The organism is Cupriavidus sp. CP313 (assembly GCF_054072015.1).
In genome coordinates, this window is the sequence record NZ_JBSVZB010000003.1 from 1 (window position 1) to 56,928 (window position 56,928).

The following is a 56,928-nucleotide window of genomic DNA, read 5'->3' on the forward strand; positions in this document are numbered from 1 at the left end:
TCGAGCGGTCGCTCACTCTCAGAAAACTGACTGACCAGATCCGAAGATCCAGTCACGTTTTGCTGTGCGAGCACTGTATAACTTGTGAAGCTAGAAGACCGAAGTCTTCCGCATCCGTTATCAAGCGCCCACACTTATCGGTTGTTTGGTTGTTAAAGAACCCGCCCTTTCGGGCCGCATCCGGCTTTGCCGTTTGCGTTGCTGCGTTTTGTTTGCAGCGGAGAAACGAGACTATAAAGAAGTTTCTGCGATTAATCAATCATTTTCGAGAAATTCTTTATTCTGGAAGGCACACTCTTTCGAATCGAGTTAATCCTTGCAAGTCTTTTCCCACCCCCGTTGCGCGGTGCCTTGCGAACGAGGGAGCGAATATTAATGGCTGGATGCCTACCTTGCAAGCGTTTTTGAAAAGAACTTGAAAGAGCCTCTTTTGTCACTTGGCCACGCCGACCCACGACCTGCGGGGGGCCCTGTCGACGAGGGCGAACACCTCATTACGCTTGCCAGCGCTGCAACTCGGACAGGATCTGTTCAGCGAGGAAGTCACAAGGCGGCCGCTTCGACTTTGCGCTGCGCGCCAGCACCAGCTCCAGCCCGGCTAGCTCGGGCAGCCCCTGGGCCTGGCCAAGGATGGTGAAACGGGCCGGAACGGCACATCGCGCGAGCGGCGCCACCGCCAGTCCCGCTTCGACCATGCTGAGCAGGCCGAGCAGGCTGGGACTTTCATAGGACATGCGATAGGCGATCCTGGCCTGCTCCAGGCTGCGGATCGCAATGTCGCGGGCGACGCTGCCCGACTGGAACACGGCAATGGGCAGCGGCCGCTCGTTCCAGATTTCGTGCGCCGCCGGCGAGGCGGCCCACACCATCGGTTCCAGCCGGATGAACTCCCCGGACAACCCCTTCACTCGCGTTGCACAGACCAGGTCGACTGATCCGTCCTTGACCATGGGCGCCAGGGCCACGCTCGGCAAGCCAATGACCTGGATCTCGACCTTGGGGTAGGTCGCCGAGAACTTCTTCAGGATCGCGGGCAGCAGGGATGAGGCATAGTCGTCCGGCATGCCGAGCACCACGCGCCCGGTCACGTCGGGGCGGACCACGGCCGCCCAGGCCTCGTCGCGCAGGGCCAGCATGCGGCGCGCGAAGCCCAGCAGTACTTCGCCTTCCAGGGTCAGCACCACGTTTCTCGGCTTGCGCACAAACAGTGGCTTGCCCAAAGCCTGTTCGAGCGCCTTGATCTGCATGCTGACCGCCGACTGCGACCGGTGCACGAGTTCCGCGGCACGGGAAATATTGCCGGTATCGGCAACCGCCACCATCATGGCCAGCACATCGAGGTCAAGCGCTTTCATTGGTATCAGAAAAACTGAAGCAACAGATCAATATTACGCGTTTTTCTTAATCATTGGCCCTCGGGCATACTGGCCAAAACGTTGACGACCTATGCCACAGCCGATCATGGACCACCCCTTGCGCGACAGCCTTGCGCGCGAACTGCATGCCCGCCCCTTCCTGCGTATCGGCGGCTCCGCCTCGCTGACGCACTTCGCCATCTATGCCGACGGCGATACCGCCGTCCACCATGCCTTGCTGGCCTCCTTGTGCCGGCTGACCGGGCTGGAAGACCCGGCCGACGGCGTGACCCACTATTCAGGACGATGGGGCGATGACAAGCAGCTGAAGTGGGAGCGGCACACCGAGTTCTCCACCTTCACGTTCGTGGCGCGGCGTGGTGACGCGGACTACTTCTCCGACCTGGCCACCTCCCATATCCCAGCCGACTGGTTCGACAGCTTCGCCGGCAAACGCCTGGTGGCGCTGCGCATGGAACTGGTCTCGGGCGAGGCCGCGGCCCATGCCCGCGACAACGTGAGGCAATGGATCGACGGCCCCATCCTGGCGGGCAGCCACGTTCTGGGCGGCGGTGAGGTGTTCTGCGACTGGACCATCCCGCCCGACGGCTTTTCGCGCTTCCTGGTCATCGACAACGGCTTCCGCGAAGTGCAAGGCGGACGGCTGCTGCAGCGGTTGTATGAAATCGAGACCTACCGGATGGTGGCGCTGCTGGCCTTGCCGGTGGCGCGTGACCTGGGCCGCAGCGTGGACAACCTGCAGCGCTCGCTCGCGCCGCTGATGCGCAGCATGGACACGAGCCAGGGCGGCCGCCACGATGCCGAGTTGCTGGAGCGGCTGACGCACCTGGCGGTCCGCATCGAGGCACTGGCGGAATCCGGCAACCGCTTCAGCGCGTCGCGCGCCTACGAGAAGCTGGTGCTGGCGCGCATCCAGGAATTGCGTGAAGAGCGCATCGAAGGCATACCGACCATCGCCGAATTCATGGAGCGCCGCTTCGCGCCTGCCATGGAGACGTGCAGGTCGGTCTGGGCGCGGCACGAGCAGTTTGCCGGCCGCGTGGCGCGCGCGCTCGACCTGCTGCGCACGCGCGTCAACCTCGCGCAGGAGCAGGACACCACGCGCCTGCTCGAAGGCATGGACCAGACCGCGCGCAGCCAGCTGCGGCTGCAGCACGCGGTCGAAGGCCTGTCGGTCGCGGCCATTTCCTACTACGTACTGTCGCTGGCGGGTACGGGGCTCAAGGCGCTGCATGCGGTGCATCTCCCACTGGACCCGGAACTGATCAAGGGCGTGTTGATCCTGCCAGTGGTGCTGCTGGTGCTGCGTGCAACCCGGCGCAGCAAGCATGCCGGGCAAAAAGCGGCAGCGCGGCAGCCGGCTGCGAATCAGGCTGCGTAGGGTCACGTCAGCGGCCGCTAGCCGGCTGCCCCGCCCTGCCCCGCGGCTGCCGCCGCTCGCCGCAGGAGACGCATCGGGCCAAGGCCCTCAATGGTCCGCATCTGCGCCGCATCCCGGACAAAAAGCGAACCGGCGAACGCCAGGGCATTGACCGATATGCCTTCCACGCACTCCCCGGATCTCGGCACCAGCAACAGCCCTGCGGACATGACCAGCAGGTTGTACGGCGCCGACTGGTGCAGCCCGCCCTCGACATCGACCGCCCGCACCCCAACCGCATCAAGCAGCGCGCGGTAGCGCTCGCACGCCGTGCGCGCCACCTCTTCGACGGGCGCCGCAAACAGATCCAGCGGCGCGAACGCATGCGCGAATGCCAGGCCGGGAACGGCGCCGATGGCGCCGGCGATCCGCGCCGACGGCAGCAAGGGGCCGATCGGCAGCGCCGGGCCACCCTCGGCGAGCGGCAACGGCACGATCTGCAGATGTTTGTGGCCCTGGCTCGCTCCCGCGACTGCCCCGCCGTTATAGAAGCCCAGGCTCGGGAATTCCGCCATGCAAGCCAGCAGCGCTTCAAAGTCAGCCACGGTCAGCAGGCATTCCTGCGGTTCGAAGCGCCGGGTGACGATGAGCAGATGATGCTCGATGACATTGAACTTGTTGAGCAAGGCCACATGGGTGTCGGAGATATCCGCAACAAACAGTTCCGGGTCATAGGGCAGGAATGGATTGCCCCCGGCACTGCTCGTCCCGCGTGCCTTGTCCTTGCGCGCCAGGCTGGACACCTGGCGGACCAGGAACCGCACGCCGCCGTCCTCAATTGCCGCCTGGGCGGTTTCGATCGGGCACAACGCCCCGCTCTGCAGGGCGTGCGCCGTCCGCTGCGTGATTGCCGGCCACAGCGTGCCGGGCTGAAGGTGTCGAGGGTGCATGATCCGCTTTCACTCCCCTTTCAGCATAGCCGTCTCACGCGCCGAAGCGGATCGGATCATACGGGCGGGCATCGACACACGGTTGCTCACCGTCCATCAGTTCGGCAAGCAGCCGGGCCGTGACGGGGCCGAGCGTGAAGCCCTGGTGGCCATGTCCAAAGTTGAACCAGAGGCCACGATGGCGCGGTGCCCTGCCGACGATCGGCCGCATGTCAGCGACACATGGCCGGGCGCCGAGCCAGGGCGTGTCTTCGACTGGCGCACCGAGGCGCACCAGCTCGCGGGCGTGGCGCTCGGCATTCTGCAGCTGGATGGGGGTCGGCGTGGCATCGTGGTGCGCGAACTCGGCCCCCGTTGTCAGGCGCAGGCCGCGCTGCATCGGCGCCAGCATATAGCCGTTCTCGACATCAAGCAGCGGCATGGACGGCATCGGCTCAGCGGCGTAGTGGCGATGGTATCCCCGCTTGACGAATAGCGGGAAACGATAGCCAAGCGGTCTGGTAAGGGTGGTTGCCCACGGCCCAAGTGCAATCACGGCCTCGGCAGCTTTGACCGGGCCATCTTCCGTCTCCACGGTCCAGCCGCCTTCCGTCTGTTTCAGCGTTGCGGCATCACCGCGGCTAAAGATTCCGCCCTCCTTGCTGAACAGCGCCGCGTAGCGGCTTACCAGCTCGCCGGGATCGACGATGGTCCAGGGATCTCGCCAGTGAATAGCGCCGGCCACCGGCCCGCAATACGCAGGCTCGGTAGCGATCAGCCCGGCCTGGTCGAGAATCCGGCAATCGAGTCCGTGCCGCTGCGCGACTTCCGTCGCAGCGCGCGCCGCCTGGTCGAACGGCGCAGCGCTGCGATACGCCTGCAGCCATCCCGATCTGCGCACAAGGTCCTGTGCGCCGGCCAGCGCGATCAGCCGCTCGTGCTCGGTCAGGCAGTGCCGGATCAGGGCACTGTATGCCGTGACGGTGGCCGCGTACCGGTCAGGCGCCGATTCACGCCAGTAGCGCGCCAGCGCGGGCAGCAGGCTGGCGAGTGCCGCGGGGTGATAGTGGACATCGTTGCCCTGGCGGGTGATGACGCGAAGGACCGCCATCCACTCGCGCGGGAAGGCGTAGGGCTGCACCGCTTCGCGCTGGATGATGCCGGCGTTGCCATAGGATGTTTCCCTGCCGGGCGCCTGCCGGTCGACCAGCACGACCGCATGGCCGCGCTGGCGCAAGGCCAGCGCCGTGCAGACGCCGACCATGCCGGCACCAAGTACCAGGATGTCTTTAGAAGCCATGGCAGATGCGGATCCTGGAGGACGGCAGGTTTGCGGTCCGGGTCATGGGGAGTCAGGCAATGGATGCTGATGCCCTGATTCTGCAATGCCGGCGCGTCCGGGCGGAATATCCATCGCAATCAATTATTGGAATCCATGGTTGCCAATCCGGCAATCATGGGTCGCCTATACGCGTGATGGCATCGGCCAGGTGCTGCACGAACGCGCGCCCCGCGGGCGGGAGGTTGCGCCGGGCCAGCGTCTGGATCTCGATATAGCGCTCGTTCATTTCCCGGTCGCGCAGCGGCACCGCGACAATGGACCCTTCCTTCAACCGCCGCCGGACCGAAAGCTCCCCATAGAAAGTGATGATACCGGCCCCCGCCGCAGCGAATCCGACCAGCGAGTCCAGGTGATTGCTCGAAAAAACGGTCTGGTAGCTGAGCCCCTGGCGGCTGCAACTGGTGTCCAGCAACTGCCGCAGTGAGCTGTCCTTGGGCGGCAGCGCGAGCGGATAGCCGATGACCTGCGACAGCGAGATCTGGCGCTGGCCCGCCAGCGGATGGTCCGGCGCCATGACCGCGAGCACCGGCGCCGGGTGGCGCAGTTCCACCTCGATATCGAGTTCGGGGAGGCCGCTCAGCGTGACGCCGATATCCGCCTCGCCGTCGCGAATGCGCCTGGCAATGTCACCTTGCGGGCACACGTCCAGGTCGAAGCGGATGCCACCGTAAATCTCCCGGAAACTGGCGGCCAGAGCCGGAAGGAAATCGTGCGCGATGCCCTCGACGCTTGCCAGGTGAACCTGCCCCACGCGCAAGCCACGCAGCGCCTGGATGTCGCCCGTGACGCGATCGATCTCTTGCTGGGCGCGCTTGGCGTGCGCCGCCAGCATCTCCCCCGCCGCATTGGGTACCAGGCCGCGCGCGCGCCGGTCGAACAGCAGTGTGTCCAGCTCGCTCTCCAGCTTGGCGATCTGCCGGCTGACCGCCGATGGCGCCACGTTCAGCTTGAGGGCGGCGTCCTTGACCGAGCCGGTGCGTACGACCTCAAGGAAGTAGCGGACGGCGGTTTCCTGCAGGATGCGATACGACATGGTCGGGGCGAAAGCGAAGCAAAGGTCAGATTCATTTTATGGATTGCCTTTTCGGCAATCAAGCTTTCGAAACATTGCGACGATGTCACGCCGGATTGATCGTACGATGAGATCACGCGGTGCCCCCACCCTACTGCGCTGCGCGATACCTACCCTGCCGGAGCATCAACATGCGATCCCCCGCCCACCGCACCTTGTTCCTCCTCACGGCCTGCAGCGTGGCTGCCGGAACCGCGCTGGCGCCCGCCCCTGCCACTGCGCAGGGTGGCTATCCATCCAAGCCGATCCAGCTGGTCCTGCCGTTTCCGCCAGGCGGTGCCACAGACATCGTCGGCCGCACCATCGCCCGCAAACTCGGCGAGCGTCTTGGCCAGACCGTGGTGGTTGAGAACCGGCCCGGGGCCGGCACCATTGTCGCGGCGAGCTACGTGGCCAAAGCGGCACCGGACGGCTACACGCTGATGGCCACGTCCGGCACCACGTTCACGGTCAATCCGGCGGTCTACGCAAAGCTGCCCTACGACCCTCAGAAGAACTTCGAGCCCATCGGCATGATCGGGTCGACCGGCTTGATCCTTTTGGCAAACCGCGACGTGCCGGTGAACAACCTCAAGGAGTTCGTCGCCGCGGTCAAGGCAGACCCGGGCAAGTATTCCTACGGCTCGTTCGGCGCCGGCACCACTGCCCACTTTGCCGGCGAAGAGCTGCTGAACCTCACCGGCACCAAACTGCTGCATGTGCCCTATAAGGGCAGCGCGCCGGCGATGACCGACCTGATGGGTGGCCAGATCCCCTTCAGCGTGGATACGGTGGCTGCGGCCATTCCACAGCTCAAGTCTGGCAAGATCAAGGCCATTGCGGTCACTACGGCGAAGCGCTCGTCGCTGCTGCCGAATGTGCCGACCGTCGCCGAAAGCGGCTATCCGGGCATGGACACCAGTACCTGGATCGCGCTGGTCGCGCCTCGCGGCCTGCCAGCGGAGGTCCGGGCCAGGCTGGAAAAGGCACTGGCAGACACCATTGCCGATCCGGCAACGCGCAGCCAGCTGGCGGAGAACGGCATCGAGCCCTTCTACGCGCCCGGCAAGCAGGTCGCGGCCATGATCGACAAGGAAATCCCGCAGATGCGTGCCATCGCGCAACGCGCCCAAATCAAGCTTGACTGACAGCAAGGCCCCGGAGACACCTGTTCCATGACCACGCAAGACAGACTGACCTCGGCCTCGGCGGTCGAACTCCGACGACTGATCGGCACCAGGGAAATCTCGCCGGTAGAACTGCTGGAGGCGTGCATCGCGCGCATCGAGACCTATAACCCGCTGATCAATGCCATCACGGCAACCTGCTTCGAGCGCGCCCGCAAGGAAGCGCGCGCCGCCGAACAGGCCATGCTGCGGGGCGAACCACTCGGCCTGCTGCACGGGCTGCCGCTAGGGGTCAAGGACCTGGAGGCCACCGAGGGCCTGCTGACCACCTATGGCTCGCCGCTGTTCCGCAACCACGTGCCGACCGACGACAACGTGCTGGTGAAACGGCTGCGGGCGGCCGGTGCCATCGTGGTGGGCAAGACCAATATTCCCGAAATGGGCGCCGGCGCGAACTCGCGCAACGCGGTCTGGGGCGCGACCGGCAATCCTTTCAACCCGAACCTCAATGCGGGCGGGTCCTCCGGCGGCTCGGCCGCGGCGCTGGCCGCGGACTTCCTGCCGGTCTGCACCGGGTCGGACACCGGTGGCTCGCTGCGCATTCCCGCGGCCAAGTGCGGCGTGGTCGGATTCCGGCCCTCGCCGGGCATCGTCCCCAACTCGCGCAAACTGCTGGGCTGGACGCCGATCTCGGTGGTCGGGCCGATGGGACGCACCGTTGCCGATACCTGCCTGCAGCTGGCGGCTTCGGCCGGGGTGTCGGTGACCGATCCCTTGAGCTACGCGGTGGACGCCGCAGCGTATCTGTCGCCGGCACCGGTGGACCTGTCGAGCTTGCGGGTCGGCTGGACCGAAGACTTCGGCAGCTGCGCGGTCGACGACGGTGTCCGCCGCGTGTTCCGCGCCAGGATCGCAGAAATGCGCCACCTGTTCCGGCAATGCGATGAGGTCCGCTTCGAGCTTGGCGACGTGCACCGCTGCTTCGATATCCTGCGCGCCGAAAGCTTTGTCGCCGGCTTGCATGACGCCTACCAGCGCGACCCCGCCAGTCTCGGCCCCAATACCCGCGCCAACTACGAGCTCGGCGCGAAGATGTCACTGGCCGACAGCGCGTGGGCGCAGGCCGAGCAGAACCGTATCCTGCAGCGCTTCCAGCGGGCCTACCAGGAATACGACTTGATCCTGTCGCCAACCACGCCGGTGTCGCCCTTCGCATGGACCAGGCTGTTCGCGGACACCATCAATGGCGAAAAACAGGAAAATTATTACCGCTGGCTGGCCTTGACCTATGTCGTGACACTGACCACGCACCCTGCCATTTCCCTGCCGTGCGGCACGGACGAGGCCGGCATGCCGTTCGGGCTGCAGGTGACCGGCCGCTTCCGGGGCGACCTGGAGACGCTGGGTGCGGCCCAGGCGATGGAAGCTGCGTTTGCCATGCTGCCAGCGTTGCGCCGCCCCGTGCCCGACCTCGCCGCCCTCAGGCCCGCCAACCCGTCGCTGCGCTCGATTGTCACCGCGCCGCCGGCCTCTGGCACGGCGCAGCAATCGGGCGGCGTTTCTGCGGTATAGGCAAAGGGGCTGAAGACACAGGAATGCGAGCGTCGCGGCCCCCGCGTCAATCTTGCTCGCGCAAGAGCATCGCCACGTTACGCTCCGCGAGCGCCGCGATGGTGCGCGAAGGGTTCAGGCCGAGCGGCCGCGGGACGATCGCACCGTCCATGACATAGAGTCCCTTGTAGCCAAATACCCGGCCCCATGCATCGACGACACCGTCCGCGGCGGAGGTTCCCATGTTGCAGCCTCCCAGCGGGTGCGGTGTGATCAGGTTGTGCCACCGCCGCCAGGTGAGCGGTACCCACGGATCCCCGCCGGTCGCTTCCGAGAGCTGCGTATGCGCTGCAATCATGGCCTCGATGACGGCCACCGATGCCTGATACGACCAGTCGAGCCGCAGCACCCGACGCCACGGTGCGTACCACCTGCGGCCCAGCCTCAGCTGGCCATCGCCAGGGTCCACGCCTTGCCCGAACCAGGGCATCATCCGCTCGACCGGATCGCCGTCGTCAAACAGTCCTCCGACGTCCTTCCACACCGCGCGCAGCTTGCGGGAACGCGTTCTCTTCATATGACGTCGAATAAAGTTGCCTGCGAGGTTCGGGATGCCGCCGTCCTCGACGAAGAGCGCCTGTCCGTTCGGACCGCCGTGGTCCAGCAGGTCGATCGCGGCGGAGATGGTCACGCCATGAGAAGGAGAGATCGTCCTGTTGCCATAGAAGGCTGGCGTCACGAAGTCGCCATTGTGGGCCCAGCCAAATCCCAACCTGGGTGAAAGACCGGGCAGCGTGCGATGCTCATCCCGACAGCGCAGCAGTAGCTCGGTGCTGCCGATGGAGCCGGCGGCCAGTATCACCCTGGCGGCCGTGACTGTGCCAGGGCTCGTCGTTTCGTTTTCCGGGTCGATCTTCCTGAAGCAGACCCGCCAGCCCTGCTGCAGCGGCTCGATCCTGTCTACCAGGTGCAACGGAAGAATCTCGGCGCCATTGTCTTCAGCCACCGCCAGGTAATTCAGGTCCAGCGTATTCCTGGCCGATACCTGGCACCCCACGTCGCAGTTGCCGCAATGGACACAAGTGCCCTGCCATCTGCCGTGCTGGTTCAGGAATCTCTCCGAATGACGGTCATCGCGGGCGTCTTGCCGTGTGGGGTCCCAATGCTCGGAAAATGTCACCGCCAGCGGCAATTTACGGAAACGCCCGCCCCATCCGCAGGCTTCCGCCCCCTCGCGCAACAGCCGGGTCCGCTCGCTCAACTGGTTATCCGGCACTTCGCTCACTGCGAGCATGCGCCCGACCTCCTCGTAGTGGGCCTGCAGGTCGGCATAGGTAACCTCTTTCGGCCAGCCCTGCTCAAAGGCTTCCGGCCTGGCTTCCACGGAAACGTTGGCGTAGATCAGCGAGCCGCCGCCGACTCCGGCCCCGGCGATGACCCATACGTCAGAGAATGTCCGGATATCGGCCCAGCCATTGAAGCGATTGGCGCGCTCCTGGTTCCACAGCCAGGGATCACTCTCGTCGCGCGGGTAAGTCGCGGGGCTCCAGCGCCGGCCGCGCTCCAGCACCAGCACTTTGCGGCCGGCCTGCGCGAGCCGGCACGCCGAGACCGCACCACCGAAGCCGCTGCCGATGACGACGACATCGTAGGCCAGCGCATGGCTCATCATGACGCTCCCTGTCGTTGGATGATGATTGGCTTCTCCTCAATCATCCGCACCGCCTCCGGCGGCGATACCTGGCCGTCTGCCGGCACGAAGCGGGGGCCGGCCGCGCCGGGCTGGGCGCGCACGCGCCAGGTGCTGTTGACCTTCGCCAGGCGCGCGACGCCCTCGCCCAGCTGCCAATGGCGGCAAACCTTCTCCAGCTTGAGCGGGTAGATTGTCAATTGCCCACCCTCGAACCGCATTCGCAGGAAGCACTTGTAATCGGCGATGCGCTGGGAGGAGAACACCTCCTCGGGGTGCAGACGCCACAGGGCATTGCCCAACACCATCCAGACGCCAAACAGCAGGCCGCCGAGGGCGCCGCCCAGCAGCATGGCCTCGACCACGAACAGCAAGATGGGGGGCGCATTGTCCGCGCCAAAGACCTGGAAGTTGAGGCGCACGATGAGCCATAGCAGCGCGACTGCCAGTCCCAGGTGCAGCAGCCCGTGCAACGCGCCGACAACGCACGCCAGCCGGACGCCGCGCCTGATATCCCTGGTCGACAGCGCAGCACAGCTAAAGACAATGGCCGCTGCGAACACCACCGACGCGGGACTGTGCGCCATGACCCGGAACAGTTGGTGAAACACCTCGCCGATATTCCCGAATGTCACTTCGAGGTCGGCCAGTCTGTCCACGAAGCTGCGTTGATCGCGCCCGGGAATAGAACCCAGGCTCGCGCTTTGAATGATCCAATCGAACAACAAGTACAGGATCGCCACCAGCGCACAGAACGAAAGGTTGCGCGCAGGCAGTTGCCACGCACGATTGCGCAATTGCCGGGCGGTCGCCTTTTCCGGATACGCTGACTTCAGCTCGTAGCACTGTTTGGCCGGGCCCACGACGATAGGCCTCGGTGGATCTGGCAGCAGATGCGTGCCGTGAAGAAATGCGCCGCCGCCTCCGCAGGTGATGCGATGCGGCCCCGCCGTGCCCTCTCGCGGCACGTAATGCGCGTAGTGGTGCGAGTTGCCGGCCAGCACCAGCGCGAGCCGATCGCCCAGCATCCCCTCGATCTCGCTCAGGCTTCGAAAGCGCGGCGTCTTGGCCTCGATCGAAGGCACGGCCCGCCGCTCGCCGCGGCGCACGCGCTCCATCTCGTCAATCCAGCTCGCCTCGGGCGCGCACAATACGACGCGGTCACCGGGCTGCAGCGACGTGCACAGCTTCTGGAAGTACTCGCGCTGCGGTCGGTCGATTTCCGACTCAAGTTGCAGGTCCAGGCCCCAGATCCACCAGCCGCCGGGCAACTGCAAGGCATAGTAGCCGGTGCGCTGGCGTGTCTCCCAGCCGCCCACGGGCTTGCCGCTGCAGAACAAGCGGGCGAAGCCACGCAAGCCATCGTACCAGTCGTGATTGCCAGGCGTGGCGACCATCCACGGCGCATCCGGCAACTTGATCGGCTGGTCGCTGTATACGGGGTGCACGGCCTCGATTGGCGCAGGGAACGCCGCCCGGAAAGGATCGACGAAGCGCGTCCGATAGCCATCATGAGCAGGCGTCGGATACACCTGGTCGCCGCCCAGCAACAGCACCTTTGCCCGCGGCAGCGTCACGCCTTGCTCGCGCAGCGTCACCTCGTGACTGACGCACAACGCCATGGAGTATGTCGAGTCCCAACCGTCGCCCGTGTCGGCCAGATAGTCGACCCAGACACCGCCGTGCTCGTCAGCGGGCACCGGGAGCGGTGGATTCGGATTCAGTGTGGTGAGTGCCGCCTGCACCATGCGCTGGTCGGCAAAGGCGCCGATTGCCATCGCCACGGCAACGCGCATGGCGGTGAACGGCAGCTGTAGCGGGCTCAGCCAGTTCACCATGGTTCTTTGGGTGTAGAGTTCCACGCGCCCGGTCGCAGCAGACGCGGAAGCGATCGTCGCGGAGCCGGCAGCATCGGTCGCAGCTTGCGAACCACCCGGATACAGCGACTCTGGTGCTGACCCAGAATGTTTCATCGCCTTCCCCCTAAGACTTCCAGCTCGTCTGCAAGGATCGGGGCACTCGCGCATGTTGGCGCGATGCCAGCCGTTTCCAATGCCCCCCCTACGCCCTCACCCTCTCAACATCCCCACCGCTTCCGCAATCGCCCGCCTGATCCGCGTGTACGTGCCGCACCGGCAGATCACGCAGCTCATCTGGTCGGCGATCTCCGTCTCCTTCGGATTCCGTGTGCGCTTGAGCAGCGCGCTCGCCGCCATCAGTTGCGCGCTCTGGCAGTAGCCACACTGCACCACCTCGTGCTTCAGCCAGGCCGCCCGCAGGGCGCTCACCTCGGGGCCGTCGAGTCCTTCGATGGTGACGATCTTCTTCCCTTCCATCTCGCTCGCCTGGTGCTGGCACGACAGCAGCATCTTGCCGTTGACATGCACCGCGCAGGCGCCGCACACCCCCACGCCGCAGCCGAACTTGGTGCCCGTCAGCTTGAGCTCGCAGCGCAGCACCCACAACAGCGGCGTGCAGCTGTCAGAGCGGATTTCGACGCTCTTACCGTTGACACTGATCTGATTGTCTGACATCGCAGGCTCCGACAGGCGGCAGGGTCTTCAGCAACGGCAGGTCGCGCAAGCGCTCGCCGGTCGCATGGAACAAGGCGTTCGCCACCGCCGGCGCGATCGGCGGCGTGGTGGACTCGCCCACGCCCTGTGGCGGGCGCATGGAAGGCATCACGTGTACCTGGATGTCCGGGCAGTCTCGCAGGCGCATGGCCGGAAAGGCGGTGTAGTAGTCCTCCTTCACCTTGCCTCGCTCCACCGTGATCTTCTGCCACAGCGCCGCCGACAGCCCGAACACGATGCCGCCCTCGACCTGCTGCTCGATCAGGGTCGGGTTGACCGGCATGCCGCAATCGATGGCGCAGAAAACGCGATCCACGCGGACCTGCCCCGCGTTGTCCACCGACACCTCGGCGACCTGCGCCACCACGCTGCCGAACGACTCGTGCAGGGCCACGCCGCGCCCCACCTTCACCACGCCAGGCTTCTTGCGCAAGGGCTGGCCCCAGCCCGACATCTTTCTTGCCTGCTCCAGCACCGCGCGCTGGCGATCATCCCTGAGCAGGCTCATGCGGTAGTCGAGCGGGTCCAGCCCGACCGCCACCGCCAGCTCATCGACGAAGCTCTCCATGAAGAAGGCGTGGTGCGAGTGCCCCACCGAGCGCCAGTAGCCCACGGGGATGGCGAGGTCCACGGTCTGGTGGCCGACCCACACGTCCGGCCAGTCATAAGCCTGGTCGAAGGCGCCTTCCACCGTGGACTTGTCCAGCCGCGACACGAAGATGTCGGGCAGGCCGAAGTTGCGCTTGGCGACGCCCTCGAGCACTGACTGGCTGGCCGAGATATTGCGCACGGCGATGACCTTGCGGCTACTGTCGAGCCAGGCCTCGAAGCGCGACATGCTGGCCGGACGGTAGAAGTCATGCCGCATGTCCTCGGGGCGCGACCAGATCGTCTGCACCGGCACGCCCTTGCGCTTCGCGGCAATGGCGGCCGCCTGGCAGATGAAATCGACTTCGAGCCGGCGCCCGAAGGCACCGCCGATGGATTGCTGGCGCAGTTCGACCTGGTCCGTGTCCAGCCTGAGCGTCTTCGCCACGCAGCGACGAGCCAGCCCGGGCATCTGCGTGGCAGCCCACACTATGGCGCGGTCCTCCTGGACCAGTACCGTGCAGTTGACCGGCTCCAGCGCGGCGTGAGCGAGATAAGGCGCCGAGTACAAGACCTGGATGGCGGGCTTGCCCTGCTTCATGACGCGCCCGTTGCCATGCTCGTACCAGACGCGCGGGTCGGAGGCGTCAAGCGCCTTCACCAGCGTGTCGCGGATACCGTCGCTCGACAGGGTCCGCGCCTCCCCCTCGTCCCACTTGCACTGGACCTTTTCCGCGGCCTGCATGGCGATCCACGCATCGCTGGCGATCACCGCCACGCCGCCGCTGCCGCCCTGGAGCGGAGGCAGCGCGACCAGGTCGAGCACGCCGGGCAACTTCTTTACGTCGTCGGGCGGGGATCCCTGCAGCGTGCCGCCCAGCGTCGGACACATCTGCACGCTGGCGTAGACCATCGCGTCCGCCACCACGTCGATACCGAAACTGGCTGTGCCGTGGAGCTTGGCAGGGGCATCAAGGCGCGCCGCGCGGGTGCCGATGAGCCTGTAGCTGGCCGGGTCCTTCAGTTCGACCCTGCGTGGCAAAGGCTCACGCGCGGCTGCCGCGGCCAGTTCGCCGAAGGTGGCACTGCGCCCCGACGGATGCACCACCTTGCCTGCCTGCGCGCGGCACGCTTCGGCCTTGACGTCCCACTGCTTCGCCGCTGCCGCGCACAGCATCATGCGCGCGGCGGCGCCGGCCTCGCGCATCGGATTCCACAGGTCCCTGATGCTGGTGGAGCCGCCGGTGAACATCAGGCCCACCTCGCGCACGCCCTTGCGCGTGAACCATTCGGCGGCGCGCCTGGGCCACCCCTTATCGTCCGGCCGGAACGGCAGGTTGGCGACCACGCCCTCGATGTTGTTGTACAGGTTGTCGACGGGCGACGGCTCGACGCGGATCTGCGACCAGTCAGCCTCCATCTCCTCGGCCAGCAGCATCGCCGCGCCGGTATGCACGCCCTGCCCCATCTCGGCCTTGTTCATGACAACCGTGACGGTGTTGTCGGACGCCACCTTGACCCAGCCGTTCAGCGCGAATTGCCCGTCGCGCGCTGCCAGCGGCTCGCCGCCCGCCAGGCGCTGGCGCGGCGGCAGCCAGGCCCAGCCGATCACCAGCGCACCGGCAGCGCCCGCGCCGCCGAGCAGGAAGGCTCTGCGCGTCAACATGGCAAGACTGGCGGATCGATCATCATAGGAAGGCCCCGTGCCGCCGATGGCATGGCCTATATTAGGTCGGGAAGTGCGGCAGCGCGAATGCGAACACGTGGTTGGCGCTATCGCGCAACACCTGGCATGGCCATGCGCCCTGATGCCCCCCTGCAGGCGCAGGGCGAGTTGGTCCGTGACGGGTGCCCGAGTTCGGGCAGATCCTTGCGTTGACACGCCACTCCATCCATCGATCGACTTTCCCAGTCAAATCAGCCGCTTAGCGGAGATGCACCGGATTCTTTCGCGAATCCTGGCCAACCCCATCTGGCCATCGCAGGCAATCTGCCTCGGGATGCCGCCCGGTTCTTCCGTTACAGATGGAACGCGTTCGGACGTAGAATCGCTGCCGCCGGCTTGCGGCAAGGGGCATGAGTCGCTTGCAAAGGCATGCCGATTCGACAGCAGCACACCCAAGTGCAACACAGGCACCCGCATGAATGCCGATTTAACGTTCTCCCTGGATATCAGAACCAGCTATTTCTTTGCCTTCGCTTCCCATGGGCTGCTGGCCTGCATCCTGGCAAGCTTCTGGCGGGCTGGCCGGACCGACAAGGGGCTTGGCTGGTGGATCTTCGATGGTTTGCAGCTTTCCATCGCATCGCTGCTGCTGCTCTCATGGGGCACACTGCCGCCGTGGCTCATCCTGGCGGGATCCAATTTGCTGATTTTCTGCAATGTCCCCACGATAGAAACCGGCTTGCGGGTGTTTCGGCGCGAATCGATCTGGCCCGGGCTGGCCTTGCGTTGGGTCATCTCCGGGCTGATCTTCCTGGCCTGGATCGTCACCTGGACTGACGGATGGACCTACGCCCAGCGCGTCATCGGGTTCTCTGCCGCATTCCTGATACAGCTGACACTCTTCCTGGCCTATGTGCTGGGCTTGCGCGGCCCCGGACTTCGCATGGTTCAGGGACTGCTGCTGTTCGCCATCCTCCTGGTCGGTGCCGCGCTGTTCGGCCGCATGGTCTATGTGCTGCGCCATATGGATACGGTGATCTCCTGGCAACAGGATACGTGGCTCCCCCTGCAAACGTTCACCGCGGTGTTCTCCGCCTTCCTGCGTACCTGCGGCGTGCTCTCTCTGATCCAGAGTCGCAACGAACAGCGCCTGCGTGCGGCCAATCAGGACATTGAACGGCGCGCGAATTTCGACCTGCAAACGGGCGTCATGTCGCGATCGTTCTTCGAGATCCAGGCCCCCAAGGCCGTCGCGGAGGCAGCCAGCGCGAACAGAGCGATGACTTTCCTGCTATTGGACGTGGACAACTTCAAGGCGATCAATGACACGTTCGGTCACCTCCAGGGCGACAACGTGCTGGCAAGCATCGGCCAGGTCCTGCGGCACAACACACGCGGGAGCGATCTGGTCGGGCGCCTTGGCGGGGATGAGTTTGCGATCGTGCTGCGCAATGTGGAGGGCAGCGACGCCATTGAACTGGCCGAGCGAATCCGCATCCAGGCTGAATCGATAAGGATGCCTGACGGCAGTGCTGTCTCGCTGAGTATCGGCCTTTGCGGAGTGCCGCCGGCACGGGATTTCGAAACGGCGTATCGCTTTGCGGATGGGGCACTCTATGCGGCCAAGCAGACGGGGCGTGGCCGCGTGGTATTGCACGATGTATCGCATGAGGCAGCAATGCCTCTTGTCGTCGCGTAGCGAAACCTTCCCGCGCAGGGCGTTCCACGGCGAGCCCTTGTTCATGCCGGGTCGTGCCAGCCGCCGCCCAGGGCCTTGTACAGGTTGACTTCGCTGGTCAGCTGCTCGAGCCGTGCCTGGATCAGCAGTTGCTGCGCGTTGTAGAGCGAGCGCTGCGCGTCCAGCACGGCAAGGTAGCTGTCGACACCCGTGCGATAGCGCCGGTCGGCCAGGCCATAGGCGTCCTGGGCGGCTTCCACGAAGCGGACCTGGGCCTGGAGCTGGCTGGTGTAGGTGCCGCGCGCCGCCAGCCCATCGGCGACCTCGCGGAAGGCGGTCTGCACTGTACGCTCGTACTGGGCGACGTTGACGTCCTTCTGGATGGTGGCGAAGTCCAGGCTGGCCCGCAGGCTGCCGGCGGTAAACAGCGGCAGGTTGATCTGCGGCTGGAACAGCCACGTGCCGGAGCCTGCCGCGAACAGGCCGGAAAGCTGCCTGCTGGCGGTGCCCGCCGATGCAGTCAGGCTGATACTGGGGAAGAACGCCGCACGCGCGGCGCCGATATCGGCATTGGCGGAGCGCAGCCGGTGCTCGGCCGCGAGCACGTCGGGACGGTTCTGCAGCAGGTCTGAGGGCAGTCCGGCCGGCACATCGGCAAACAGCTTCTGCTCCAGCGGCAGGCCTTCCGGCAGGTCCGCGGGCAGGGAGGTGCCGAGCAGCAGCACCAGTGCATTCTGGTCCTGTGCTACCAGCCGGGTATAACGCGCAAGACTCGCGCGGGCGGTTTCCACGACAGTCTGCGCCTGGCGCAGGTCCAGCCGGGAAGCGATCCCTTCCTCGTAGCTGCGCCGGGTCAGGCCATAGCTGCGCTCGTAATTGGCCAGCGTTTCACGGGTGACCTGCAGCAGGGCTTCATCGGCGCGCTGGGTCAGGTAGGCGCTGGCAACGCTCGCCACCAAAGAGATCTGGGCGCTGCGGCGCGCCTCGTCGCTGGCGAAATACTGTTCGAGCGCGGATTCGCTGAGACTGCGCAGGCGGCCGAACAGGTCGATCTCCCACGCCGTGGTGCCCACCGACACGCCATACTGGCTGCCGATCGTCCGCTGTCCGGTGGGGGACAGGTCGGCGGGAATGCGCTGGCGCGTGCCCTGTGCGGCCACGCCGACGGCGGGAAACAGGTCGGCCCGCTGGATGCGGTACTGTGCGCCGAACGCCTCCACGTTGAGGGCGGCCACGCGCAGGTCACGGTTGTTCTGCAGCGCCAGTTCGATGAGACGGCGCAGGCGCGCATCGGCGAAGAATTCGCGCCAGCCCAGCTCAACCGCGGGCACCTGGCCGGCTTCGGCGGCGGCATCGGCTGGCAGGTAGGCCGGGCCCTGCGGGTAGGCCGCCTCCACCGGCGAGGCCGGCCGCTCATACCTGGGGATCAGGCTGCAGCCGGCCAGCATGGCCATCGCGACAGCGCAGAGCAAGGTCTGCTTCATCAGACTTACTCCAAGAAACCTCGCCCTTAAGGGCGGGGAGTGAAAGAGTGCCGCCGGCAGCAAGCAACCCCAATAGAATGACCGGCATGCTTCTCGTCTATCGCTACCGGGTGAAGTCGCTGAACGGCCTGCTCAATCAGCAGAGCCGCGCGGTGAACTACGTCTGGAACTTCTGCAATGACACGCAGAAGCACGCGCTCAAATGGGGCAAGAAATGGCCCACGGGTTTCGATCTGAACGTGCTGACGACCGGCAGCAGCAAGGAACTGCGCATCCATTCCGGCACCATCAACGCGGTTTGCGAACAGTACGCCAAGTCGCGTAGCCAGCACCGCCGGCCGTACCTGCGCTATCGCGGCCGCAAGTCCCTCGGCTGGGTGCCGCTCAAGGGCCGGGATCTCAAGCGCTCGGGCGACGCCTTCCGCTTTGCCGGCAACACCTTTCGCGTGTTCAACTCCAGGCCCCTTCCCGAAGGCAAGATCAAGGACGGCACCAATTTCTCGCGCGACGCCCGGGGCAACTGGTTCCTGAACATCGTGATTGAAGTCGCCGAAACCCAAGCCCGGTCCCCGGCACGCGGCGTCGGCCTCGATCTTGGTCTGAAGGACCTTGCCACGCTTTCCACTGGCGAGAAAATCGTGAATCCGCGTCACCTTTGCCAACTCGAGCAAGCCCTTGCCAAAGCGCAGCGTGCGCGCAAGCGGCGACAGGTGACGAACCTTCACGCCCGCATCACCAACGGGCGGCGTGACTTCCTGCACAAGCTCTCGCATCGCATCGTGCGCGATTTTGACTACATCGCGGTGGGAAATGTGAACGCCGCCGGCCTCGCCAGGACCAGCATGGCGAAGTCCGTCCTCGATGCGGGCTGGTCGTCCTTCCGCACAATGCTCGCGTACAAGGCGATTGCGCATGGCGCGTGGTATGAGGAAGTCGACGAACGTTTCACTACCCAGGTCTGCTCTTCGTGCGACGCGATGCCGCCGGAGAGGCCGAAAGGTATCGCAGACCTTGGAATAAGGCAGTGGGTATGCAGTGAATGCGGTGCTGTACATGATCGCGATGTGAACGCTGCGCTAAATATCCTTGCCCGATCGGGACATCGATCGCCTGCAGAGGGAATCCCTTCTCTTTAGGGGGAGGATGTCAATCCAGCGCCTCTTTTTCCAGAGAGGCCACATGCGGCCCCGGCGGCTCCGGCCTGCGCTTGCGCCCGAACATGGAGGTGACGACGACAAAGAACAGCGGCACCCAGAAGATCGCCAGTACCGTGGCAGTGATCATGCCGCCGATCACGCCGGTGCCGATGGCGTGCTGGCTGCCGGCACCGGCGCCGGTCGACACGGCCAGCGGAAATACGCCGAGCATGAAGGCCAGCGAGGTCATCACGATGGGGCGCAGACGCAAGCGGCACGCCTCCACGGCGGCCTCGACCAGGCTCTTGCCCTGTTCGTACTCGCTCTTGGCGAACTCCACGATCAGGATGGCGTTCTTGGCGGACAGGCCGATGGTGGTCAGCAGGCCCACCTGGAAGAACACGTCATTGGACAAGCCACGCCCCAGCGTGGCGAGCAGTGCGCCAATCACGCCGAGTGGCACCACCAGCATCACCGAGAACGGGATCGACCAGCTCTCGTACAGCGCGGCCAGGCACAGGAACACCACCAGCAGCGAGAGCGCATAGAGCGCCGGCGCCTGCGAGCCCGACAGCCGTTCCTCATAGGACAGGCCGGTCCAGGCATAGCCTACGCCCGGCGGCATCTGCTTCATGATCTCCTCGATCGCCGTCATGGCCTCGCCGGAGCTGCGCCCGGGCGCGGGCTCCCCCAGCAGTTGCACCGCCGCCACGCCGTTGTAACGCTGCAGCTTGGGCGAGCCATAGGCCCACTTGCCGTCGGCGAAGGCTGAGAACGGCACCATCTCGCCCTTGTCGTTGCGCACGAACCACTTGTCGATATCGTCAGGTTTCATCCGGGAATCCGGGCGGCCCTGCACGTAGACGCGCTTGACCCGGCCGCGGTCGATGAAGTCGTTGACGTAGCTGGACCCCCAGGCGATCGACACCGTGCTGTTGATGTCTGCCAGCGAAACGCCGAGCGCGCGCGCCTTTTCATCGTCGATCACCAGCTGGTACTGCGGCTGGTCATTCAGGCCATTGGGGCGCACCCGCTGCAGCACCGGGCTTTGCGAGGCCAGCGCCAGGAACTTGTCACGCGCGTTCATCAGCGCCACGTGACCAATGCCGGCCTGGTCCTGCAGGTAGAGGTCAAAGCCGATGGCATTGCCCAGTTCCTGCACCGCGGGCGGGGCGAACGCGAACGACATCGAATCGCGGAAGCTCATGAACTTGCGCTGCGCGCGCGCGGCCAGGTCGAACACGCTGGTGCTGTCCCCGCTGCGCTGCTCCCATGGCTTGAGCAGGATGAAGGCCAGGCCCGAGTTCTGGCCGCGGCCGGCAAAGTTGAAGCCGTTGACGGTGAACAGCGACTCCACCACGCCGCCCTCTTCCTTCAGCAGGTATTCGCGCATCTGGTCGAGCACCTTCTGCGTGCGCTCGGCCGTGGCGCCTGCCGGCGTCTGCACCTGGGCATACAGCACGCCCTGGTCTTCTTCCGGCAGGAATGATGTGGGGATGCGCGTGAACAGGAAGCCCATCCCCACCAGGATGGCCACGTAGAGCAGCAGAAAAGGCAGCCGGCGCTTCAGGATGCCCGACACGCTGCGCTCGTAGCCCCGGGTGGTCGAGATGAACATGCGGTTGAACCAGCCGAAGAAGCCGCCCTTGTTCTCGCCATGATCGCCCTTTTCGATGGGCTGGAGCATGGTGGCGCACAGGGCCGGCGTCAGTATCAGCGCGACCAGCACGGACAGCACCATGGACGAGACGATGGTGATGGAAAACTGCCGGTAGATCACGCCGGTCGAGCCGCCGAAGAACGCCATCGGCAGGAACACCGCCGAGAGCACCATGGCAATGCCCACCAGCGCGCCCTGGATCTGGCCCATGGAGCGCCGCGCGGCCTCCTTGGGCGGCAGGCCTTCCTCGGCCATCACGCGTTCGACGTTCTCCACCACGACGATGGCGTCATCCACCAGCAGCCCGATGGCCAGCACCATGCCGAACATGGTCAGCGTGTTGATGGTGTACCCAAACGCCGCCAGCACGCCGAAGGTGCCCAGCAGCACCACCGGCACGGCGATGGTGGGGATCAGTGTGGCGCGGACGTTCTGCAGGAACAGGTACATCACCAGGAACACCAGCACGATGGCTTCCATCAGCGTCTTCACCACTTCGTGGATGGAGCCCGAGATCACCGGCGAGGTGTCATACGGGAAAACCACCTTCATCCCGGGCGGGAAGAAGGGCTCCAGCCCGTCCAGCGTCTTGCGCATGGCGCGCACGGTTTCCAGCGCGTTGGCCCCCGCGGCCAGCCGCACGGCAATGCCCGAGGCCGCCTGGCCGTTGTATTGCGCATTGATGTTGTAATCCTGCCCGCCCAGGCCCACCTGGGCCACGTCCTTCAGGCGCACCTGGGAGCCGTCGGGGTTGACCTTGAGCAGGATGTTGCCGAACTGCTCGCTGGTCTGCAGGCGGGTCTTGCCGATCACGCTGGCATTGAGTTGCTGGCCCCGCACCGCCGGCAGGCCGCCAAGCTGGCCGGAGGCCACCTGGACGTTCTGCGCCCTGATGGCGTTGCTCACGTCCAGCGGCGTGAGCTGGTAGCCGTTGAGCCGGGCCGGGTCGATCCATACCCGCATCGCATACTGCGCGCCGAACACCTGGAAGTCGCCCACGCCGTAGGTGCGCGAAAGCGGGTCCTGGAGACTCGATACGATGTAGTTCGACAGGTCTTCCCGCGTGACCTTGGGGTCAGTGGAAATCAGGCCCACGATGACCAGGAAGTTGCGCACCGACTTGGTCACGCGGATGCCTTGCTGCTGCACTTCCTGCGGCAGCAGGGGCTGCGCAAGTGCCAGCTTGTTCTGCACCTGCACCTGGGCAATATCCGGATTGGTGCCCTGCTCGAAGGTCACCGTGATCGTCATGCTGCCGTCGGCGTTGCTTTCCGAGGAGATGTAGCGCAGGCGGTCCAGGCCGTTGAGCTGCTGCTCGATCACCTGCACCACGGTGTCCTGCACCGTCTCGGCGGAGGCGCCGGGGTAGTTGACCGAAATGGCGATGGTGGGCGGCGCGATGGCCGGATACTGGCTGATGGGCAGCGCGCGGATCGACAGCACGCCGGCCAGCATGATGACCAGGGCGATCACCCACGCGAAGATGGGCCGATCGATAAAGAAATTGGACATCGATACTCTCCCTCGCCCTGGCAGGGCGCTCAGGGCTTGGCCGCGGACGGGGCGGACGCGGCGGCCACCGGGGCGCCTGCGCCGTTCCCGGCCTGGGCTACGCGCACTTTCCCCCCGGGCCGCACGAACTGCAGGCCCTCCACGATGACGCGGTCGCCGGCGCTGAGGCCGTCGGAAACCAGCCACTTGTCGCCAACGGCGCGGTCGGTGCGGATTTGCCGCAGTTCCACCTCGTCCCTGGCATTGACCACCAGCGCCGTGGCCTGGCCCTTGAGGTCGCGCGTCACGCCCTGCTGGGGCACGAGCAGGGCATTGGTCTTCACGCCTTCACGCAGGCGGGCATGGACGAACATGCCCGGCAGCAGTTCATGGCGCGGGTTGGGAAACACCGCGCGCAGCGTCACCGAGCCGGTGCCCTGGTCCACGGCCACTTCGGAGAACTCCAGGCGGCCGGTTTCGGGATAGCGGGTACCGTCTTCGAGCACCAGGCTGACCTGGGCCGCGTTGACGCCGGCACTTTGCAGCGCACCATTGGCCAGTTCGCGCCGCAGCCGCAGCAGGGAGGCAGAGGGCTGCGTGACGTCGACGTAGATCGGGTCAAGCTGCTGCACCACCGACAGCGCGGTAGCCTGGCCGTTGGTGACCAGCGCACCTTCCGTCACATTCGAGCGCCCGATGCGCCCGGAAATCGGCGACAGCACCTTGGTATAGCGCAGGTTGATCTCGGCGCGGTCCACCGCGGCCTGCGACTGCAGCCAGGCTGCCCTGGCCTCGTCATACTGCTGCTTGCTGACCGCCTCGTCACCGACCAGACGCCCGTACCGCTCTGCCAGCAGGCGGGTGGAGTCCAGCGTCGCCCTGGCGCTCTTGTAGGTGGCCTCGTAGGTGGACGGGTCGATCTGGTAGAGCTGCTGGCCCTGCGTGACGTCGCTGCCCTCCTTGAACAGGCGGCGCAGGATGATGCCGTCCACCTGCGGCCTGACTTCGGCAATGCGGAACGCCGTGGTGCGCCCGGGCAGCTCGGTATCCAGCGTCAGCTGCTCGGTCTTGAGCGTGACCACGCTCACTTGCGGTGGCGGTGGGGCGGCGGCCTCTTTCTTGCCACCGCATCCGGCAAGCACTGACATGGCGATGGCCAGCGTGACCGGAACCCAGGCGCTGCAGCCGCGAGATCGTTGCATTGCGATTTCCTGCGTAAGAATCAAGGCCGAGTCAAAATGTCACCGGCAAGCCGGTTGACCTGTGCCAGAGCGGAACAGCGGGACCAAGCAAGGGCCATGCCCGCCGTTGCGCCAGCGCCAGTTGCAGAAGACGTAGCCGAGAAAGTCTATCCCGACTCGAAGAAATGGTTCGGCCGATTATCGGCTACCCATATTTCAAGAACTTACATCGCGATCCGACGTGAGCCGCGCAACCCGGGAAGGCGCAGGCACGAGGCGCTCCGCGATCACGGCACACTCGGTGCCCGAGCTATTGCGGGAACAGCGACATCTGGCCAGCCAACAGCGTCTCGAAATCGTCGTCCAGGAACGGCAAGATCGCATCGGCGATCGGCTGCAACTGCTTGTTGACGTAGTGGCCATAGTCGATCGGCGCCGACCGGGTCTCAAGCGGCTCCGGCCCTGAAACGGTCATCACATAACTGATCCAGCCACCCTGCTGATACTGGCGCGGACGCCCCTGGCGCTCGTTATAGGCATCGGCGATACGGGCAGCCCGGACATGTGGCGGCACGTTGCGCTGGTAATCATCGAGCTTGCGGCGCAGCCGCTTGCGAAAGACCAGTTGCTCGTCGAGCTCGCCGGCCAGGGTGCGATGCACGATGTCCCGCACATAATCTGCGTACGGCTCGCGGTTGAAGATTTTTTCGTAGAGGGTCTGCTGGAAACGCTGGGCGAGCGGCGACCAGTCCGTGCGCACCGTCTCAAGCCCCTTGAACACCATCTCGACCTTCCCGTCAGGCCGTTCCACCTGGCCGGCATAGCGCTTCTTGCTGCCAAGGTCCGTGCCGCGGATGGTCGGCATCAGGAAGCGCCGGAAGTGCGTTTCGAACTGGAGTTCCAGCGCGCTTTCCAGTCCATAGGTCTGCCAGAGGTGGTCGCGCCACCAGTCGTTGACGTAGGCGACGAGGCTGCGGCCAATCTGGTTGGCATCGGCTTCCGTTCGCGCGCGGCGCAGCCAGACGAATGTGGAATCCGTGTCGCCATAGATCACCTCATAGCCGCGGGCCTCGATCAGCGCGCGGGTCTGTCGCATGATCTCGTGCCCGCGCATGGTGATCGACGACGCCAGCCGCGCATCGAAGAACCGGCAACCGCTGGACCCGAGCACGCCGTAGAACGCGTTCATGATGATCTTGAGCGCCTGGGAGAGCGGCTTGTTCCGCTCACGCTTGGCGGCCTCGCGGCCTTGCCAGACCCTGGCGACGATCGCCGGCAGGCAGTGCTTCGTTCGGGAAAACCGCGCACCGCGGAAGCCAGGCACCGAATCGGCATCGTCCGGATGCGCCAGGCCTTCGACCAGCCCGATCGGGTCGATCAGGAAGGTGCGGATGATCGACGGGTAGAGGCTCTTGTAGTCCAGCACAAGCACCGATTCATAGAGCCCCGGCCGCGAGTCCATGACGAAGCCGCCAGGGCTGGCCTCGGGTGCCTTCTCGCCGAGGTTGGGCGCGACATACCCCTGGCGGTGCATCAGCGGCATGTAGAGATGCGTGAAGGCGGCGACCGAGCCGCCGCTCCGGTCGGCCGGCAGGCCCGTGACCGTGGCGCGCTCCAGCAGGAACGGCAACAGCTCCGTCTTTTCGAAGATCCGCGTCACCAGTTCGCAATCGCGCAGGTTATAGCGGGCCAGCGCCGGCTTGTCCTGCTCGAACATGCGGTCGATGGCGTCCATGCGGTCGTACGGGTTGTCGACCGCCTTGCCCTCGCCGAGCAGCGTCTGCGCCACCGATTCCAGGCTGAACGACGGGAAGCTCCACGTGGCGGAACGCAGCGCCTCGATGCCGTCGATGATCAACCGGCCTGGGGCGCTGGCGAAATAGTGCTGCTGGGCGTTGTGCTCGCGCCATTCCATCTCGGCACCGCCGCGGCCGAGGCGCAGCGGGATCTGGAACTTGCGCGCATGCTCGTGCAACACGCGCAGGTCGAACTGGACCAGATTCCAGCCGATGATCGCGTCGGGATCGTGATCGGCCAGCCACTGGTTCAACTGCTCCAGCAACTCGGGCCGTGTGGCGCAGTATTCGAGCGAGAAACCGACGTCGGCGGGCTTTTGCGGCGCCGCGCCCAGCATGTAGACCTGGCGCTGACCGCAGCCTTCGAGCGCAATCGAATAGAGTTCGCCGAACGCGTTGGTTTCGATATCGAGCGAGACCAGGCGCAGCTTGGGCCGGTAGTCCACCGACGGCTTCATCTGGGCATTGCGCAGCGCGCCGCTGGGGTCCGGCCCACCGTCGAACCAGACCGGGGCGGTGATGAAGCGCTCCATCAGGTAGCGCTCCGGCGGGCGGATATCGGCTTCGTAGATATCCACACCGGCGTCGCGCAGGGAGCGGCCGAGCTGGATCAGTTGCCGATGCTGGCGGCAGTACAGGCCCAGTAAGGGCCGGCGCTGGAAATCCTGGAGCTTGAGCGGGCGCAACTCGACATCGCGCTCGCGGCACAGCAACGCCTCGGCACGCTCACGCTGCGACTCGGGGATAAACGCGACTGATGGCTGACAGGACAGGTGCAGGCGGCGCGGCCCATCATCGGTCGCCAGCCAGAACTCGACTTCGGTGCCGGCCGGCGTATCGCGCCAATGTCGGGTCAGGATGAAACCCTGCTGAAGTGCCACGTTGAAAGCAATGGAAAAATGACTTGTGGCCGATTTTAGCGGAGCCGGGGCGGTCATTGCGCGTGAGCGGAGTCAGCCATTCCTGTGGCGTCCTCGGCTCACGCAAAGCGGTCATGCAGGATAGAGGCGGTCAATTCGCGCTTCTTCCAATACATATGGTGGATGCGCTCCTGCAACTTGCCCAGCACCATGGGGTCGAGGTTGCCATAGGTCAGCAGCACGGCAGGGTGCGAGCCATCGCCTTCCTCGTGCTCGAGGTTGTCGAACGGAGGAAACCCGTACTTTTCCAGGAAGGCTGCGATTTCCTCGTCCGAGGTGCCGGGTTCGATGTTGCCGAGCAGCAAACGACTCATGATTCTCTCTCCCAGTCGATGGAGAAGCGTCGGACCGGGCGCCCAGCCCCAGCCCATTGAGGTTAGCACTGAGGCACTCTCTATTAATTCTAGGATGGGCTTCTGCCCTGCCGTGCCGCTTCTATCGCGGCGATGTCGATTTTTTTCATCGTCATCATGGCGTCGAATGCGCGCTTGGCCGCCGCACGGTCGGGGTCGCTTATCGCCGCGCTGAGCGCGCGCGGGGTGATCTGCCAGGACAGTCCCCACCGGTCCTTGCACCAGCCGCATTCGCTTTCCTGGCCGCCATTGCCGACGATCGCATTCCACAAGTGGTCGGTTTCGGCCTGGTCATCCGTCGCAATCTGAAAAGAGAAAGCCTCGTTGTGCTTGAAATGCGGGCCGCCGTTCAGGCCGAGGCAGGGAATGCCGGCGACGGTAAATTCGACCGTCAGGACATCGCCCTGCTTGCCGTCGGGATAGTCGCCCGGCGCACGGAGGATGGCGCCGACAGCGCTGTCGGGAAATGTTTCCGCATAGAAGTTTGCGGCATCAAGGGCGTCGCGGTCGTACCACAAGCAGATTGTGTTCTTGCTTTGCATGATGTGTCTCCTGGAAAGTTGAGCACCGGGAATCCGCCACCGTCGAGACAACGTCGATCGTCCGCATCGCTTGGCCTTGGTCTGGCGGATGCACCGGATGCCGTTGCCGGGACTCCAATGTCTCACATTCCGGTGGCGGGCGCAGGCTGCGCAAAGGGTGGACTGAGGAGCCGCCAGCGGCCTCTGTCACATGGACTTGAAGGCGGCTCGCATGCAGGAGACAAAGTCATTGACGTGCGTGTCGCGTGGCGCCAGCTTCGCGCGCAGCATGTAGCTCCTGAACGGGATTTCCGGCTTGAACGGGATTGCCACGACGCCCGGGAACTTCATCGTCCGGCTGACGATGGGATTCACCAGGCTTACCCCCAGACCTTCGCTGACCATCCTGCAGATCGTCGCCGCGAAGGGAGTTTCGAGCGCCATGATCCGGGCCCCGTCGCTGAAAGCGGCATCGATTGCGCGCCTTGACATGCTGCCGCTGGGCAGGGAAATGAACCGCTCGCCGGTCAGGTCCTCCGGAACGAGCCGCTTCTTCCTCGCCAGCGGGTGGCGCGCCGGCACGACACAAACCGCGCTTTCGGTGTGTATGACGGACGCCACGACCCCCGGCTTATCGGCAATGTTGGAGACGAAACCGATGTCGCAGTGCTGGGTGGCGATCCAGTTGGCGATGACGTGGGACTCGCTGGTGTCGAGGACAATGCGGACCAAGGGGTACTTTTCGCTGAACATCCGGACCGCCAAGGGGAGCACGCTCAGCGATATCGACGCGGCAGCCGCCACACGCAGCGTTCCGACGCCGGCGTCGCGGATGGCCCGCGCCGATTCGCCCAGGCTGTCCAGCCCTACGAAAGCGCGCTCCACTTCCTTGAACAGCGCCTCGGCCCCTTTGGTCGCCACGACACGTCCGGGCAGCCTGTCGAACAGCTCGAAGCCGAGCTCCGCTTCGAGCTTGCCGATGACGCGGCTCACGTTTGGCTGGGACGTGTGCAGCTGCTGCGCTGCGACTGTCATGGAGCCAGTCAGCATGACGGCCCGGAAGGTCTCGATCTGCTTGAAGTTCATGCCCGCAATGGTACAGCTGCCCATATCAAAAATGCATGCCGATGGCCAAAACTGTCATTTGACCGGTATGCCAGCGGCCTCCGATACTCAATTCACCACAGAACGTATCGGAAATCATGGAATCGAAAGTCAGCCGCCGGCTCAAGGAGCCGCTTGCACAAGAAATCTGCGAGCACATTTACGGTCCGCGCCTTGCGCGTGACTTCACCAGGCAATTCGCCTACCTCACCGAGGTGAACCAGGCACACCTGCTGATGCTGCACAAGACCGGCCTGGTGTCACCGGAGATCGCCAGGAAGCTGGCCAGCGGCCTGCAGCAGATGGAAAACGAAGGCCCCGGCGCGGTGACCCTCGATCCCGCCAAGGAAGACCCTTATTTCAACTACGAAGCCAGGCTGATGACGGTGACCAGCCGGGACATCGGCGGGCGGCTGCACATGGCGCGCAGCCGGAACGACATTGCGGCCACCATTGACCGGATGCGCGCCCGCACCATCGTTCTCGACACCATTGAGGCGCTGGGCAGGCTGCGCAAGGTGGCGCTGCAGCGCGCCAGCGAATTCGCCGATGCCGTCATGCCGGGATACACGCACCTGCAGCCTGCGCAGCCGATCACCTTCGGCTTCTACCTGAGCGCCGTGTCCGAGGCCCTGGGCCGGGACATGGACCGGCTCCATGCGGCATTGCCAAGGATCGACGCCATGCCGCTGGGCGCAGGAGCGCTGGCCGGCACGCGTTTCCCGATCGACAGGCAAGTCACGGCGGACGGGCTTGGCTTCGGCTCGCTGGTGCACAACACGCTGGATGCGGTGGCGTCGCGCGACTTCGCCTGGGAGGCGATGTCCGCCATGGCCATCATAGCGCTGACGTGGGGCCGGGTCGCGCAGGACTTCTACGTGTGGTCCACGCCCGAGTTCGGCCTCCTTGCCTTCCCCGACCGGGTGGCAAGCACCTCGAGCATCATGCCGCAGAAGAAGAATCCCGCAGTGCTGGAGTACTTGCGTGGCAAGAGCGCCCATATCGTTGGCCTGTTGACGACGTCCCTGGTTACCGTCAAGGGAACGCACTTCACGCACACCGGTGACAGCAGCCGGGAGAGCATCCGCAGCTTCTGGGAGTGCAGCGAGGAAACCGCGCGCTGCCTGTCCCTGTTCGAGCTGATCCTCGGCAGCGTGGAGCCGAAGCTGCCGAACATGCTGCAGCGCGTCAGCCTCGACTTTTCCGTCGCGACGGACCTGGCCGATGGGCTTGTGGCCGAGGCAGGACTGTCGTTCCGGGACGCTCACCACGTTGTGGGCGGACTGGTGCGCTTGGCACTCGATTCCGGCCAATCCGCAGGCGAGCTGACCAGCGCCATGCTGGACCGTGCCGCGGTGGACGTGATCGGGCGGGCAATCGAATGGCCAGAGCGCAAGTTGCGGCAGTACCTGGATCCCGTCGAGAGCGTCAACGCGCGCGGCAACGGCGGTCCGGCGCCGTCGGAGGTCACCCTCGCCATCCGGCGGCAACGCGGCCACGTTGACACCGTGCTGGCTTCGGTGAAGTCCACGCGAGCGCGCCTCGATGCAGCGCGCGATCGGATGAAGCGTGACATCGCCGCATTGGCAGCCGCCTGATCCACCAACCATCCTTCTATCGCCAACGAACCATGAAGCTCATCGCCAAGTTCCTGATTGCGGCGCTTACCGCTGCTTGCGTTGCCCCTGGCGCCTCCGCCGCGTACCCGGACAAGCCGATCCGCCTCATAGTCCCGTTCGCGGCGGGAGGCACCGTGAACCTCATTGGTCGTGTGCTGGCACAACGTCTATCGGAGACCCTGGGCCAGCAGGTCATTGTGGAAAACAAGCCCGGCGCGGGCGGCACGCTGGGGGCGGACGTGGTCGCCAAGTCGCCGGCTGACGGCTATACGCTCCTGCTCGCGTCATCGAGCCACCAGTCCATCCACCCGCTCATCTACAAGAATCTGCCCTACGACGCGAACAAGGACTTTGTCCAGGTGGCGCTGTTCGCGGCCGTGCCAAACGTGCTCGTGGTCTCGAACAAGGTGCCGGCGAAAACCGTCAAGGAGTTCATCGCCTATTCCAGATCGGGCGGCAAGACACTGTTCATGGGTTCCGCCGGCAACGGCAGCGTCAATCAAATGGTCGGCGAACTCTTCCAGCACAAGACCGGCACCAGTTTCGAGCATGTTCCGTTCAAGGGCGCGGGCCCTGCGACAGTCGACCTCCTGTCGGGGCAGATCGACCTGATGTTCGTGAACTTGCCTAACGTCTTGCCGCACATCCAGAGCGGGAAGATGCGCGCCCTCGCGGTCGCGAGCGCGCGACGGGCGGCTTCGCTGCCGGACGTGCCGACCATGGCGGAGGCTGGCGTCCCTGACTTCGTGGTCGACTCCTGGTCCGGCGTGCTGGCGCCCGCGGGAACGCCCAAGGCTGTGATCGACAAGCTTTCGCTCGAGATCAACAAGATCGCGAAAGAGAAGTCGACTGCCGAGAGTCTCGCTGCCCAGGGTGCGATCCCGCTGCCCGGCGCCAGTGCCGACTATGCCAAGCTGGTGCGCTTCGAGACCCAGCGCTGGGCCGAGGTGATCAGGAAGGCGAACATTTCGCTGGACTGAGGCCGCGGGATCTGTCGCGTCTCACTGGGCTTCCGCCGCGCGTACGAACGCGTCGCGCGCAGTGATCCGCTTGACGTAGTCCTGGATGCACGGGCTTTCGCTGATGCGCGGCGCACCGAATCGCCCCGCCCATGCCAGCGAGGCACCGAGATAGATGTCCGCCGCGCTGAAGGTCGCGCCGAGCACGAAGGGGCCGGGAGTCAGGGCTTGCTCGATGGCTTCGATGACATCGTCATAGTCGCCCCAGCCGACCGCCTGCTTCGGCAGCGACGCATCTTTGCGCATCATCCGGTCAGTCAGCGCGGGTTCGAAGCAACTGCCGCAGAAGAACAGCCACCGCAGCACCGTGCCGCGCGCGGACGAGCCTGCAGGCGGCATCAACCCGGCCTGCGGAAAGGCATCCGCCAGCCAGGCGATGATCGCGCCGTTCTCGGTCAGGACCGTGCCGTCATGCAAGACCAGCGTTGGAATCTTCCCCATCGGATTGATCGCCAGGAACTCTGGCGAGCGACTCTCCCCCCTGCTGAAATCGATGTGCTGCAGCTTGTAGTCAGCCCCGACCTCCTCCAGCATCCAGCGCGCCACCGAGGCGCGGCTTTGGGGGTTGTAGTAGAGCGTCATGGTCATACCGTCCTCCTGCCGCGTTCGGCCGTATTGTTTCGACCGCAGCAGGATAGCATCCGCCGGCTGCCACAAACTGCTTCCGTTGTGGATGCCCTCATCCGGCCCGCGCAACCGCCCGCGCGAGCCGTGCGACGCCCTCCCCGATCTGCGTCAGGTTCGTGCTCGCGAACGACAGCCGGAATGCGGCGCGCTGGCGCCGCTCCACATAGAATCCGGCACCCGGGACGAACAGCACCTTTTCCGCGATCGCGTGCGGCAGTAGTTCGGCAGCATCGTCGATGCCATCCAGCGCGGCCCAAAGGAACATCCCTCCCGCCGGCGATGCGAAGCGGATGCGGTCACCAAAGGCCTGGCGCAGCGCTGCCGCCAGCTGGTCGCGCTTGTCACGATAAGCCGCGACTTCCCGCGCGACCTGTGCCGGCAGCCGGCCCGCTTCCAGATACTGCGCCGCGGCCAGCTGGATCCATGGCGGCGTGCACAGGTCGGATACCTGCTTGGCAATCACCGCGCGGCGCACGATCTCGGGCGCGGCGACCATCCAGCCGACTCTCAGGCCGGGGGCCAGCGTCTTCGACAAGCTGGCCAGATGCACGAGCCACGGCCGCGCCTCCGGTACCGACGCGCAAAGCGCCAGCAGCGAAGGCGGCGGTGCGCCATCGAAGCTAAGCGCCCCGTAGGGATCGTCCTCGACCAGCACCACGCGGTGCCGCGCTACCAGCTTCAGCAGCTGCAGCCGGCGAGCGGACGACAGCGTTGCACCGGAGGGGTTGGCGAAGGTTGGCACCGTATAGATCAGCCGGGGGCGCAACGATGGGTCGGCCAGCATGGCTTCGAGTGCAGCCACGTCCATGCCGTCGTGATCAGACGGCACGCCGCGTATGTCGGCGCCGGCCAGCCGCAATGCCTGCAGCGTCGCGGAATAGGTCGGCTCCTCGACCAGCACCACGCTGCCGGGCTCGACCAGCGCACGCACGAGGAAGTCGAAGCCCTGCTGCGAGCCGCTGGTCACGAGCAGTTCGTCCTGGGTCACAGGCGCGCCGCGCCCGCCCATCAACGACGCCAGGGCATGGCGCAGCGCCGGCGCGCCTTCGGTGGCGCCGTACTGCAGGCATTCGGCAGGCCGCTCGCGCAGCACCGTCGCCGACGCTGCGCCAATGCCGTCGACATCGAACAGCGCGGCGGACGGATAGCCGCCGGCGAACGAGATCATCTCGGGGTCGGCCAGGTACTTGAACAGTTCCCGGATCGGCGAGCCGGCCGGGTCGCGCAGCGCGGGGACGAAGGGATAAGCGGCGTCGGAAATCATGAGCGGATGCAGCGCGTGTTGGACAAGGGAAAGGGCTGGCGTGCTTCAGTCCACCGAAGCACCGGACAGGCGAACGATCTCGCCCCACTTCTGGCGGTCCTTCTTCAACACGTCGGCAAACGCCTCCGGCGAGCTGGGCGCCGGTTCCGCACCCAGTTCGCGCATTCTTGCCTGCACGCCTGGCTCGCTGAGCACGCGCGTCAGGTCCTGGCTGATTTTCTGCGCCACCGCGGTGGGCACCCCGCGCGGCGCAAGCAGGCCGAACCATGGGCTTGCATCGAAGCCGGGGACGGGGCCAGCGGCGGCAACCGTCGGCACATTCGGAAGCGCCGACGAGCGCGCGGGCGTGGTCACGGCCAGCGGCTTGAGCTTGCCCGAGCGGATAAACGGCAGCGACGCCGGCAGGTTGTCGAACATCACGTCGACGCTACCGCCCATCAGGTCGGCGATGGCCGGGCTGCTGCCCTTGTAGGCGACGTGGCTCATCTCCGTGCCTGTCATGCGCTGGAACAGCTCGCCCGCAAGGTGCGTGGACGTGCCGTTTCCGGCCGACGCCATGTTCACGCGCTTCGGGTTGGCTTTCAGGTAGGCGATGAACTCGGGCAGCGTCTGCACGCGGGCGCGTTCCGCAAACGCCGGCGACAGCACCACCACGTTGGGTACGCGCGCCACCATCGCGACCGGCGCGAAGTCGGTGTCGGCGTCATAGGGCAGCTTCTTGTACAAGGTCGGGTTGATGCCGAACTCGCCCACCGAGCCCATCAGCAAGGTGTAGCCGTCCGCCGTTGACTTGGCGGCCATGCCGGTGCCGACGATGCCGCCCGCGCCAGGGCGGTTGTCGACCACCACCGACTGCTTCCATTGCGTGGCAAGTTGCTCACCGATCAGCCGGGCCACCATGTCAGTGGTGCCGCCCGGCGGGTACGGCACGATGATGCGCACCGGCTTGGCCGGGAACTCTTGCGCGCCGGCGATGCCGGGCATGGTCGCGCCGAATGCAAGGGTGCCGGCGGCGAGCGCGCTGAACAAGTGTTTCATGCAGTCTCCTGTCTACCTGATGGTTGTCGTTATTAGGTTGTCGTTATGACGATGCCGAGAAGGGCCGGCAACGCAAGGAGCGAATCATTTCTCATCAACTCCAAGCTTTCAAGCGAGATTTCCGTATAGGATGATGATCTAAAGTCATCAACTGAGCCTTTCCCCCGATGCGGCAACGACTCCCCAGCCTGTCCAGCCTGCGCGCCTTCGAGGCGGCCGCGCTGCACCTGAACCTGCGCCGCGCGGCGGCGGACCTGTTTATCACCGAGAGCGCAGTGTCGCGCCAGATTGCGTCGCTGGAAGGGCTGCTGGGCGTGCAGCTGTTCCACCGCGCCAACCAGCGCATCACGCTGACGGCGGCCGGCACGCTCTACAGCGGACAGGTGCGGGAGTTGCTGCGCAAGCTGCAGCGCGACACGCTCGACCTGATGGCGCACGAGGGCGCGGGCGGCACCGTCGAGCTGGCCTGCGTGCCCACGCTGGCGGTCGAGTGGCTGATACCGCGGCTACCGGCCTTCTATGCGCGCCATCCGGGGATCGTCGTCAATATCAGCGCGCAGTCAGACATCTTCCTGTTCGACGGCACGCCCTACGACGCGGCGATTCACTTTGGCGAGGCCGTCTATCCCGGCGCGCATGCCGACCGGATGTTCGACGAAGAATCGGTGGCGGTCTGCCATCCGGACTTCTTCGAAGGCAGAAAGCGGATCAGCCCGCATGACATCGCCCTGTCGCCGCTGCTGCACCTCGCCACACGCATTCTCGGCTGGAAGCAATGGATGGAAGCGGCCGGCATCGACGACGTCAACGCCATGCGCGGTGCACGCTTCGACCACCATTCCATGGTCATCGCCGCCGCACGCACCGGGCTGGGCGTTGGTCTCGTGCCGCGCTTCCTCGTCGGGGAATATCTGGCAAACCGCCAACTGGTAATGCCCGTCGCCCATTCGCAGCGCTCCACGAGCGCGTATCACCTGGTCTCGCCGGATACGCGGCCGATGAGCGAGGCGATGCAGCGGCTACGCGAGTGGCTGCTGGAAGCCGCGGGCGAGTTTGCGACAAGGCAGTCTGCGCCTGTGGACGATGCGGGCAAGTAGCCAGCCGACCCACGCCGCAACTCACACCACCATTTCCAGACCGGGCGTCGGCAGGCGTTCCAGCAATGCCGCCAGCCTGCGCAGCGCAGCCGATAACTGCGCGCGGTCCTCCACGCCACCGAGCGAGATGCGGATAGCATTCGGCGCGTCGGGCCCCTCCCAGAAGGCGTCAGACGGCGTGACGCGCAGGTCCTCCGCCAGCGCGGCCCGGGTGAGCTGCTGCACCGACCAGTGCTCCGGCAAACGATGCCATGCGTGGATGGCGCTGGGTGGGAGCTGGCCGATCCCGCTCAGCCATCGGCTTGCCAGCGCACATCTGGCCAACGCTTCGGTCCTGATGCCGTCAAGCAACTGCATGGCCGAGCCATCGTGGATCCATTGTGTCGCCAGGGCGGCGGTCATCGGTGCCGCCATCAGGGCGAAGGCCCGCAGCGATGCCAGCAGATCGTCGCCGCGCCTGCCCTCGGGCAGCATGACATAGGCGGTACGCAGCCCCGGACTGAGCGTCTTGGACAGGGTCGAGACGTAGTACGTGCGGTCGGGAGCGAAGCTGGACAGCGGCGGCGGCGCTGACGGCGTCAGCAGCCAGTAGGGATCATCCTCCAGCAAGGTGACATCACAGTGCGCCGCGGCCCTGGCAATCGCCTCCCTGCGTGAGGCCGGCATGGTGTGCGTAGTGGGATTCTGGGCTGTCGGATTGAGGTAGGCCAGCGTTGCACCGTCGGCGCGGGCCGCTTCGAGGGCGTCGGGGAGCATCCCGTCGGCATCGACCGGCGCGATGATCACACGCCGCCCGAGTTGTGCCGCGGCGGCGCGAATGCCGGGGTAGGCCAGCGGCTCGCTCACGATCGCATCGCCCGGCCGGGTCCGGGCCAGGATCACGGCGGACAAGGCTGCCTGGGCTCCCGGGCACACCACGAGCCGCGCAGTAGCGACCTGCCCGAATATCTGCGCGAGCCAGAGGGTTCCGGCCGACCGGTCGGCAGCACTGCCGCCGCCGAGCTGGTAGGTCATCAGCAGGTGCGGGTCGCTATGCAGCAGCACCTGCGACAGGCCGCGCCGCAACAGGTCCTGGAAATCCAGCCCCGCCGGTGGCGGCGGCACGTTCATGCTCATGTCGATCACCCGCGCCAACTCCGCCCGCGGCGCGGCAATGAAGGTGCCGAGGGCCCCGCGGGCATCGATCAGATGCCGCCGCTTGGCCTCGTTGTAGGCACGCGTCACGGTGGTCAGGTCCACGCGGAGGGTCTTGGCCAGGCTGCGCTGCGGCGGCACGCGGTCGCCGGCTACCAGCCGGCCTTCGCCGATCGCCCGCTCGATAAAGTCCACGATCTGCAAGTAGCGCGCACCGCCACCCGTTGTGATCTCCAGATCCCATTTGGCACTGACCTCGGCGCGGACATCGGTTTCTTGCATGGATTTCATCCGGTAGATTTCTTCGATGTATGGGTTTTGTCTTGCATTAGCATGCCAGACATCACCGAGGGAATCCATACAAACCACGCCCGCGCGGGGCTGAGCCAGCACTTGAATCGGAGCGCGTGGCCGGGTGCCTTCGGTGATCCGTAACCAAGGTGTCCGAAATGCTCAAACCTATTGCCGGGCCGGCAGACAAGAATCGACAAGGCCCGCTCCCCCGCCCGTCCCCCGGCCCGAACCGCCGGTTCCCCACCCTGTTGCTGTCCGCCTGCCTGAGCGCGCTGCTGAGCGGCTGCAACCTGGAACTGCTCAATCCCAAGGGCAGCATTGGGGAACAGGAAAAGTCACTGATCCTGATCTCCCTGTTCGTCATGCTGATGGTCGTCATTCCCGTGATCGTCCTGACGCTGTGGTTCGCGTGGCGCTACCGTGAGACCAATACGAGCGCCCCCTATGCCCCCAAATGGGCGCACTCCACCAAGATCGAGGTCGTGGTCTGGGGCATCCCCTGCGTGATCGTGGCCTGCCTGGCGGTGCTGATCTGGGACTCGACGCACAAGCTCGATCCCTATCGGCCCCTGGAATCGCAGGTCAAGCCGATCCAGGTCGATGTGATCGCCCTGAACTGGAAATGGCTGTTCATTTATCCGGAATACGGCGTCGCGTCGCTGAACCAGCTTGCGATCCCGGTCGGCACGCCGGTCAATTTCCGGCTGACCGCGGAATCGATGATGAACTCGTTCTTCATCCCGCAGCTCGGCAGCATGGTCTACGCCATGGCGGGGATGCAGACACGCCTGCACCTGATCGCCGACACGCCGGGCGTCTATCTCGGCCAGTCCGCCGCCTACAGCGGCCCGGGCTTCTCGGACATGCATTTCAAGACCCTGGCCACCTCGCGCGAGGAGTTCGATGCCTGGATCCAGGCTGCCCGCGCTTCGTCCCAGGCGCTCGACCTGAAGACCTATCGCACGCTTGAACTGCCCAGCAGCAAGGACCCCGTGACGCTGTACGCCGCCGTCGCGCCGAAGCTGTTCGACCAGGTCGTCGACAAATACATGCTGGCAAACGGCCAGATCTGCCGCGCGGACACCCCGGAATCTCTGCAGGCCTTCCAGCGCGTCCCGTCGGCGCCCGCTGGCCGCATGGAGCAATAAGAATGCTTGGAAAACTCAACCTGGACGCCATCCCTCTCCATGAGCCGATCATCATGGGGACGCTGGCCGTCGTGATCGTGCTGGGCATCGCACTGATGGGCGCCATCACGTACTACGGCAAGTGGAAGACCCTCTGGAACGACTGGATCTGCTCGGTCGACCACAAGAAGGTCGGCGTGATGTATATCATCCTGGCACTGGTGATGCTGCTGCGCGGCTTTGCCGACGCCATCATGATGCGCGCACAGCAGGCGATCGCCTATGGCGATGCCGCGGGCTACCTGCCGCCGCACCACTACGACCAGATCTTCACGGCGCATGGCGTGATCATGATCTTCTTTGTCGCGACGCCGCTGGTGCTCGGGCTGATGAATGTGATCGTGCCGCTGCAGATCGGCGCGCGCGACGTCGCCTTCCCGTTCGTCAATTCGCTGAGCTTCTGGATGTCGGCAATGGGCGCGGTGCTGGTGATGATGTCGATGTTCGTCGGCGACTTCGCGGCCACCGGCTGGGTCGCCTACCCGCCGTTGTCCGAGCTCGGCTACAGCCCAACACCTGGCGTTGACTACTACATCTGGTCACTGCAGATATCCGGGCTTGGCACCACGCTGACGGGCATCAACTTCATCGTCACGATCCTGCGCATGCGCGCGCCGGGCCTGAACCTGATGAAGATGCCGGTCTTCACCTGGACCGCCCTGATCACCAATATCCTGATCGTGGCGATCTTCCCGGTACTGACCGCCACGCTGGCGCTGCTCACCGCCGACCGCTACCTCGGCATGCATTTCTTCACCAATGAGCTCGGCGGCAACGCCATGATGTACGTGAACCTGATCTGGATCTGGGGCCACCCGGAGGTCTACGTGCTGATCCTGCCGGCGTTCGGCGCCTTCTCCGAGATCATCGCCACGTTCTCGCGCAAGCCCCTGTTCGGCTACAAGTCGATGGTGTACGCCACCTCCTCGATCGGCGTGCTGTCGTTCTTCGTCTGGCTGCACCACTTCTTCACCATGGGCTCCGGGGCGAACGTCAATGCCTTCTTCGGCATCATGACCTCGATCATCTCGATCCCCACTGGCGTGAAGCTGTTCAACTGGCTGTTCACCATGTACCGCGGCCGGATCCGCTTCCATACCTCGACCATGTGGACCATCGGCTTTATGGTGACGTTCGCGGTCGGCGGCATGACCGGCGTGCTGCTCGCCATTCCCGGGGCCGACTTCGTGCTGCACAACAGCCTGTTCCTGGTCGCGCACTTCCATAACGTGATCATCGGCGGCGTGCTCTTCGGCTGCCTGGCCGCGATCACCTTCTGGTTCCCGAAGGTGTTCGGCTTCAAGCTGAACGAGTTCTGGGGCAAGGTGTCGTTCTGGTGCTGGCTGACCGGCTTCTTCCTGGCCTTCATGCCGCTCTACGTGCTCGGCTTCAAGGGCATGACCCGCCGGATGAACCACTATGCCAACGTCGACTGGCATCCCTACCTGGTGGTGGCGCTGGTCGGTGCCTTCGTCATCGGCGCCGGCATCCTGGCGATGATGGTGCAGTTCGCGGTCAGCATCCGCGACCGCAAGCAGAACCAGGACCTGACCGGCGACCCGTGGGATGGCCGCAGCCTGGAGTGGTCGACCGCCTCGCCCGCGCCGTTCTACAACTTCGCCCACGTGCCGCATATCACCTCGCTGGAACAGCACTGGGACGACAAGGAAGCCGGGCGCGCATGGCGCCAGCCGGCCCGCTACGAAGACATCCACATGCCCCGCAACACCTCGGCAGGCTTCATCGTGTCGGCGTTCGGGCTGCTGTGCTGCTTCGCGCTGGTCTGGCACATGTGGCTGGTGGCCGTCGTCGGCCTGGTCGGCGCCATCGCCACCTTCATCGTGCGCAGCTATGACCGCGACGTGGACTATTACGTGCCGGCCGCCGAAGTCGAGCGCATCGAGCGCGCGCGTTACGCACAACTGCAGGAAGCTGCCTGACCATGACTCCGACTCTCTCCCCTACCCTGCACCATCCCGGGCACGAGGCGGCCCACGACGTGGCGCACCACCATCACGAAGCCGGCGCGCACACTCCGCTGGGGTTCTGGCTCTACCTGATGAGCGACTGCCTGATCTTCGCGGTGCTGTTCGCCACCTTCGGCGTGCTCTCCGGAAACACCGCCGGCGGCCCCGGCGGGCGGCAACTGTTCGAGCTGCCGTTCGTGTTCGCCGAAACCATGGTGCTGCTGCTGAGCAGCTATACCTTCGGCCTGGCCATGCTCAGGCAGGGCGCCGACGACGCGCCGCGGATGATCCGCTGGCTGGCGGTGACCTTCGCGCTCGGCGCATTGTTCATCGCCATGGAGGTCTACGAGTTCGCGCACCTGCTGCACCAGGGCGCGGGTCCCGGTGTCAGCGCCTACCTGTCGGCTTTCTTCACGCTGGTCGGCACACACGGGCTGCATGTCACGTCGGGCCTGCTGTGGCTTGCGGTGATGATCCACCAGATCAGGCATTTCGGACTGGACGATATCGTGCGCCGCCGCCTGGCCTGCCTGAGCCTGTTCTGGCACTTCCTGGACCTGGTCTGGATCTGCGTCTTTACCTTTGTCTACCTGCGGGAGTTCGCTTGATGAAGCCGTCCCACCTTCATTCCGTCCATGCGGACGAACCGTCCGCTCACGGCAGCGTGCGCAGCTACACCATCGGACTGCTGCTGTCGGTCGCGCTGACGATGGCGTCGTTTGCGGCCGTGATGACCGGATCCCTGCCAACGCAGGTCGCGATCGCGCTGGTCGTCGGCCTTTGTGTCGCGCAACTGCTGGTGCAGCTGGTGTACTTCCTGCACCTGGGCACCGGTCCCGGCCAGCGCGGCAACACCGCCATCTTTGCCTGTACCGGCTTCCTGATCGTCATCGTCGTGGCCGGTTCGTTGTGGGTGATGCACAACGCCGATATCAACATGATGCCGACGGACATGTCCATCGAACGGGCCCGGGCAAAAGACTAGCGCTCGCGCGCAAGGAGGCTTTCCACCATGTATGTCTATGACGCCATTGACCAGAAGCTCGTCGACGAACGCGTCGTGCAGTTCGCCGACCAGACCCGCCGCTTCCTGAGCGGCCAGCTCACCGAGGATGAGTTCCGCGTGCTGCGGCTGCAGAACGGCCTCTATATCCAGCGCCATGCACCCATGCTGCGCGTGGCGATTCCCTACGGCATGCTGGCGTCGCGGCAATTGCGCAAGCTCGCGGAGATCGCGCGCCGCTGGGATCGTGGCTACGGGCATTTCAGCACGCGCCAGAACCTGCAGTTCAACTGGCCGCGGCTTGAGGATGCTCCGGCCATTCTCGCGGAGCTGGCCACGGTGCAGATGCACGCCATCCAGACCAGCGGCAACTGCATCCGCAATACCACCACCGACCACTTTGCCGGCATTGCGCCCGATGAACTGGTGAACCCGCTGGTGTGGTGCGAGATCGTCAGGCAATGGTCGATGCTGCATCCCGAGTTCGCCTTCCTGCCGCGCAAGTTCAAGATTGCCATCAGTGGCGCGCAGACGGACCGGGCCGCGGTCGGCGTCCATGACATCGGGCTGCAGGCCGTTGAACAGGACGGCCAGGCCGGCTTCAAGGTCTGGGTCGGTGGCGGCATGGGCCGCACGCCGATGGTGGGCAAGCTGATCAACCCCTTCGTCCCCTGGCAGGACCTGCTGACCTACCTGCAGGCCACGCTGCGCGTCTACAACCTGCACGGCCGCCGCGACAACAAGTACAAGGCGCGCATCAAGATCCTGGTGAAGGACCTGACCCCGGAAGTGTTCCGTGCGCAGGTGGACGAGCAGTGGCAACGCATCCGCGGGGGCCCGGACACCGTGTCTGAAGGCTTTGTCGCGTCCATCGCCGAGCGCTTCACGATCCCGCCGTATGAACCCGCGGCCGCCGACGAGCCGGACGAGTCAGCCGAACTGGCGAAGACCGACCGCGCCTTCCGCCTCTGGCTGAAAAGCAATGTGCATCGGCACCGGGTGCCTGGCTACGCTGCCGTCACGGCATCGCTGAAAGCCGCGGGCCAGGCGCCCGGCGACATCACTGCCGAGCAGATGGAAATCATGGCCGACCTGGCCGAGCGCCACGGCTTCGGCGAGCTGCGCGTGTCGCATGAGCAGAACCTGATCCTTGCCGATGTCCGCCGCAGCGGCCTGCATGCCTTGTGGCAGGAGTTGGACGCCGCCGGGCTGGCCACGCCGAACGTGGGCCTGATCACCAACATCATCGCCTGCCCCGGGGGCGACTTCTGCTCGCTGGCCAATGCAGTCTCGATCCCTCTTGCGCAGGCCATCCAGGAGCGCTTCGACGACCTCGACCACGTGCACGACATCGGCGAACTGGACCTGAACATCTCCGGCTGCATCAACTCCTGCGGCCACCACCATATCGGCCACATCGGCATCCTCGGCGTCGACAAGGCCGGCGAAGCCTGGTACCAGATCACCATCGGCGGCCGGCAGAACGGCGGCGACGGCCAGCGCCGCCCGGATGGCGTCGCGGCCAGCGGCGCAGCCATCGGTCGCATCATCGGGCCGTCCTTTGCCCAGGAGCAGGTTCCGGATGTGGTGGAACGACTGATCGAGACCTATTTGTTGCATCGGGACAGCGAAGCCGAACGCTTTGTCGACGTGGTTGGCCGAATCGGCATCGAACCATTCCAGCGCGCTGTGTACCCGGACCCTGACAGCGGCGCGCGGCGAGCTCGCCAGGAGGCGGTGAATGCCTGACCATGACCATTGCGCCGGGCAGGACCCGCTCAACGTCATCCGTGACGGACGACTGATCGCGGATAACTGGCTCGCTCACATCGGGGATGCGCAAGACGCCGACAACACCTGCCCCCCCGACGAGCCCGGCTACCTGGTGACACTGGAGAACTGGACCGCCCACCGCCAGCGGTATCGGCTGCGGCAGTATCCGCTCGCGGTCTACCTGTCGCCGGATGCGGAGCCTCAGACCCTGCTGGAACCCGGTGCCACGGCCGTTGATCCGACAGGCATCGCGATGATTGCCATCGATTTCCCGGTCTACACGGATGGTCGTGGCTATTCGATCGCACAGCTGCTCCGGCACCAGCTAGGCTGGACCGGAGAGCTGCGCGCCGTGGGTGACGTGATGATCGACACCGTGCACTACCTGGCGCGTTGCGGTTTCAACAGCTTTGCGCTCAAGCCCGGGCACGACCCGGCAGCGGCGCTGCGCGCGCTGGCCACGTTCTCGTCGTCGTACCAGCGCAGCTATGGCCCGGCAAGCCGATAGCAAGCGCTGCCTGGCGCCGATACGAAAGATGCCCGCCCAGCCCTGCGCAAAGCCTGATAGCTTGTGGTCCGCTATCGCCGAACTCTCGGGCGAGCAGCTGCATACGATTATCGATATCGCACACCGCTCACCGCAGGCGACGACAGATATGGCTTCGTTCAGGGCTCGCATTCTCGGCGTCTTCGGAAACGTCGCCGGTTTTGAAATCACACCGCCTTCGGAATCCATTCTGCAAAAGCTCTGGGAAAGGTATCGCTCCACACTCTCCTCGTTCTAGCTGCGCGGATCATTCGAAAGATCGGCCCGGCCTGGGGCGATGCCGAGCGCTCAAAAGTTGGCTTCGATGGCCATCCTGGCGCCCTCCGGCACCTCGTTCGGTATGACGCGGTGCGCAAGAATCGCGTAGCTCCGGGCAGCCGCCACTGCGGTGGGATTCACCAGCCGCTTCGGGCCTCCCAACCACGCAAAATGATCTCTGCCGTCGTCACTGCTGAACCAGGCGAAGTCGCCGATGGCGTCCAGGCCGCGCTTCACCATCTTCAGCAGCGCGAGCGCTTCCTCTGAAACCCCCCGGTGCCGCCCTGTGTCATGAATGACCGTGGCCAGATTGCGGAGCTTGTTGGTCGAGGTGCCCTCGCCATTTTCCTGGTCAGGTAACAGCTCGACGACCAGAATCCCCCTGTGCGCGGTGATGCGTGCATGCTGCATAGTTCCTCCCAACGGATGGCTGTCGCCTTACGACCTTACGCATTGACCAAGCAAGTTCTTGGCCAGGCCGTGCCAAAAGTGCAGATTACAGCCCGCTTATGACACTGCGCCTCTCATTGGCTTCGGGAGCGGCAGTTGAGCGCCGGCGCCGGTGCGGCGCCAATAGTCCGGTGTCGGTACCGACCCGGCACTTCCCGTGGACTGTTGGACCGCAGGCGACTCGCGAGGCCCAATCGCACCTGCACAACCCGCCACTCCCATGGCAAGGCGCTGCCCTATCCTTGCAATTGGAGGCTCCGCGCGGCAATCCTGCCGTCGGGCATGGGAATAAGCTGTTAGTCAATCCAGGCGGGAGGGCGGCATGCGCGCGTTGGTCTTCTGCTCTGTGCAGTTCCTGTTGGCGGTGACGTGGACCCTCTATGTGGCCTTCCTGCCGCAGCTGGCCGCGCAGGCCGGCATCGCGCGCGGGCACGTCGCCTTGATCCTGCTGATGGATCAGGTGATCTTTGTCGCCATGGACTTCACGGTGGGCATCGCGGCCGACCGTGTCGCCAACGCAATGCGCAGGCTGGGAGGCTGGATGCTGGGGCTGTCGGTCATCTCCGCACTGGCGTTCCTGTTGCTGCCCCGGGTAACTTCACCGGCGCTGCTGCTGGGCCTGACCGCGCTCTGGGCGGCCACCTCTTCGGCGTTGCGGGCGCCGCCCATGGTGATCATTGCCCGGCGACTGCCTGCGACCGCGTCGTCGTTCCTGGTGGGATGCTCGCTGCTCGGCGTCGGCCTTGCCGGAGCCGTGGCGCCGCTGCTGACCGCCCGGCTGCACGATGCGTCGCCCATGCTGCCGTTCCTGGCCGCCAGCGCGGGGCTGGTGGTAGCCGTGGCCGCGCTGCGATGGATGGAATCTGGGCCGGCGCACCACGATGCCGACGCCGTGCCCGCGCCGGCAGCCGGCGTTGCGCTCAAGCGCGTCTGGCTGCTCTTTGCCGCGGTCTGGGTGCTTGCGCTCGGCTTCCAGATCCACACCACCGTCAACTCCGCGCCGGCCTACCTGCGTTTTGTCACGGCTGCCGGGCTGGAGCGCGTGACGCCGGTATTCTGGATCGGCTTCGCGCTGGGCGCGCTGCTGCCCGCGACGTCGTTGCTGCGGCGCTATCCGCCCTATACGCTGCTGCTGACCGCTGCGGCCCTTGGCGCGCTGTCGTTGTTCGGATTCACCGTTGCGGGCTCGCTCCAGGCCATCCTCGCCGTGCAATGTCTTGCCGGCGGCCTGTGGGGAATCATGTTCGCCGCGACGGCCAATGCGGCGCTCGACGCCGGTCACGTCGGCCGCGAAGGGATGTACACCGGGCTCGTATTTGCCGCTTTGGCTGTTGCCGCGTTCATGCGCATTGCCTTGGTTGCATCGGGCGCCAGCAAGACCGCCGTGCTGGCAAGCCTGCTGCCATGGCTGCCTGCCGTGGCCTGGAGTGCCGGTGCCTTGCTGCTGGCGGCTTTCCTGTCAGGAAACCTGACCTACCTGATGGCGCGCAGACAGGTGCTACGCCAGCAGGTCGATTCCGGTTAGCGGGGCGTTCCCTTTCCTGGTCCGCTGATTACCTACCTGGAGAATTCGAATGAAGATCGCTAGCGCAATTTCCGCTCCGGTAGCCGGGGCGCTGATATGCCTGTGCATCAGCAATGCACACGCCGTCGGTATGCAGGTGTCGTCCACTTCGTACGCCGAGGGAGCCACGATCGCCTCGCAGTATGCGCATGATGGCATTGGCGGCGACCAAAAGCCCTGCGGTGGCAAGGGCGTGTCGCCGCAGGTCTCGTGGTCGAAGCTTCCCGCTGGCGCGAAGTCTGTCGCCATCCTGATGTATGACATGGACGGCGTCGCCGGTCTCGGGGTCTCGCATTGGGTCGCCTACAACATTGCCGCGAATCGCGGCCAGTTGAAGGAAGGCGAAGGCAAGGCGGACGGGCCTGGCATCACGGTCGGCAAGAACGTGCGTGGCGAGGCGGCGTACCGCGGTCCCTGCGCGCCAACCGGCGAGACGCCCCACCATTACGTCATCACGGTCATCGCGACGGATCTGGAGCCGAACCTGCCTGCGGGCATGACGCGCGACGAACTGATGGCTGCGCTCAAGGGGCATGCCCTGGAGGCACAGAGCTTTGTCGGACGGTTTGGGCGTTGAAGGGCGCGGCGCTTTCTCTTGATCTATATCAGACCTGCTCGGAAATTGGAGACTACTGTCCTACTTAAGGCTGGTTGAAATCAATCGGCCTTCGAATAAGCCCTGTACTTGCCCGTTTCCAAGGAGCGCCCCATGTCCAACCAACTTGCCATATGGCATGCCGAGCACCTCAATTTCTCTCGTCTGCTCGACCTCCTGGAAGAGCAGGTAAGCGTATTCCACCAGGGAGGGCGACCGAACTATGAACTGATGGGTACTATCGTTTATTACATGAGGAATTTTGGCGATATCGTCCATCATCCTCGCGAGGACGTTGCCTATGCACGCCTCGTTGAGCGAGACCCCGGCATGCAGGTTGTGGTTAACCGGCTGCAGCAAGAGCATCGCGTGATTGCCACGGTAGGCGAAGAGCTCGTAAGCCGCCTCCACGAAGCGGAGGGAGACGCTATAAGTTCGCGAGCGGCTCTGGAGGCAGCCGCAGCCATGTACCTTGTGTACTACCGTAATCATCTCTCTACTGAGGAGAGACAGGCAATGCCGCGCGCTGCCCAGTTGCTGACACAAGAGGACTGGGCAGCTATTGCCGACGCGGCTCCCGAAAGCGCTGATCCTCTGTTCGGGGAAGATGTACAAGCGCGCTTCGCGACGCTACGCAAGCAGATCGCGGGTGAGGCGAGCGTATCCGGGCAGGAATAGATAAACTGAAGTTCAGCACATCCCCCCGGAATCTCCCTCCTGGCCGAAAACCGGACGCGCCTACGCAACCGAGCCTGATCCGCAACGTTCCGCACATCGATAGCCGCTGCCCCGCCCGCATCCATCAGCCTGCGCATGTTCGAGCCACGCAGCAGCAATGCTGCGACTAATCAGAAAACAACTCGACGAACTGGTAGCGCAGCCACTGATTCGCCGGATCGCGATGATACCGGGCATGCCAGAACAGGTTGATCTGGATTTCCGGCAAGGCGAACGGATGTTTGACGTACCTGAGCCCGAAGTACTTGGCGCATCGCTCCGCAAACGTCCAGGTCACCGTGGCAACCAGGTCGGTGGTGGCAATGATGTCCGCCAGCGCAACGAAATGGGGGACACGCAGCCGGATCTTCCGCTGCACGCCGTGCTGGGCGAGGATCTCGTCGACCCGGGCATGCCCCGTCCCCGCCGCCGTGACCACGATGTGCTCCGCCGCTTCGAAGTCGCGCATGCTGACCGTCTTCTTGTCCATGGCATGACCGGGCCGGAACAGGCAAACGTATCGCTGGCGAAAAAGCCGTCGTTGAAAGAACGCAGTGCCGAGTTCAGGAAGATGGCCAACCGCCAGGTCGATCTTTCCCTGGCTCATCTCCGCCGCCAGGTCCACTGCCGTATTGCGCACGGTCGTCAGCGTGACGCCCGGGGCGCGATCGCCGAGCGCGCCCATTAACGGCGGGATGAAGTGCACCTCGCCGATATCCGTCATGGCGATCCGGAATGCGCGCACGCTGCGCAACGGATCGAACGACACCTTGTGGCTGAGCGCCGCCTGCAGCGACTCCAGCGCATAGACAACCGGTTCCGCCAATTCCTCTGCAAGGGGTGTCGGCAGCATGCCCTTGCTGCTTCGCACAAACAGCGGGTCACCGAACAAGGTGCGCAAGCGGGCCAGCGCATTGCTGACCGCAGGCTGGCTGAGATTCAGGGTCTTCGCAGCGCCGGAAACGGTGCCCTGCCGCAGCAGGTTATCGAACACGACCAGCAGGTTCAGATCGACGTCCTTGAGCTCCATCGTGCCGTCTCTTATTGATTTGGTGAATATTAACTATAGCCAGGATTCTATTGGTTAATTTTCCTCCGTGCACCATGATCCTTCCCATACGAAGAGACATAGCCGGAGACAAGCATGGCAATCGACTCCCCGCAAGCCGGCCCGGTGTGGGCCGACGACAGCATCAGCCGCATCCCGTTCCGCGTCTATACGGATGCGCAGCTATACCAGCGTGAACTCGAACGCTGCTTCTACCGCGGTCATTGGAACTACGTCGGACTCGAGGCGGAGATCCCGAATCCCGGTGACTTCAAGCGCACCACGCTTGGCGAGCGTTCCGTGATCCTGGTGCGCGACCAGGACGGCGAGATCAACGTCGTCGAAAACGTGTGCGCCCATCGCGGCATGAAGTTCTGTCGGGAGCGCAGCGGCAACCGGAAGGACTTCCATTGCCCCTACCACCAGTGGAACTATGACCTGAAGGGCAACCTGCAAGGCGTGCCCCTGCGTCGCGGGGTCAAGCAGGACGGCAAGGTCAACGGCGGCATGCCCGCCGACTTCAGGCCGCAGGAGCACGGGCTCACGCAACTGAAGGTGGCGACGCGTGGTGGTGTCGTGTTTGCCTCGTTCGACCATGAGGTTCCTTCACTCGAGGCATACCTCGGGCCGGACATCCTCGGCTACTTCGACCGGCTCTTCAATGGCCGCAAGCTGAAGGTCCTCGGGTACAACAAGCAGCGCATTCCGGGCAACTGGAAGCTCATGCAGGAGAACATCAAGGACCCCTACCACCCCGGCCTGCTGCATACCTGGTTTGTCACGTTCGGCCTCTGGCGCGCGGACAACAAGGCACGCCTGGTGATGGACCCGCAATTCCGGCATGCCGCGATGGTGTCGACCCGCGGCCAGGGCGGCAAGAGCGACGTGACCTCCGGTGTGTCCAGCTTCAAGGACCAGATGGCGCTGCACGACGACCGCATTCTCGACATCGTCCACGAACCGTGGTGGGGAGAGCCGACCGCCGTGATGATGACGGTGTTCCCGAGCGTGATCTTCCAGCAGCAGGTCAACTCGGTGTCCACGCGCCATATCCAGCCCCATGGCCCGGATTCCTTCGATTTCGTCTGGACGCATTTCGGCTTCGACGACGACACCGAGGAAATGACGCGGCGCCGCCTGCGCCAGGCCAATCTCTTCGGCCCCGCCGGCTTCGTGTCGGCCGACGACGGCGAGGCCATCGAATGCTCGCAGGAAGGCTTCTCCCAGAAGCCCTGGCATCGCGTGATCGCCGAACTGGGCGGCAAGACCGCCGAGAACACCGACCACATGGTGACCGAGACCCTGATCCGCGGCATGTACGCCTATTGGCGCAAGGTGATGGAGGTCTGACGCCATGAACTTCACTGACTACTACGCCCTGCTCTCCCTGTTCGCCGAATACACCAGCGCCGTGGACAACGGCGACTGGGACCGCTGGCCGGAATTCTTCACCGAGGATTGCCTCTACCGGGTCCAGCCCCGCGAGAACCACGAGCGTGGCTTGCCGCTGGCAACGCTCTCGCTCGAAAGCAAGGGGATGCTCAAGGACCGCATCTACGGTATTCGCGAGACCCTGTTCCACGATCCCTACTACCAGCGCCACATCGTCGGCGCGCCACTGATCAGAGAGACCGACGGCGACAGGATCGTGGCCGAGACCAACTACGCGGTGCTGCGCACCAAGCCGGACCAGATGACCGACGTCTACAACGTTGGCCGCTACCTCGACACCATCGTCCGGACGCCGGCGGGCTTGCGCTTCGCCTCGCGCATCTGCGTATTCGATAGCGAGATGATTCCCAACTCGCTGATCTACCCAATCTAGTCTCTATCAGGAGTCATTCATGACCGAAACCTGGATCGAGGCAGCGCTGCTGTCCAACGTCCCGCAGGACGATGTCATCGCCGTGGGCGTGCAAGGCCAGGAGATCGCCTTGTACGGCGTGGACGGCGACGTCTACGCGACCGACAACATCTGCACGCATGGCCATGCGCGCCTGTGCGAAGGCTTCCTGGAGGGACATGAGATCGAGTGCCCGCTCCACCAGGGCAGGTTCGATATCCGCAACGGCGCTGCGAAGTGCGCCCCGCTGACCGAGAACATTCGTACCTACCCGGTGCGGATCGACGGCGACAAGGTGTACCTCGACCTCGGCTGAGAGGTCGCGTCGCCAACCAGAGGAGACAGGCATGAAATCCGAGCGCTCAGACACCGCGACTGCCATATCGCCAACCGCCACCATCGCCATCATCGGCGCCGGACAGGCTGGCGGCTGGGCCGCCCAGACGCTGCGCAACGAGGGCTTCACCGGTCGGCTCGTGCTGATCGGCGACGAGGCCCATCCACCGCATGAGCGGCCGCCCTTGTCCAAGGCCGTGCTGGCCGGCGAGGCCGCGCCCGCCAGCACGTGGCTGCTCAAGCCCGAGGCGTTCGCAGCGCTCGGGCTGGAGTGGTGGCTGGACACGCGAGTCACCCGCATAGACCGGGCCGCGAAGCGCCTGGAGATAGCCAATGGAGAGATGCTGTCTTACGACAAGCTGATCCTGTGCACCGGCGGCAGGGCCCGCGCACTCAGCCTCCCGGGCGTTGACACGGGCGCCGTGCATACATTGCGCACGATTGGCGATGCCCTGGCCCTGGCGCCGGCGTTGCGACCCGAGCGCAGCATCGTGGTGATCGGCGGCGGCTGGATCGGCCTCGAAGTCGCCGCCACGGCGCGCCGGAAAGGTGCCGAGGTAACCGTGCTCGAAGCCCAGAGCCGGCTGTGCGAGCGCACCGTGCCGCCGGAAGTCTCGGAACACCTGCTCGGGCTGCATGCCTCGCATGGCACCCGTGTCATGCTTGGCGCCAACATCACCGGCATCGCCCCCGGTACCGGCGGCCGGTCCATCGTGACGCTGGACGATGGCAGCACGCTGGCTTGCCACGCCATCGTTGCAGGTGTCGGTCTCGTGCCGAACGACGAGCTTGCCCGGGAAGCCGGGTTGGAGTGCGACGGCGGTGTGGTCGTCGACGCAAGCTGCCGCACGTCCGACCCCGACATCTTCGCCGCGGGCGACGTCGCGGTCACGCCCAACCCTTGGGCCGGCCGGCGCCTGCGGCTGGAATCCTGGCAGAACGCCCAGGAACAGGGCATTGCCGCCGCGCGCGCGGCGCTCGGTCTCGCGGTCGACTATCAGCCGCTGCCCTGGTTCTGGTCAGACCAGTACGGCATGAACCTGCAGATCCATGGCATCCCCCTTCCCTCGCACCGCGTGGTGGCACGTGGCACCCCCGGCGCGGACAGCTTCGTGCTGTTCTACCTCGACGGCGATGTGGTCAAGGCCGCGCTCGGGTCCAACGCCGCGCGCGACTTGCGCTTCGCGCGCCGCCACATAGAACAGTGCAAGCCGGTCGATGCCAGCCGCCTTGCCGACCCGAACGTGCCGATGTCAAAGCAGTAAGCCCAACCATAAGAACAGACAGACCGGAGACAAGCCCCCATGCAGCAAATCGACATCCACAAGCTGGCCGACGCCGCCCGCTTCAACCGCTTCCATGCGCTCGTGCTGTTCTGGTGCGCACTCATCATCATCTTCGACGGCTATGACCTCGCGGTCGTGGGTATCGCGCTGCCTTCGATCATGAAGGACCTCGGCGTCGCCCCGACCCAGGCGGGGCTCATGGTCAGTTCCGCGCTGTTCGGCATGGTATTTGGCGCGATCTTCCTCGGCACCATGGCAGACAGGATCGGCCGCCGCTGGACGATCGCGATATGCGTCGCCCTGTTCAGCGTCTTCACCGCCGCGGCCGGATTGGTCAAGGACCCGCTGCTGTTCAGCCTGGCCCGCTTCCTGGCCGGGCTCGGCATCGGCGGCGTCATGCCGAATGTGGTCGCGCAAATGACCGAGTACGCGCCGAAGAAGATCCGGGCGACCCTGGTCACCGTGATGTTCAGCGGCTATGCCGTGGGCGGGATCCTGGCGGCGCTCCTCGGCAAGAGCCTGATCGAGGCCTACGGCTGGCAGTCGGTCTTCCTGGCGGCCGGCCTGCCCGTGCTCCTCATTCCTGTCATTCTCAGGTCGCTGCCCGAATCGATGCCGTTCCTGCTGGCCAGGGGCGACGACGAAGCGTTGCGGCGCATCGTCTCCAGGCTTGCACCGGACCAACGGTGGTCGGCCACCGACCGCTTCGCCGTGCCGGCGCAGGACAAGGCCGCCAGCGCGCCGATCCGGCACCTGTTCCACGAGGGCCGTGGCTTCAGCACCATCATGTTCTGGATCGCGTTCTTCATGTGCCTGTTCATGGTGTACGCGCTCAGTTCATGGCTGACCAGGCTGATGGCGGGCGCCGGCTACAGCCTGGGTTCCGCGCTGACGTTCGTGCTGGTCCTCAACCTCGGCGCGATGATCGGCGCCGTGGGTGGCGGCTGGCTCGCCGACCGATACCACATCAAGTACGTGCTCGCCGCCATGTACGCGCTGGCCGCGGTCTCGATCACGCTGCTCGGATTCAGGATGCCGACTGAGCTGCTATTCGTCGTGGTGGGCCTGGCCGGTGCGTCGACGATCGGCACGCAGATCGTCGCCAATGCCTACACCGGGCAGTTCTACCCGACCGCCATCCGTTCCACCGGCCTTGGATGGGCCCTGGGCATCGGGCGCAGCGGGGCGATCCTCGCGCCAATCGTCATCGGGGTACTCGTCGCCATGGAACTCCCGCTGCAGCAGAACTTCATCGCGATCGCCATTCCGGCCGTGATTGGCATGGGCGCGGTCCTGCTGATCGATCACAGGCGCTCGGCATCGGCCCACTACGACGACGTGAGCGCCGGGCTGCCCGCGTCGCCGGTCAGCCTGTCCATCGCGGACCGGAACTGATTCCCCAGGCCGGCGCGGCCCGGCGGGCAGACGCTCCGGGGGACATACATGGGCACGGCTAGAATATATCCATGGGAACCACGTCGGAATCACTTTCAGGCCCCGACCCCGGTTCAGTCAGACTCGAAGAGGTTGTCACGATGAAGGCACGAGCCTCGATCATTGCATTCGTATTGGTGACCCTGGCCACCCCGATGGCGCACGCGAGCGTGGCCGAGGACGGGCGCGGGTTCAAGAACGGCGTCAAGTCCGCTGGCAAGCAGGCCGGGCATGCGGTGCGCGACGGCGCGCATGCCATTGGCCGCGGCGCAAAGGCGGCCGGCCATGCGATTGCCGATACGACCAAACAGGGCTATCACGCGACCAAGAAGGCCGTGAGGGGTCACGAGTAAGAACTTGTTCTACGGAGCCGGATCCTGCTGCGGTCCCTTACTCCCTGCCCCCCTTAGGCCGACTGGGATGGCATCCGCGGCACGAAGCAGCTGCGCTCGATCTCGCCACCCCGGGCCACCAGGGTGGTCGCCTCGGGAATCTCCTCCCATACCCCCTGCACCTCGATCAGCGGCTCGGACAGTACCAGGAAGGCATTGTCGCCGGCGGCGATGATGCGCGGATCGTCCGGGTAAAGCGCGCGCAATTGCCGGAACGAGGTGCTGTGGAACAGCGAGCGCGAGGCCGCCTCGCTCGAATAGCGCACCGCCACGATCTGCTGGCCGTCGGTCACGCAAACGGTCATGTTGAGCGGAAACTGCACGTCGTAGCGGTGCCCAACGTTCTCGATCAGGCCGGCCATCTGTTCCAGCGCGCCGCCCGGGTCGCGCTCCAGGCCGAAACTCAGGGCCAGGAAGAACATCACCTCGGAATCGGTCGATCCCTCGATCCAGCGGAACAGGTGCGGCGCCACGGCCATCATCAGGTCGCGACGCAACAGGGGGTATTCGCGGATCAGGCCGTTGTGAACGAACAGCCAGCGGCCGAAGCGGAATGGATGGCAGTTGGTCTCCTGCGTCGGGGTGCCGGTGGCTGCGCGCACGTGGGCAACGAAAAGTGGCGCCCTCACCGCCCGCGCGGTCTCGCGCAGGTTGGTGTCGCTCCAGGCCGGGTGCAGGCAGCGGTAGCGGAATGGCACTTCCGAGTGACGTCCATACCACCCGACGCCGAACCCGTCCCCATTGGTCGTGGTATGACCCAGCCGCGAATTCAGGCTCTGGTCGATCAGCGAGTGTTCCGGCTGGAACAGCACCGTTTCCAGCGCAACGGACTTGCCCGAGTAAGCCAGCCAGCGGCACATGATGCTCCTCCTTGACCGGTGCGGCCCGGTGGCTTCCGGCCCACACTTCCAGTTGTAGGACGGCAACGCGCGAACGCAAAGCACGCGCAGGCTGTGACGCACCGGCTACCCTCAACCCTGCGCCAGCCCCACCGGGATACGGCGAGTTGGCGCTGCGAAGCAGCAATGGCTGTAGAATACGCGTCCTCCCCGATTCCAATGGTCACGGCGTCCGATATCGGCCCGCGCCGCACCGGTACCCTCACGAGCCTTGACAGCAGGCCCGATAGCGCACGCACAGCGTGCGCGCTGCTGTCGAAACGCGATTCACGAAGGAAACAGTAGTAAATGACAAGCGGCGCACAACGAACGGCAGCTAAAACACGAGAAGCAGGCGTAGTCAAGGACCTTGGCCAGACCAGCGCAGGGTCAACGGCGCAGCCTGATCCATCGACGGAAGCTGCCGCGCGTAGCCAGCAGTTGCGCGCCCTGATCCAGCTGGGCAGGCAGCGCGGCTACCTGACCCACGCAGATATCAGCGACCATCTGCCGGAGAACTTCACGGACACGGCGGCGATGGAGAGCATCGTCAGCACGTTCGCCGAGATGGGCGTGAAGATCTATGAGCAGACGCCGGATGCCGAGACGCTGCTCCTGAGCGATGGCCCGGCGGTGGCCTCGGACGACCAGGCCGATGAGGAGGCCGAGGTAGCGCTTGCGACCGTGGACTCCGAGTTCGGCCGGACCACCGACCCTGTGCGCATGTACATGCGCGAAATGAGCTCGGCAACGCTGCTCACGCGCAAGCAGGAAGTCGAGATCGCCAAGCGCATCGAAGACGGCCTGAACAATATGGTCCATGCCATCTCGGCGTGCCCGTTCACCATCGCCGCGATTCTCGAGCTGTCGGGCAAGGTCGCCAGCAATGAAATCAGCATCGACGACCTGGTCGATGGCCTGAGCGACGAGAGTATTGCCGAAGCAACCGTGGCGGCGGCAGCTGACGAGACGGACGACAGCGTCGATAGTGCCGACGAGGCCGATGACGATTCCGAAGACACCGACGACGAAGGGTCGACCCAACAAAGCAACGAAAAAGCCCTCGCCCAGCTGCGCGACGAATGCCTGAAGCGGTTCGCGCGCGTCACCGGGCAATTCGAGCTGATGTGCCAGGAAAGCGCCGCAAATGGCGCGGGCTCGGAAGCCTTCCTGTCCGCAAGGGATGCGGTGCGCGAAGAATTGCGCACGATCCGCTTTACCGCGAAAACCATCGAGCGCCTGTGCGCCAACGTCCAGGCCATGGTCGACGAGGTGCGCACGGTCGAGCGCCAGGTAGTCCAGCTGCTGGTCGAGCGCTGCGGGATGGAGCGTGAGGAGGTCATTGCCCGCTTCCCCGGCAATGAAACCAACCTGGCCTGGGGGCAGGAGCTTGTCGCCCAGTCCCGTCCGTACAGCGCGGCGGTCGCGCGGGCCCTGCCGGACCTTGAAGCACACCAGCAAAAGCTGATCGACATCCAGGCCCGGGCGGCGCTGTCGCTGCCCGACCTGAAGGGCGTCAACCGCAAGATGCTGGCTGCCGAGCGCCAGATGCGCCAGGCCAAGCATGAGATGACGCAGGCCAACCTGCGGCTGGTGATCTCGATTGCCAAGAAGTACACGAACCGCGGGATGCTGTTCCTGGATCTGATCCAGGAAGGCAACATCGGCCTGATGAAGGCGGTCGACAAGTTCGAATACCGCCGCGGCTGGAAATTCTCCACCTACGCGACGTGGTGGGTGCGCCAGGCCGTCACGCGGGCGATCGCCGACCAGGCCCGCACCATCCGCGTCCCGGTGCACATGATCGAGCAGATCAACAAGCTCAATCGCCTGTCGCGCGAGATCATGCAGCAGACCGGCAAGGAACCCGATCCGGCGGTGCTGGCCGAGCGCCTGGACATGACCGAAGACAAGGTTCGCTCGATCATGAAGATCGCGAAAGAGCCGGTCTCGATGGAAACCCCGGTTGGTGAGGATGGCGATACCAGCCTGGGCGACATGATTGCCGACTCGGACACGGCCACGCCCGCCGACGCCGCATTGCAGGCGGGCCTGCGTGCCGTCGTGCGGGAAATGCTCGATGAGCTCACGCCGCGCGAAGCCAAGGTGCTGCGGATGCGCTTTGGCATCGATATGTCCACCGACTACACGCTGGAAGAAGTCGGCAAACAGTTCGATGTCACGCGCGAGCGGATCCGCCAGATTGAAAGCAAGGCGATGAAGAAGCTGAGGCATCCCAGCCGGGCAGATCAGCTGATCACCTACCTGCGTGACGCCTGATACTTGCCGGCAACAGCAGCCTGGCCGACTGACACAGAGCAGACAGGAACTTTCGGATGACTGACTCGAACCTATCTTTCTTCGGCAGGGTCTCGCTTGCCACGGGCACCTTCTTCGCCATCCTTGGCAACCGCGAACTCGCAGCCGGCGTCAGGCGCCTGCGTGACGGTGAGGGATTCGCCCCGGCGCCGGCGCCTGTATCGGCACCCGCACCCGCCCCGGTGGCGGAAGCTGCCGCACCCGTGCTGAAGGAAGCCAGCCCGGTGGCGGCGCTGCAGTTGCTGGGACTGCTCCAGCGCGACGCACGCTTCATCGACTTCGTCGAGGAAGACATCGCGCGCTATTCCGACACGGAGATCGGTGCCGCCGCCCGCCTGGTGCACGATGGCTGCCGCGGGGTGCTGCGCGAGCATTTCACCATCCGGCCGGTGCGCGAGGAAGCCGAGGGCAGCCGCGTCACGCTGGCCGACGGCTTCGATGCCACCGCCATCCGCCTGACCGGCAACGTGATAGGCAGCGCGCCGTTCCATGGCAGCATCAGCCACCGCGGCTGGAAGGTCGAGGAAGTCCGCCTGCCGCGCGTGGCCGAACGCCATGACGCCACCGTGATTGCCCCCGCCGAGGTGGAGCTTTGATGAGCGAAGCACGCTATGCCATCGGCATCGACCTGGGCACCACCCATAGCGCGGTCTCCTACGTCG

General features: G+C 65.1%; 49 protein-coding genes (1 of these 49 only partly in view). 27 read left to right on the forward strand and 22 right to left on the reverse strand.

Annotated features, from left to right (window positions below):
* Nucleotides 1–494: 494 nt before the first annotated feature.
* Nucleotides 495–1,355, reverse strand: a complete 861-nt coding sequence (locus ACW4E8_RS04505; RefSeq protein WP_456803412.1) for a LysR substrate-binding domain-containing protein — start codon at nt 1,353–1,355, stop codon at nt 495–497.
* Between the two features lie 106 nt (nt 1,356–1,461).
* Between ACW4E8_RS04505 and ACW4E8_RS04510 the strand changes: the two genes are divergently transcribed.
* Entirely contained in the window at nt 1,462–2,757 is a 1,296-nt protein-coding gene (locus ACW4E8_RS04510) for a DUF3422 family protein (protein ID WP_456803413.1), read from the forward strand.
* A gap of 17 nt (nt 2,758–2,774) precedes the next feature.
* Here ACW4E8_RS04510 and ACW4E8_RS04515 read toward each other — a convergent pair whose 3' ends face one another.
* From ACW4E8_RS04515 to ACW4E8_RS04525, 3 genes are all read right to left on the reverse strand, one after another.
* The gene (locus ACW4E8_RS04515; RefSeq protein ID WP_456803414.1) at nt 2,775–3,686 is read right to left on the reverse strand and encodes an ATP adenylyltransferase family protein; all 912 of its coding nucleotides are present in this window, start codon (nt 3,684–3,686) and stop codon (nt 2,775–2,777) included.
* Nucleotides 3,687–3,720: 34 nt separating this feature from the next.
* On the reverse strand, nt 3,721–4,965 hold the full coding sequence (locus tag ACW4E8_RS04520) for an NAD(P)/FAD-dependent oxidoreductase (RefSeq protein WP_456803415.1): 1,245 nt from the start codon (nt 4,963–4,965) through the stop codon (nt 3,721–3,723).
* Between the two features lie 154 nt (nt 4,966–5,119).
* Nucleotides 5,120–6,040 carry a LysR substrate-binding domain-containing protein gene (locus tag ACW4E8_RS04525; RefSeq protein WP_316149488.1) on the reverse strand — a complete coding sequence of 307 codons (921 nt, stop codon included), beginning with the start codon at nt 6,038–6,040 and terminating at the stop codon, nt 5,120–5,122.
* A 170-nt stretch (nt 6,041–6,210) separates the two neighbouring features.
* Between ACW4E8_RS04525 and ACW4E8_RS04530 the strand changes: the two genes are divergently transcribed.
* Both ACW4E8_RS04530 and ACW4E8_RS04535 read left to right on the forward strand, forming a co-directional pair.
* A complete protein-coding gene (locus ACW4E8_RS04530) occupies nt 6,211–7,206 on the forward strand; it encodes a Bug family tripartite tricarboxylate transporter substrate binding protein (RefSeq protein WP_456803416.1) in 996 nt (331 codons plus the stop codon).
* A gap of 27 nt (nt 7,207–7,233) precedes the next feature.
* On the forward strand, nt 7,234–8,757 hold the full coding sequence (locus ACW4E8_RS04535; protein ID WP_456803417.1) for an amidase: 1,524 nt from the start codon (nt 7,234–7,236) through the stop codon (nt 8,755–8,757).
* A gap of 46 nt (nt 8,758–8,803) precedes the next feature.
* Here the strand turns inward: ACW4E8_RS04535 and ACW4E8_RS04540 are convergent, their stop codons facing one another.
* From ACW4E8_RS04540 to ACW4E8_RS04555, 4 genes are all read right to left on the reverse strand, one after another.
* Nucleotides 8,804–10,408, reverse strand: coding sequence for a GMC oxidoreductase (locus ACW4E8_RS04540; RefSeq protein ID WP_456803418.1), 1,605 nt, complete (start codon nt 10,406–10,408; stop codon nt 8,804–8,806).
* A complete protein-coding gene (locus ACW4E8_RS04545) occupies nt 10,405–12,288 on the reverse strand; it encodes a preprotein translocase subunit YajC (RefSeq protein WP_456803419.1) in 1,884 nt (627 codons plus the stop codon). Before ACW4E8_RS04545 ends, ACW4E8_RS04540 begins: the two co-directional genes overlap by 4 nt.
* Nucleotides 12,289–12,495: 207 nt before the next feature.
* A complete protein-coding gene (locus ACW4E8_RS04550) occupies nt 12,496–12,960 on the reverse strand; it encodes a (2Fe-2S)-binding protein (protein WP_456803420.1) in 465 nt (154 codons plus the stop codon).
* On the reverse strand, nt 12,929–15,253 hold the full coding sequence (locus ACW4E8_RS04555; protein ID WP_456803421.1) for a molybdopterin cofactor-binding domain-containing protein: 2,325 nt from the start codon (nt 15,251–15,253) through the stop codon (nt 12,929–12,931). The genes ACW4E8_RS04550 and ACW4E8_RS04555 overlap by 32 nt, the downstream gene beginning before the upstream one ends.
* 475 nt (nt 15,254–15,728) lie before the next feature.
* Between ACW4E8_RS04555 and ACW4E8_RS04560 the strand changes: the two genes are divergently transcribed.
* Complete coding sequence (locus ACW4E8_RS04560; RefSeq protein WP_456803422.1) at nt 15,729–16,952, forward strand: GGDEF domain-containing protein; 1,224 nt, start codon at nt 15,729–15,731, stop codon at nt 16,950–16,952.
* Between the two features lie 41 nt (nt 16,953–16,993).
* Here ACW4E8_RS04560 and ACW4E8_RS04565 read toward each other — a convergent pair whose 3' ends face one another.
* Entirely contained in the window at nt 16,994–18,415 is a 1,422-nt protein-coding gene (locus ACW4E8_RS04565) for an AdeC/AdeK/OprM family multidrug efflux complex outer membrane factor (RefSeq protein WP_456803423.1), read from the reverse strand.
* An 86-nt stretch (nt 18,416–18,501) separates the two neighbouring features.
* Between ACW4E8_RS04565 and ACW4E8_RS04570 the strand changes: the two genes are divergently transcribed.
* Nucleotides 18,502–19,551, forward strand: coding sequence for an RNA-guided endonuclease InsQ/TnpB family protein (locus ACW4E8_RS04570; protein WP_456803775.1), 1,050 nt, complete (start codon nt 18,502–18,504; stop codon nt 19,549–19,551).
* Between the two features lie 10 nt (nt 19,552–19,561).
* On the opposite strand, the gene ACW4E8_RS04575 is transcribed toward ACW4E8_RS04570, so the two are convergent.
* The 6 genes from ACW4E8_RS04575 to ACW4E8_RS04600 all read right to left on the reverse strand — a co-directional run bounded on the left by ACW4E8_RS04575 (nt 19,562) and on the right by ACW4E8_RS04600 (nt 28,559).
* On the reverse strand, nt 19,562–22,723 hold the full coding sequence (locus ACW4E8_RS04575) for an efflux RND transporter permease subunit (protein ID WP_456803424.1): 3,162 nt from the start codon (nt 22,721–22,723) through the stop codon (nt 19,562–19,564).
* Between the two features lie 29 nt (nt 22,724–22,752).
* Nucleotides 22,753–23,904: an efflux RND transporter periplasmic adaptor subunit gene (locus tag ACW4E8_RS04580; protein WP_456803425.1), complete on the reverse strand. Its 1,152-nt coding sequence runs from the start codon at nt 23,902–23,904 to the stop codon at nt 22,753–22,755.
* Between the two features lie 289 nt (nt 23,905–24,193).
* Nucleotides 24,194–26,560 (reverse strand): DNA polymerase II, encoded by a 2,367-nt coding sequence (locus ACW4E8_RS04585; protein WP_456803426.1) that lies wholly within the window; start codon nt 26,558–26,560, stop codon nt 24,194–24,196.
* A gap of 98 nt (nt 26,561–26,658) precedes the next feature.
* On the reverse strand, nt 26,659–26,913 hold the full coding sequence (locus tag ACW4E8_RS04590) for an RNA-binding protein (RefSeq protein WP_456803427.1): 255 nt from the start codon (nt 26,911–26,913) through the stop codon (nt 26,659–26,661).
* Nucleotides 26,914–27,002: 89 nt separating this feature from the next.
* On the reverse strand, nt 27,003–27,494 hold the full coding sequence (locus ACW4E8_RS04595; protein WP_456803428.1) for a VOC family protein: 492 nt from the start codon (nt 27,492–27,494) through the stop codon (nt 27,003–27,005).
* A 186-nt stretch (nt 27,495–27,680) separates the two neighbouring features.
* Entirely contained in the window at nt 27,681–28,559 is an 879-nt protein-coding gene (locus ACW4E8_RS04600) for a LysR substrate-binding domain-containing protein (protein WP_456803429.1), read from the reverse strand.
* Nucleotides 28,560–28,675: 116 nt separating this feature from the next.
* Between ACW4E8_RS04600 and argH the strand changes: the two genes are divergently transcribed.
* Together argH and ACW4E8_RS04610 are read left to right on the forward strand one after the other, a co-directional pair.
* Entirely contained in the window at nt 28,676–30,175 is a 1,500-nt protein-coding gene (gene argH / locus ACW4E8_RS04605; protein WP_456803430.1) for an argininosuccinate lyase, read from the forward strand.
* A gap of 32 nt (nt 30,176–30,207) precedes the next feature.
* Nucleotides 30,208–31,176: a Bug family tripartite tricarboxylate transporter substrate binding protein gene (locus ACW4E8_RS04610; RefSeq protein ID WP_456803431.1), complete on the forward strand. Its 969-nt coding sequence runs from the start codon at nt 30,208–30,210 to the stop codon at nt 31,174–31,176.
* A 21-nt stretch (nt 31,177–31,197) separates the two neighbouring features.
* Here the strand turns inward: ACW4E8_RS04610 and ACW4E8_RS04615 are convergent, their stop codons facing one another.
* From ACW4E8_RS04615 to ACW4E8_RS04625, 3 genes are all read right to left on the reverse strand, one after another.
* Nucleotides 31,198–31,803, reverse strand: coding sequence for a glutathione S-transferase family protein (locus ACW4E8_RS04615; RefSeq protein WP_456803432.1), 606 nt, complete (start codon nt 31,801–31,803; stop codon nt 31,198–31,200).
* A 91-nt stretch (nt 31,804–31,894) separates the two neighbouring features.
* Nucleotides 31,895–33,106 carry an aminotransferase-like domain-containing protein gene (locus ACW4E8_RS04620; protein WP_456803433.1) on the reverse strand — a complete coding sequence of 404 codons (1,212 nt, stop codon included), beginning with the start codon at nt 33,104–33,106 and terminating at the stop codon, nt 31,895–31,897.
* Nucleotides 33,107–33,151: 45 nt separating this feature from the next.
* A complete protein-coding gene (locus ACW4E8_RS04625; protein WP_456803434.1) occupies nt 33,152–34,144 on the reverse strand; it encodes a Bug family tripartite tricarboxylate transporter substrate binding protein in 993 nt (330 codons plus the stop codon).
* A 167-nt stretch (nt 34,145–34,311) separates the two neighbouring features.
* On the opposite strand from ACW4E8_RS04625, the gene ACW4E8_RS04630 reads away from it, so the two are divergent.
* Nucleotides 34,312–35,241, forward strand: a complete 930-nt coding sequence (locus ACW4E8_RS04630; protein ID WP_456803435.1) for a LysR substrate-binding domain-containing protein — start codon at nt 34,312–34,314, stop codon at nt 35,239–35,241.
* 21 nt (nt 35,242–35,262) lie between these two features.
* Here the strand turns inward: ACW4E8_RS04630 and ACW4E8_RS04635 are convergent, their stop codons facing one another.
* Nucleotides 35,263–36,657 carry an aminotransferase-like domain-containing protein gene (locus ACW4E8_RS04635; RefSeq protein WP_456803776.1) on the reverse strand — a complete coding sequence of 465 codons (1,395 nt, stop codon included), beginning with the start codon at nt 36,655–36,657 and terminating at the stop codon, nt 35,263–35,265.
* 167 nt (nt 36,658–36,824) lie between these two features.
* Between ACW4E8_RS04635 and cyoA the strand changes: the two genes are divergently transcribed.
* From cyoA to ACW4E8_RS04670, 7 genes are read left to right on the forward strand one after another with little or no spacing between them, the layout of a single operon-like run.
* Nucleotides 36,825–37,817, forward strand: a complete 993-nt coding sequence (cyoA, locus tag ACW4E8_RS04640) for a ubiquinol oxidase subunit II (RefSeq protein WP_456803436.1) — start codon at nt 36,825–36,827, stop codon at nt 37,815–37,817.
* 2 nt (nt 37,818–37,819) lie between these two features.
* Nucleotides 37,820–39,796, forward strand: coding sequence for a cytochrome o ubiquinol oxidase subunit I (gene cyoB / locus ACW4E8_RS04645; RefSeq protein ID WP_456803437.1), 1,977 nt, complete (start codon nt 37,820–37,822; stop codon nt 39,794–39,796).
* A gap of 2 nt (nt 39,797–39,798) precedes the next feature.
* Complete coding sequence (cyoC, locus tag ACW4E8_RS04650; protein WP_456803438.1) at nt 39,799–40,431, forward strand: cytochrome o ubiquinol oxidase subunit III; 633 nt, start codon at nt 39,799–39,801, stop codon at nt 40,429–40,431.
* Nucleotides 40,431–40,808, forward strand: a complete 378-nt coding sequence (gene cyoD / locus ACW4E8_RS04655; RefSeq protein ID WP_456803439.1) for a cytochrome o ubiquinol oxidase subunit IV — start codon at nt 40,431–40,433, stop codon at nt 40,806–40,808. The genes cyoC and cyoD overlap by 1 nt, the downstream gene beginning before the upstream one ends.
* Before the next feature lie 27 nt (nt 40,809–40,835).
* A complete protein-coding gene (locus ACW4E8_RS04660) occupies nt 40,836–42,575 on the forward strand; it encodes a nitrite/sulfite reductase (protein WP_456803440.1) in 1,740 nt (579 codons plus the stop codon).
* Nucleotides 42,568–43,107, forward strand: a complete 540-nt coding sequence (locus ACW4E8_RS04665) for a DUF934 domain-containing protein (RefSeq protein WP_456803441.1) — start codon at nt 42,568–42,570, stop codon at nt 43,105–43,107. Before ACW4E8_RS04660 ends, ACW4E8_RS04665 begins: the two co-directional genes overlap by 8 nt.
* A 28-nt stretch (nt 43,108–43,135) precedes the next feature.
* Nucleotides 43,136–43,384, forward strand: coding sequence for a hypothetical protein (locus ACW4E8_RS04670; RefSeq protein ID WP_456803442.1), 249 nt, complete (start codon nt 43,136–43,138; stop codon nt 43,382–43,384).
* 50 nt (nt 43,385–43,434) lie between these two features.
* Here ACW4E8_RS04670 and ACW4E8_RS04675 read toward each other — a convergent pair whose 3' ends face one another.
* Nucleotides 43,435–43,815 carry a hypothetical protein gene (locus tag ACW4E8_RS04675; RefSeq protein WP_456803443.1) on the reverse strand — a complete coding sequence of 127 codons (381 nt, stop codon included), beginning with the start codon at nt 43,813–43,815 and terminating at the stop codon, nt 43,435–43,437.
* A gap of 361 nt (nt 43,816–44,176) precedes the next feature.
* On the opposite strand from ACW4E8_RS04675, the gene ACW4E8_RS04680 reads away from it, so the two are divergent.
* The 3 genes from ACW4E8_RS04680 to ACW4E8_RS04690 all read left to right on the forward strand — a co-directional run bounded on the left by ACW4E8_RS04680 (nt 44,177) and on the right by ACW4E8_RS04690 (nt 46,691).
* Nucleotides 44,177–45,379, forward strand: coding sequence for an MFS transporter (locus ACW4E8_RS04680; RefSeq protein WP_456803444.1), 1,203 nt, complete (start codon nt 44,177–44,179; stop codon nt 45,377–45,379).
* Nucleotides 45,380–45,428: 49 nt separating this feature from the next.
* The gene (locus tag ACW4E8_RS04685; protein WP_456803445.1) at nt 45,429–45,995 is read left to right on the forward strand and encodes a YbhB/YbcL family Raf kinase inhibitor-like protein; all 567 of its coding nucleotides are present in this window, start codon (nt 45,429–45,431) and stop codon (nt 45,993–45,995) included.
* Nucleotides 45,996–46,127: 132 nt separating this feature from the next.
* A complete protein-coding gene (locus ACW4E8_RS04690; RefSeq protein ID WP_456803446.1) occupies nt 46,128–46,691 on the forward strand; it encodes a hemerythrin domain-containing protein in 564 nt (187 codons plus the stop codon).
* 166 nt (nt 46,692–46,857) lie between these two features.
* Here the strand turns inward: ACW4E8_RS04690 and ACW4E8_RS04695 are convergent, their stop codons facing one another.
* Nucleotides 46,858–47,760: a LysR family transcriptional regulator gene (locus ACW4E8_RS04695; protein ID WP_456803447.1), complete on the reverse strand. Its 903-nt coding sequence runs from the start codon at nt 47,758–47,760 to the stop codon at nt 46,858–46,860.
* 114 nt (nt 47,761–47,874) lie between these two features.
* Between ACW4E8_RS04695 and ACW4E8_RS04700 the strand changes: the two genes are divergently transcribed.
* The 6 genes from ACW4E8_RS04700 to ACW4E8_RS04725 all read left to right on the forward strand — a co-directional run bounded on the left by ACW4E8_RS04700 (nt 47,875) and on the right by ACW4E8_RS04725 (nt 53,030).
* On the forward strand, nt 47,875–49,128 hold the full coding sequence (locus ACW4E8_RS04700) for an aromatic ring-hydroxylating dioxygenase subunit alpha (RefSeq protein ID WP_456803448.1): 1,254 nt from the start codon (nt 47,875–47,877) through the stop codon (nt 49,126–49,128).
* 4 nt (nt 49,129–49,132) lie between these two features.
* On the forward strand, nt 49,133–49,603 hold the full coding sequence (locus ACW4E8_RS04705; protein ID WP_456803449.1) for an aromatic-ring-hydroxylating dioxygenase subunit beta: 471 nt from the start codon (nt 49,133–49,135) through the stop codon (nt 49,601–49,603).
* A 19-nt stretch (nt 49,604–49,622) separates the two neighbouring features.
* Nucleotides 49,623–49,937, forward strand: coding sequence for a non-heme iron oxygenase ferredoxin subunit (locus tag ACW4E8_RS04710; RefSeq protein ID WP_456803450.1), 315 nt, complete (start codon nt 49,623–49,625; stop codon nt 49,935–49,937).
* 31 nt (nt 49,938–49,968) lie between these two features.
* Complete coding sequence (locus ACW4E8_RS04715; protein ID WP_456803451.1) at nt 49,969–51,222, forward strand: NAD(P)/FAD-dependent oxidoreductase; 1,254 nt, start codon at nt 49,969–49,971, stop codon at nt 51,220–51,222.
* 39 nt (nt 51,223–51,261) lie between these two features.
* Nucleotides 51,262–52,638 (forward strand): MFS transporter, encoded by a 1,377-nt coding sequence (locus tag ACW4E8_RS04720; protein WP_456803452.1) that lies wholly within the window; start codon nt 51,262–51,264, stop codon nt 52,636–52,638.
* Between the two features lie 140 nt (nt 52,639–52,778).
* On the forward strand, nt 52,779–53,030 hold the full coding sequence (locus ACW4E8_RS04725) for a hypothetical protein (RefSeq protein WP_456803777.1): 252 nt from the start codon (nt 52,779–52,781) through the stop codon (nt 53,028–53,030).
* Between the two features lie 53 nt (nt 53,031–53,083).
* On the opposite strand, the gene ACW4E8_RS04730 is transcribed toward ACW4E8_RS04725, so the two are convergent.
* On the reverse strand, nt 53,084–53,929 hold the full coding sequence (locus ACW4E8_RS04730) for a class II glutamine amidotransferase (protein ID WP_456803453.1): 846 nt from the start codon (nt 53,927–53,929) through the stop codon (nt 53,084–53,086).
* Nucleotides 53,930–54,256: 327 nt separating this feature from the next.
* On the opposite strand from ACW4E8_RS04730, the gene rpoD reads away from it, so the two are divergent.
* The 3 genes in view from rpoD to ACW4E8_RS04745 are tightly spaced (at most 56 nt apart) and all read left to right on the forward strand, a layout consistent with a single transcriptional unit that may run on beyond the window.
* Complete coding sequence (gene rpoD / locus ACW4E8_RS04735; protein WP_456803454.1) at nt 54,257–56,227, forward strand: RNA polymerase sigma factor RpoD; 1,971 nt, start codon at nt 54,257–54,259, stop codon at nt 56,225–56,227.
* 56 nt (nt 56,228–56,283) lie between these two features.
* Entirely contained in the window at nt 56,284–56,862 is a 579-nt protein-coding gene (locus ACW4E8_RS04740) for a DUF2760 domain-containing protein (protein WP_456803455.1), read from the forward strand.
* Nucleotides 56,862–56,928, forward strand: partial view of an Hsp70 family protein gene (locus tag ACW4E8_RS04745; protein ID WP_456803456.1) — the beginning only. The gene runs 1,781 nt beyond the window's last position; 67 of the gene's 1,848 nt are visible here — the first part of the coding sequence; its start codon is at nt 56,862–56,864; its stop codon lies beyond the right edge, outside the window. The genes ACW4E8_RS04740 and ACW4E8_RS04745 overlap by 1 nt, the downstream gene beginning before the upstream one ends.

Excerpts from the sequence above, each read along its gene's own strand:
- ACW4E8_RS04505 (WP_456803412.1), bottom strand. The coding sequence starts at position 1,355 with ATGAAAGCGCTTGACCTCGATGTGCTGGCCATGATGGTGGCGGTTGCC.
- ACW4E8_RS04510 (WP_456803413.1), top strand. The coding sequence starts at position 1,462 with ATGGACCACCCCTTGCGCGACAGCCTTGCGCGCGAACTGCATGCCCGC.
- ACW4E8_RS04515 (WP_456803414.1), bottom strand. The coding sequence starts at position 3,686 with ATGCACCCTCGACACCTTCAGCCCGGCACGCTGTGGCCGGCAATCACG.
- ACW4E8_RS04520 (WP_456803415.1), bottom strand. The coding sequence starts at position 4,965 with ATGGCTTCTAAAGACATCCTGGTACTTGGTGCCGGCATGGTCGGCGTC.
- ACW4E8_RS04525 (WP_316149488.1), bottom strand. The coding sequence starts at position 6,040 with ATGTCGTATCGCATCCTGCAGGAAACCGCCGTCCGCTACTTCCTTGAG.
- ACW4E8_RS04530 (WP_456803416.1), top strand. The coding sequence starts at position 6,211 with ATGCGATCCCCCGCCCACCGCACCTTGTTCCTCCTCACGGCCTGCAGC.
- ACW4E8_RS04535 (WP_456803417.1), top strand. The coding sequence starts at position 7,234 with ATGACCACGCAAGACAGACTGACCTCGGCCTCGGCGGTCGAACTCCGA.
- ACW4E8_RS04540 (WP_456803418.1), bottom strand. The coding sequence starts at position 10,408 with ATGATGAGCCATGCGCTGGCCTACGATGTCGTCGTCATCGGCAGCGGC.
- ACW4E8_RS04550 (WP_456803420.1), bottom strand. The coding sequence starts at position 12,960 with ATGTCAGACAATCAGATCAGTGTCAACGGTAAGAGCGTCGAAATCCGC.
- ACW4E8_RS04555 (WP_456803421.1), bottom strand. The coding sequence starts at position 15,253 with ATGTTGACGCGCAGAGCCTTCCTGCTCGGCGGCGCGGGCGCTGCCGGT.
- ACW4E8_RS04560 (WP_456803422.1), top strand. The coding sequence starts at position 15,729 with ATGAATGCCGATTTAACGTTCTCCCTGGATATCAGAACCAGCTATTTC.
- ACW4E8_RS04565 (WP_456803423.1), bottom strand. The coding sequence starts at position 18,415 with ATGAAGCAGACCTTGCTCTGCGCTGTCGCGATGGCCATGCTGGCCGGC.
- ACW4E8_RS04570 (WP_456803775.1), top strand. The coding sequence starts at position 18,502 with ATGCTTCTCGTCTATCGCTACCGGGTGAAGTCGCTGAACGGCCTGCTC.
- ACW4E8_RS04575 (WP_456803424.1), bottom strand. The coding sequence starts at position 22,723 with ATGTCCAATTTCTTTATCGATCGGCCCATCTTCGCGTGGGTGATCGCC.
- ACW4E8_RS04580 (WP_456803425.1), bottom strand. The coding sequence starts at position 23,904 with ATGCAACGATCTCGCGGCTGCAGCGCCTGGGTTCCGGTCACGCTGGCC.
- ACW4E8_RS04590 (WP_456803427.1), bottom strand. The coding sequence starts at position 26,913 with ATGAGTCGTTTGCTGCTCGGCAACATCGAACCCGGCACCTCGGACGAG.
- ACW4E8_RS04595 (WP_456803428.1), bottom strand. The coding sequence starts at position 27,494 with ATGCAAAGCAAGAACACAATCTGCTTGTGGTACGACCGCGACGCCCTT.
- ACW4E8_RS04600 (WP_456803429.1), bottom strand. The coding sequence starts at position 28,559 with ATGAACTTCAAGCAGATCGAGACCTTCCGGGCCGTCATGCTGACTGGC.
- argH (WP_456803430.1), top strand. The coding sequence starts at position 28,676 with ATGGAATCGAAAGTCAGCCGCCGGCTCAAGGAGCCGCTTGCACAAGAA.
- ACW4E8_RS04610 (WP_456803431.1), top strand. The coding sequence starts at position 30,208 with ATGAAGCTCATCGCCAAGTTCCTGATTGCGGCGCTTACCGCTGCTTGC.
- ACW4E8_RS04615 (WP_456803432.1), bottom strand. The coding sequence starts at position 31,803 with ATGACCATGACGCTCTACTACAACCCCCAAAGCCGCGCCTCGGTGGCG.
- ACW4E8_RS04620 (WP_456803433.1), bottom strand. The coding sequence starts at position 33,106 with ATGATTTCCGACGCCGCTTATCCCTTCGTCCCCGCGCTGCGCGACCCG.
- ACW4E8_RS04625 (WP_456803434.1), bottom strand. The coding sequence starts at position 34,144 with ATGAAACACTTGTTCAGCGCGCTCGCCGCCGGCACCCTTGCATTCGGC.
- ACW4E8_RS04630 (WP_456803435.1), top strand. The coding sequence starts at position 34,312 with ATGCGGCAACGACTCCCCAGCCTGTCCAGCCTGCGCGCCTTCGAGGCG.
- ACW4E8_RS04635 (WP_456803776.1), bottom strand. The coding sequence starts at position 36,657 with ATGCAAGAAACCGATGTCCGCGCCGAGGTCAGTGCCAAATGGGATCTG.
- cyoA (WP_456803436.1), top strand. The coding sequence starts at position 36,825 with ATGCTCAAACCTATTGCCGGGCCGGCAGACAAGAATCGACAAGGCCCG.
- cyoB (WP_456803437.1), top strand. The coding sequence starts at position 37,820 with ATGCTTGGAAAACTCAACCTGGACGCCATCCCTCTCCATGAGCCGATC.
- cyoC (WP_456803438.1), top strand. The coding sequence starts at position 39,799 with ATGACTCCGACTCTCTCCCCTACCCTGCACCATCCCGGGCACGAGGCG.
- cyoD (WP_456803439.1), top strand. The coding sequence starts at position 40,431 with ATGAAGCCGTCCCACCTTCATTCCGTCCATGCGGACGAACCGTCCGCT.
- ACW4E8_RS04660 (WP_456803440.1), top strand. The coding sequence starts at position 40,836 with ATGTATGTCTATGACGCCATTGACCAGAAGCTCGTCGACGAACGCGTC.
- ACW4E8_RS04665 (WP_456803441.1), top strand. The coding sequence starts at position 42,568 with ATGCCTGACCATGACCATTGCGCCGGGCAGGACCCGCTCAACGTCATC.
- ACW4E8_RS04670 (WP_456803442.1), top strand. The coding sequence starts at position 43,136 with ATGCCCGCCCAGCCCTGCGCAAAGCCTGATAGCTTGTGGTCCGCTATC.
- ACW4E8_RS04675 (WP_456803443.1), bottom strand. The coding sequence starts at position 43,815 with ATGCAGCATGCACGCATCACCGCGCACAGGGGGATTCTGGTCGTCGAG.
- ACW4E8_RS04680 (WP_456803444.1), top strand. The coding sequence starts at position 44,177 with ATGCGCGCGTTGGTCTTCTGCTCTGTGCAGTTCCTGTTGGCGGTGACG.
- ACW4E8_RS04685 (WP_456803445.1), top strand. The coding sequence starts at position 45,429 with ATGAAGATCGCTAGCGCAATTTCCGCTCCGGTAGCCGGGGCGCTGATA.
- ACW4E8_RS04690 (WP_456803446.1), top strand. The coding sequence starts at position 46,128 with ATGTCCAACCAACTTGCCATATGGCATGCCGAGCACCTCAATTTCTCT.
- ACW4E8_RS04695 (WP_456803447.1), bottom strand. The coding sequence starts at position 47,760 with ATGGAGCTCAAGGACGTCGATCTGAACCTGCTGGTCGTGTTCGATAAC.
- ACW4E8_RS04700 (WP_456803448.1), top strand. The coding sequence starts at position 47,875 with ATGGCAATCGACTCCCCGCAAGCCGGCCCGGTGTGGGCCGACGACAGC.
- ACW4E8_RS04705 (WP_456803449.1), top strand. The coding sequence starts at position 49,133 with ATGAACTTCACTGACTACTACGCCCTGCTCTCCCTGTTCGCCGAATAC.
- ACW4E8_RS04710 (WP_456803450.1), top strand. The coding sequence starts at position 49,623 with ATGACCGAAACCTGGATCGAGGCAGCGCTGCTGTCCAACGTCCCGCAG.
- ACW4E8_RS04715 (WP_456803451.1), top strand. The coding sequence starts at position 49,969 with ATGAAATCCGAGCGCTCAGACACCGCGACTGCCATATCGCCAACCGCC.
- ACW4E8_RS04720 (WP_456803452.1), top strand. The coding sequence starts at position 51,262 with ATGCAGCAAATCGACATCCACAAGCTGGCCGACGCCGCCCGCTTCAAC.
- ACW4E8_RS04725 (WP_456803777.1), top strand. The coding sequence starts at position 52,779 with ATGAAGGCACGAGCCTCGATCATTGCATTCGTATTGGTGACCCTGGCC.
- ACW4E8_RS04730 (WP_456803453.1), bottom strand. The coding sequence starts at position 53,929 with ATGTGCCGCTGGCTGGCTTACTCGGGCAAGTCCGTTGCGCTGGAAACG.
- rpoD (WP_456803454.1), top strand. The coding sequence starts at position 54,257 with ATGACAAGCGGCGCACAACGAACGGCAGCTAAAACACGAGAAGCAGGC.
- ACW4E8_RS04740 (WP_456803455.1), top strand. The coding sequence starts at position 56,284 with ATGACTGACTCGAACCTATCTTTCTTCGGCAGGGTCTCGCTTGCCACG.